The organism is Pseudoduganella umbonata (genome assembly GCF_014192225.1).
GTDB classification, from domain to species: domain Bacteria; phylum Pseudomonadota; class Gammaproteobacteria; order Burkholderiales; family Burkholderiaceae_D; genus Rugamonas; species Rugamonas umbonata.
In genome coordinates this window covers 171,360-217,569 of record NZ_JACHXS010000014.1, presented here as the reverse complement: position 1 = coordinate 217,569, position 46,210 = coordinate 171,360, and the positions used below count along the sequence as shown (strand labels likewise).

Genomic DNA, 46,210 nt, shown 5'->3' with positions numbered 1-46,210 from the left:
GCGCCTGGACAACCTGGAAGACCCGTACCGCCTGTTCCGCTGCCACTCGATCATGAACTGCGTGGACGTCTGTCCGAAGGGCCTGAACCCGAACAGGGCGATCGGCAAGATCAAGGAACTGCTGGTGCGCCGCGCCATTTAAAGCACACAGCCAATGAGCACTGACAACAACCGTTCGCATCAGCAAGACCCCGCCAACCGTGCCCGCCTGCGCTGGCGTTCCCGGCGGGGCCTGCTGGAAAACGATCTGATACTGACGCGTTTTCTCGATGCGCACGAAACGGAATTGACCGACGATGAAGTGGACGCGCTGACGCGGCTTCTCGACTTGTCGGACAATGCGCTGATGGATCTGGTATTGGCGCGCAGCGAGCCGGAAGGCGAGCTCGATCTGCCGCACGTGCACGCACTGCTTGGTCGTCTGCGCCGCGCCTGATTTTTTTACAATAGCCGCACCTCATCCAGGAAGGAAGAGCATGAACACTTCTGATAACAAAGCCACCCTGTCGTTCTCGGACGGCAGCGCCCCGGTCGAATTCCCGATCTACAAGGGCACCGTCGGCCCGGACGTCATCGACATCCGCAAGCTGTACGGCGCCACGGGCAAGTTCACCTACGATCCGGGCTTCATGTCCACGGCGTCGTGCAATTCGTCGATCACCTACATCGACGGCGACAAGGGTGAACTGCAATACCGCGGCTACCCGATCGAACAGCTGGCCGTGAACGCCGACTTCATGGAAAGCTGCTACCTGCTGCTGAACGGCGAACTGCCGAACGAACAGCAGAAGGCCGACTTCGTGAAGCTCGTGTCGAAGCACACGATGGTGCACGAGCAGATGCAGTTCTTCTTCCGCGGCTTCCGCCGCGACGCGCACCCGATGTCGGTGCTGGTCGGTACCGTCGGCGCGCTGGCGTCGTTCTACCACGACTCGCTGGACATCAACGATGCCAAGCAGCGCGAAATCTCGGCAATCCGCCTGATCGCGAAGATGCCGACGCTGGTCGCGATGGCGTACAAGTACTCGATCGGCCAGCCGTTCATGTACCCGCGCAACGACCTGTCGTACAGCGCCAACTTCATGCGCATGATGTTCGGTAACCCGTGCGAAGAATACGAAGTGAACGACGTGCTGGTGCGCGCGCTGGACCGCATCCTGATCCTGCACGCCGACCACGAGCAGAACGCTTCCACGTCGACCGTGCGCCTGGCCGGTTCGTCGGGTGCCAACCCGTTCGCCTGTATCGCAGCGGGCATCGCCTGCCTGTGGGGCCCGGCACACGGCGGCGCCAACGAAGCGGCACTGAACATGCTGAAGGAAATCGGTTCGGTCGAGAACATCCCGGCCTTCATCGAGAAGGTCAAGGACAAGAACTCGGGCGTCAAGCTGATGGGCTTTGGTCACCGCGTGTACAAGAACTTCGACCCGCGTGCCAAGCTGATGCGCGAAACCTGCCACGAAGTGCTGGAAGAACTGGGCCTGCAGGACGACCCGCTGTTCAAGCTGGCGATGGAACTGGAAAAGATCGCGCTGGAAGACGAATACTTCGTGTCCCGCAAGCTGTACCCGAACGTCGACTTCTACTCGGGCATCGTGCAATCGGCACTGGGCATCCCGGTCTCGATGTTCACCGGTATCTTCGCGATGGCCCGTACCATCGGCTGGATCGCCCAGTGGAACGAGATGATCGCCGACCCGGAACAGAAGATCGGCCGCCCGCGCCAGCTGTTCGTCGGCTCCGCGCTGCGCGACGTGCCGCCGCTGAAGGAACGCAAGTAATCCATTGACGGAGTAGTGTCATCGAAAGGCGGACCTGCGGGTCCGCATTTTTTTTACCTATAGGATTGTATTTGGCCACGCATAATTGCATGTGAGCATAAAAGTGAGCATAAAAAATGGATGGTCGATGAAATACGCCTGGACAATGGTGGTACCCGCAGTGCTCGCCGTGGTGAACACAGCGGCCGCCGGGGCGCCGGAGGTGCCGGTCGAGGCATTCATCAGTCTCTGTATGAGCGCCAAGGGGAATCCCGACGTCGTTGCGAATGCAGCGCTTCAGCGTGGATTCAAGGTCGCGTCGCCGGAGCAGAAAGCGCGCCTGATGCGTGCCGGCGGACAGGGCGACGCTTATGTCGCGCGCGATATCGCTCTCGTGGTGGAAAAGGGCAGGCGAATGTGCACCGTGTTCGCGAAGAGCGATAACCCCGAGGCGACGGGAAAGCAGCTGAAGGATTGGTTGCCTCCCCCTTCCACCGGGTTCACGGTGCAAACCGAAGCAGTCGGCGACACGACGACGCAGTCCACCGTCATGTACCGGATCGGCCTGGCAGGCAAGCCGTTTGCAGCGTGGGTTTTCAGTATCAACAAGCGTCCGTCACTGTTCAATATCGCCATTACGCTGCAATAACAGACAGGCGGACCGGCCAGTTCGTCTCTTGTGCTGGCCGGCATCCCGGGTACGATGGGGCGGCTGGCATCTCTGGCACGGCGTAGCCAGTGAGCTCTCCATCGCGGGGCAGACTTACGAAACGCTGGCCAGTATCCTTGCCTGTTCCTCTTCCGGCCCCGGCCGCTGCTGCGCCCAGTAATCGATGACGAGCGAGCGCTCCAGGCAACTGGCGAGCGTTTTCACGAAGCGCACGTGGGCCGGGTGGTTCAGGTAGTCGTCCCGCGCTTCGGCGCTGCTGAACGTGAGCATGAAGCAGTGCGTATAGCCGTCGTTCAGGCCTTCCGGGCTGACGTTGGTGCCCGTTTCATAGCCGACGATGCCGGGGATGGCGTCCGGCAGTTTCGCGAAACCGGCCACGACGGCGTCCACGGCGTCCGCAGGGGCATCGTTCTTGAATGCGAACAGCACCACATGGCGCAGGAGCAGGTGTGGGACGGCAGTAGATTCGGCAAGCATGGCGGTCGGCAAGAGTGGATGACGGCCAATCGTACACCCGCCACGGCCGGTGTCGCGCACGTGTCGGCGAACTTGCCGCGCCTGTGGTGCCGGCGATCGGAATTTTTTCCCGGCGGTATCCAACGGCTTGCCATTCTGGTATCGTTTTACCCGCATTTTTTATCGGCCGGCGAAGGACAGCGGCGTGCATCCGTGGCCGACACACAACAAGGAAAACACGATGCACATGGGTACCACCGAACTGTTCCTGATCGCGATGACGGCCATCGTCGGCATCCCCTACCTGGTGTGGCGCCTGGGCGATACCGATTACTGGGCGCCGCTGGTCGTCGTGCAGACCGTTACCGGCATCATCCTCGGCCCAGGCATCCTCGGCAAAGCCTTCCCCGACTATTACAGCTTCGTGTTCACGCCGGCCGTGATCAATTGCCTGAACGGCCTGGCCTGGTGGGCCGTGATGCTGTTCGTGATGCTGGCCGGGATCGAGCTGGACCTGAAGAAGGCGTGGGCGCACCGCCGCGAAAGCTCGATCACGGCCGGCCTGGCACTGGGCACCCCGCTGGCGCTGGGGTGCGTGGCGGCCGCCTGCATGCTGGCGTTCGACGGCTGGACGGGCGCGCGGGCGGCCGGCTGGCAGTTCGTGACCGGTGTCGGCATGGCCTGCGCCGTGACGGCGCTGCCGGTATTGATCATGCTGATGGAAAAACTGGAGATCCTGCGCCAGCCGCTGGGCCAGCGCGTGCTGCGCTACGCCAGCCTGGACGACCTGCTGATCTGGGGCGTACTGGCACTGATCCTGCTCGAGTGGGAGAGGGTGGGGCGGCAGGTCGGCTTCATCGTGCTGTTCGTGCCGGTCACGATGCTGTTGCGCCGGCTGATGGCGCGGCTGGCCGAGCGGGACCGCTGGTTCGTGGCGCTGATCTGGCTTTGCATCTGCTCGTTCGCCGCGGATTGGGCGGGCCTGCATTTCATGGTCGGCGCGTACCTGGCCGGCGCGGTGATGGATGCCGAATGGTTTGGCGAAGAGAAGCTGGACAAGATGCGGCAGGTGCTGCTGCTGACGCTGATGCCCGTGTACTTCCTCAGTACCGGCCTGCGCACCAACTGGGCGGTGGGCGGCTACGCGGTGTTCGTTGCCGCCGCCGTGCTGTTGCTGGCGTCGACGGCCGGCAAGCTGGCCGGTGCCCACGCGGCCGGGAAGATGCTGGGATGGAGCCGCACCGAGTCCTCGTTGATCGGCTGGCTGCTGCAGACCAAGGGGCTGGTAATGATCATCTTCGCCAACATCCTGCTCGACAAGGGAATCATTTCCAGCGAGACGTTTACGGCGCTGCTGCTGATGGCCGTGGGCAGCACGATGCTGACGGTGCCAGCGGTATATCCGAAGCTGAAAGCGGCGGTGCAGCTGATTTTCAAGCCGGCTTGACACCGGTTTATTTATACATGGCCACGGGTTTGGTAAGCACCGGTGTCTGACACCATTTCCTGGAAGATCGCCCAGGAAATAGTGTCAGCCACCAACGCTGGATATTGCGCCGGCCCTTCGGATGCCGTCAGTGCGCCGCCAGCCACTCCTCCAGCGCGGGCCGCGTCATCGGCTGGCTGATGTAGTTGCCCTGCACGCTGGTGCAGCCGTTGGCGGCGAGGAAGTCGTGCTGGTCGCGGGTTTCGACGCCGGTCGCCACCACGCGGATGTTCAGGTTGTTGCCGATGTCGAGCATCGTCTTGACCAGCGCGCCGCTGCCGGGCATGGCGTCGATTTCCTGCACGCGCTGGCGCGTCATCTTCAGCTGGCTGACCTGGAGCTGGCGCAGGCAGGAGAGGTTGTTCATGCCGGCGCCGAACTCGTCCACCGAGAGGCTGATGCCGAGTTCCTGCAGGCCGTTGGCCAGCCGCGTGGCCTGTTCCGGATTGTGCATCAACTGTTCCTCGCGCATTTCCAGCGTGAGGCTGGCGGGATTCACGCCATGGTGGGCGATGCGTTTGGCGATATGGGGCAGGTAGTCGCGCTGCGAAAATTCGCGCGATGACGCGTTGACGGAGATCGGCAGGTCCGGAAAGCCCAGTTCGGCGAGCCGGCGCAGCATCGAGCAGACTTCTTCCAGCACGCGCCGGCCGAGCGGCACGATCAGGCCGCTTTCTTCCGCGTCGGGCAGGAAATCGGCCGGCAGCAGCTCGCCCCGCTCGGGATGGCGCCAGCGCAGCAAGGCTTCGACACCGAGGATCTTGCCGGTATCGACGGCCACGTGCGGCTGGAACAGCAGGTATAGATCGTCCCGTTCGAGTGCGTCGCGCAATGCCGCTTCCATGCGCTGCCGGGCGGCCGAGTTATCCGCCATGCCGGGCGAGTAGAAGTGCACGGCATCCGGCCCGCCATTCTTGCCTTCATACATCGCCGTGTCGGCAGCGTGCAGCAGGTCGCCCGGCGTGCGGCCATCGTCCGGCCACACCGCCACGCCCATGCTGGCGCCCACCGACAGCCACCGGCCATCGATCTCCATTTCAGGCGCCATCGCACGCCGGATGCGTTCGATCATCTTCAGTGTGTAGCGCAGGCTCGGCTGCGCCGCCAGCACCATGACGAACTCGTCGCCGCCGAGGCGGGCCACCGTGTCCGATTCGCGCAGCGCCGATTGCAGGCGCTGCGCGACGTGCTTCAGTACCGTGTCGCCCGCCGAGTGGCCCATGGTGTCGTTGATTTCCTTGAACTTGTTCAAGTCCATCAGGATGACGGCCACCTTATCGTTGTCGCGCTGGGCTGCCTGCACCGCGTGTTCGAGCCGGTCGCGCAGCAGCAGTCGGTTCGCCAGGCCCGTCAGCGGATCGTGCGTGACCAGGTGTTCGAGCTGCGCCGTGCGCTGCTTCAGCGCCGTGATGTCCTCGATGATGCCGATGAAGTGCGTCACGTGCCCGGCCTGGTCGCGCACCGGTGTGACCGTCAGGTGATTCCAGAACAGCTCGCCGTTCTTGCGCTGGTTGCGGAAGACCACGGTGGCGGCACGGTGCTCCGCGATCGCATTGGCGAGATAGGTGCGCTGGTCGTCGTCCATGCCGCGGGCCGCCATGAAGCGGGAATCGTGATTGATCGATTCCACGGCCGCATAGCCGCTGATGCGTTCGAACGCCGGGTTGACGTATTCGATCGGGTTGTCGCGGCCTTCATGGCGCGTAATGACGATGCCGTTGCTGGCTGCCATCAGCGCACGTTCGAACAGCTCGAGCTTGTCGCGCTGGCGATAATGCCGCGTCAGGTCGACGCCCATGCCGCACATGTAGCTGCCATCGCCGACGATCGACAGCCGGGAACCGACGAACAGGAAGGGCGTGGTACCGCCCGTGGCGTTGCGCACGCGTGCTTCGATCTGCACCCGCTCGTTGCTCTGGAATACGGTGCAGAATGCCTTGGCGACACGCGCGCGCATGTCGGGATCGAACAGTTCCAGCATGTGGACCGTACGCAGGCGCTCCGGCGACAGGCCGGTGACCTGCTCCAGCTGCCGGTTCCACAAGACGAAGTGGCCGGACTCGTCCAGGACATAAAAGGTTCCGGCGAGCAAGTCCATCACATCGCGCAGCGGCAAATTGCCGACCAGCGCTGCCGCGCTCTCCATCATGTCTGCTCCCCAAATCCTGTTGTTATGTTCGCTGTAATGCCGCCGTCAGGCTGGCTGCCAGGGTCTCTTGCAGGGTTGCGGCCACCATCCTTGGTACGTGCGAATAGATAACGGGGCGCAAGCGCCCCGCCATCTATGCACTACGGCTAAAGTGTGGATGAAATCACAAATATGTGACGCGCGGTTGCCCGCAATGGATGAGTGACAGTTTCAATCCTGCAGCCGCTCTTCGTCGAGCAGTGCGGAGATTTCAGCGCGTTCGCGGGCCGAGACGTGACCACCGCGAAGCGCCGCCAGCACCAGGGCCTTGCCGGAGCCGGCGAACGCTTTCTGGATCAGGTCCTTCAGCAGGCGGGTCTGCATGTGATCCTGCTCCTGGGCCGGTGCATAGACGTGCGCACGGGCGCTTTCGTCGCGCGTGACGAGGCCCTTGCCGTGCATGACCTGGAGCAGCCGCAGCACGTTTGCATAGGTCAGGTCGGGCCGACCGTCGAGAGCGGCCGCATGCACGTGCTTTGCCGTGGCCGGGCCCAGCGCGTATAGCAGCCGCAGCATTTCCAGTTCGGCAGGGGTCGGTTTCGGTGGCGTGCTCATGGCGGATGTCCTGGGAAGTCGAAAGTAGAATAAATGATCTAGAAAGGGATGTCCAGCAGGGTCGCTGTAGCGCTGTCCAGCGCTTTGCCAATGGATTGCCGCTGGATTGCCGCCAGGTCGATCCCGGGTTGCTGCCGGGTTGCTGTCGGGTTAATGCAGGGTTACTGCAGGGTTACTGCAGGGTTACTGCCGGGTTACCACTGGGTTACTACTGGGTTACTACTTATTTATATCTGCCATGCCATCGCCGAATGACCGATGAGGAAAGAAGTGTCCAATTAACTCATTGGTGGTTGTTGCATCTCAATGCAGCGTGCTATCCTAAGTGGCTATTTCTGGAAGCTCGGAATTAAATTGTCTTACGGGCAACCAAAGAGGTCCTTCCCCCACAACTTGATGTGCGATCCGCTAACCGGTCAGGCCGTGTCGCGGAAGGTTTGTATAACCCGCCCCATACTCGCGAAGCGCGAAGAAAGGTGAGCAAGAATGATGCAGCAACAGACGTCCAACTCCTACCTGTTCGGTGGGAATGCGCCGTACGTAGAGGAACTCTACGAAGCGTACCTGGAAAACCCAGGTTCCGTGCCCGATAACTGGCGCGCTTATTTCGACTCGATGCAGCACGTGCCTGCCGTCGATGGATCGAACAAGCCCGACGTCAACCACTCCTCCGTCATCGCCTCGTTTGCCGAGCGTGCCAAGGCTGGCCCGATCCGCACAGTGACCGCGACGGCCGACGCCGAGATGGGCCGCAAGCGCGTGGCCGCCACCCAGCTGATCGCAGCCTACCGTTACCTGGGCTCTCGCTGGGCCAACCTGGACCCGCTGCAGCGCCAGGAGCGCCCGGCGATCCCGGAACTGGATCCGACGTCCTATGGCTTCACCGATGCGGACATGGACACCGTGTTCAACATCAGCAACACCTACTTTGGCCCGGAAACCGCATCGCTGCGCGACCTGCTGAACTACCTGCGCGAAACGTACACCCGTTCGATCGGCGCGGAGTTCATGTACATTTCCGACCCCGCCGAAAAGCGCTGGCTGCAGGAACGCCTGGAATCGATCCGCTCCACGCCGAACTTCACGGCCGAAAAGAAAAAGCACATCCTGGAACGCCTGACGGCCGCCGAAGGCCTCGAGCGCTACCTGCACACCAAATACGTGGGCCAGAAGCGCTTCTCGCTGGAAGGCGGCGAAACGTTCATCGCCTCGATGGATGAAATCATCCAGCGCGCCGGCGAAAAGGGCGTGCAGGAAATCGTCATCGGCATGGCCCACCGCGGCCGCCTGAACGTGCTGGTCAACACCCTGGGCAAGGCACCGAAGGACCTGTTCGAAGAATTCGAAGGCAAGCATGGCGACGACCTGCCGGCCGGCGACGTGAAATACCACCAGGGCTTCTCGTCCGACATCTCCACCGCCGGTGGCCCGGTCCACCTGTCGCTGGCGTTCAACCCGTCGCACCTGGAAATCGTCAACCCGGTCGTCGAAGGTTCCGTCAAGGCGCGCATGGACCGCCGCGGCGATACGCAGGGCGCGCAAGTGCTGCCGATCCTGGTGCACGGCGATGCCGCATTCGCCGGCCAGGGCGTGGTGATGGAAACGCTGAACCTGGCGCAGACCCGCGGCTACGGCACGGGCGGCACGGTGCACATCGTGATCAACAACCAGATCGGCTTCACCACCTCGGACCCGCGCGATGCGCGTTCGACGATCTACTGCTCCGACGTCGTGAAGATGATCGAAGCACCGGTGCTGCACGTGAATGCCGACGATCCCGAAGCGGTGGTGCTGGCTTCGCAGATCGCACTGGACTACCGCGCGCAGTTCCAGAAGGACATCGTGGTCGACATCATCTGCTTCCGCAAGCTGGGTCACAACGAGCAGGACACCCCGGCGCTGACGCAGCCGCTGATGTACAAGAAGATCGCGCAACACCCGGGCACCCGCCGCCTGTACGCCGACAAGCTGTCGGCCCAGGGCGTGATCCCGGCCGACGGCGGCGACCAGATGGTGGCTGCTTACCGCGCCGCGATGGACGCCGGCAAGCACACCGTCGACCCGGTCATCTCGAACTTCAAGAACAAGTTCGCCGTCGACTGGCTGCCGTTCCTGAACCGCAAGTGGACCGATGCGGCCGACACCGCCGTGCCGCTGACGGAACTGAAGCGCCTGGCCGGCCGCATCACCACCGTGCCGGAAGGCTTCAAGGTGCACTCGCTGGTTGAAAAAGTGCTGGCCGACCGCGCCAACATGGGCAAGGGCGAGCAGAACCTGGACTGGGGCATGGGCGAACACCTGGCCTACGCTTCGCTGGTCTCGTCCGGCTACGCCGTGCGCCTGACCGGCCAGGATGCCGGCCGTGGCACGTTCACGCACCGCCACGCCGTGCTGCACGACCAGAACCGCGAACGCTGGGATGCCGGCACCTACGTGCCGCTGCAGAACATCTCCGAGAACCAGGCACCGTTCACCGTGATCGACTCCGTGCTGTCGGAAGAAGCGGTACTGGGCTTCGAATACGGCTACTCGACCGCCGAGCCGAACACGCTGACGATCTGGGAAGCCCAGTTCGGCGACTTCGTCAACGGTGCCCAGGTCGTGATCGACCAGTTCATCAGCTCCGGCGAAGTGAAGTGGGGCCGCGCTTCCGGCCTGGTGATGCTGCTGCCGCACGGCTACGAAGGCCAGGGTCCGGAGCACTCCTCCGCCCGCCCGGAACGTTTCCTGCAGCTGTGCGCGGAGAACAACATGCAGGTGGTGCAGCCGACCACCGCAGCGCAGATCTTCCACCTGCTGCGCCGCCAGATGGTGCGCCAGTTCCGCAAGCCGCTGGTCGTGATGACGCCGAAATCGCTGCTGCGCAACAAGGATGCCGGTTCGCCGCTGTCCGAGCTGGCCAAGGGCGCGTTCCAGACCGTGATCGGCGAGACCGATGACAAGATCGATGCGAAGAAGGTCAAGCGCGTGATCGCCTGCTCCGGCAAGGTGTATTACGACCTGGCCAACGCCCGCAAGACCCGCGGCCAGCTCGACACGGCCATCATCCGTGTCGAACAGCTGTACCCGTTCCCGCACAAGGCGTTCGCCGCCGAACTGAAGAAGTTCCCGGCACTGACCGAAGTGGTGTGGGCGCAGGACGAGCCGCAGAACCAGGGTCCATGGTTCCAGATCCAGCACAACATCTTCGAGTCGATGGATGCGGGCCAGCGCCTGGCGTATGCCGGCCGCCCGGCCTCCGCATCGCCGGCTGTCGGCTACTACGACAAGCACTACGCCCAGCAGAAAGAGCTGCTGGAGACGGCGTTCTCGAAGCTGAAGGGCTTCATCCTGACCAAGTAAGCACAGTACGCCGCGCGGCCCTTCGACGGGCCGCGCGGCAGCAACGCATCTATCGAATTCACGGAGTAACAACAACATGGCACAAATCGAAGTCAAAGTTCCTCAACTGTCGGAATCCGTCGCCGAAGCGACCCTGCTGGCCTGGCACAAGCGGGTTGGCGACACCGTCGCACGCGATGAGAACCTGATCGATATCGAAACCGACAAAGTGGTCCTGGAACTGCCGGCACCCAGCGCCGGCGTGATCGTGCAGATCATTCAGAACGACGGCGCCACCGTGGTTGCCGACCAAGTGATCGCCATCATCGACACCGAAGCCACCGCCAAAGTCTCGCCGATCCCTGTCACCGCCGCACCGGTCGCCGCCGAAGCAGCACCGACGCCGGCACCGGCCGCCGCTGCAGCCACCGGTGGCGCGAAAGGCGACGTGGCCATGCCGGCCGCCGCCAAGATCCTGTCCGAAAAAGGCCTGTCCGCGACCGACGTGTCCGGCTCCGGCAAGGATGGCCGCGTGACCAAGGGCGACGCCCTGGCCGCATCGGCCAAGCCGGCCGCTGCACCGGCACCGGCACCTGCCGCCGCCAAGCCGGCCCTGCAGAAGGTTGCCGCCCCGACCTCGCTGAACCTGGGCGACCGTCCGGAAGAGCGCGTGCCGATGAGCCGCCTGCGCGCCCGTATCGCCGAGCGCCTGGTCGAATCGCAATCCACCAACGCCATCCTGACCACCTTCAACGAGGTGAACATGAAGCCGGTGATGGACCTGCGCAACAAGTACAAGGACAAGTTCGAGAAAGAGCACGGCGTGAAGCTGGGCTTCATGTCGTTCTTCGTCAAGGCCGCCGTTGCCGCGCTGAAGAAGTACCCGATCATCAACGCCTCGGTCGACGGTAACGACATCGTCTACCACGGCTACTTCGACATCGGTATCGCCGTCGGTTCGCCGCGCGGCCTGGTGGTGCCGATCCTGCGCAACGCCGACCAGATGACGATCGCCGAGATCGAGAAGAAGATCGGCGAATTCGGCGCCAAGGCCAAGGAAGGCAAGCTGACGCTGGACGACCTGACCGGCGGCACGTTCTCGATCTCGAACGGCGGCACCTTCGGCTCCATGCTGTCGACCCCGATCATCAACCCGCCGCAGTCGGCGATCCTGGGCGTGCACGCGACCAAGGACCGTGCCGTGGTCGAAGACGGCCAGATCGTCATCCGCCCGATGAACTACCTGGCGATGTCGTACGACCACCGCATCATCGACGGCCGCGAAGCCGTGCTGGGCCTGGTGGCGATGAAGGAAGCGCTGGAAGATCCGGCGCGCCTGCTGCTGGACCTGTAATCGAAGCGTAGGTAAATCACCGCGTGCCGGTACACCACCGGCGTGTGAAGACGTGGTGTCGGACACCCTTGGGTGTCGGACACTGGTTTTTCCCGCCGGCGCAAGTGCTCTCAAAGCACTCCGGCACTTGAGCGAGAGGCATCCAATGACCATCTCCGACGAAATCCGCCGCCTGCACGAACTCCACCAGGCCGGCGCATTGACCGACGCGGAATTCGCCCGCGCCAAGGAGCGCCTGCTGAACGGCGTACCCGGCCAGGCGGCCGGCGCCGGCAACGGCGACCTGGCGAGCGAGTTCTCGCAGCTGCGCCGTTCGCGCGCCGACCGCTGGCTGGGCGGCGTTTGCGGCGGACTGGGGCGCGCTTCCGGTGTCGATGCATGGATCTGGCGCCTCGTCTTCGTGCTGTTTACGATCTCGTTCGGCTTCGGGCTGGTGATTTACATTCTGTTGTGGATATTCGTCCCGGAAGAGGCAGCTCTGCCGGGAGACGACATCATTAGGAAATAACACATGAGCAACAAACAATTCGACGTAGTGGTGATCGGCGCCGGCCCCGGCGGCTATATCGCGGCAATCCGCGCGGCGCAGCTGGGCTTTTCCGTGGTATGTATCGATGAATGGGCCAACGAAAAAGGCGGCCCGGCCCCGGGCGGCACCTGCACCAACGTCGGCTGCATCCCGTCGAAGGCGCTGCTGCAATCGTCCGAGCACTTCGAGCACGCCGGCCACGCCTTCAAGGAACACGGCATCGAAGTGTCCGGCCTGGCGCTGAACCTGGGCCAGATGCTCAAGCGTAAGAACAACGTCGTGAAGCAGAACAACGACGGCATCCTGTACCTGTTCAAGAAAAACAAGGTCACCTTCTTCCACGGCCGCGGCGCATTCGGCGGCGCAGCCGGTGCCGAAGGCTACCCGATCGAGATCTCCGGCCCGACCACCGAAACGATCAATGCCAAGCAGGTGATCGTGGCGACCGGTTCCAACGCGCGCGCACTGCCGGGCGCACCGTTCGATGAAAAGCTGATCCTGTCGAACACGGGCGCGCTGGCCATCGAAGGCGTGCCGGCCAAGCTGGGCGTGATCGGCGCCGGCGTGATCGGCCTGGAGATGGGTTCCGTGTGGCGCCGCCTGGGTTCCGACGTGACCGTGCTGGAAGGCCTGCCGACCTTCCTGGGCGCTGTGGATGAGCAGATCGCCAAGGAAGCGCACAAGATGTTCACCAAGCAGGGCCTGAAGATCAGCCTGGGCGTGAAGGTGGAATCCGTGACCGCCGGCGACAACAACGTGACCGTGAAGTATGCGGACGCGTCGGGCGCCGCCCAGGAAACCGTGTTCGACAAGCTGATCGTGTCGATCGGCCGTACGCCGAACACGAACGGCCTGGCTGCCGACAAGGCCGGCCTGGCGCTGGACGAACGGGGCTTCATCGCCGTGGACGACGAGTGCAAGACCAACCTGCCGAACGTATGGGCGATCGGCGACGTGGTGCGCGGCCCGATGCTGGCGCACAAGGCGGAAGAAGAAGGCGTTGCCGTGGCCGAGCGTATCGCCGGCCAGCATGGCCACACCAACTTCGACACGATTCCATGGGTGATCTACACCTCGCCGGAAATCGCCTGGGTCGGCAAGACCGAGCAGCAGCTGAAGGCCGCCGGCACCGCGTACAAGGCTGGTACGTTCCCGTTCCTGGCCAACGGCCGCGCGCGCGCGCTGGGCGATACGTCGGGCATGGTGAAGTTCCTGGCCGATGCCACCACCGACGAGATCCTGGGCGTGCACATCGTGGGCCCGATGGCTTCCGAGCTGATCTCCGAAGCCGTGGTGGCGATGGAGTTCAAGGCTTCGGCCGAGGACATCGCCCGCATCTGCCACGCGCACCCGTCGCTGTCGGAAGCGACCAAGGAAGCGGCACTGGCCGTCGACAAGCGCACGCTGAACTTCTAAGCGTCAACGTATAGCTCAGCTTGAGCTCAACCTGGGCCGGCGCTATTGCGCCGGCCCGGTGTTTTTGTACGAACCGAATCCGTCATGAACGTCCTCGAGTTTTACCAGCATGCGCTGGAACAGCGCAACTTCAAGCCCGACGAGGCCCAGCGCCGCGCCGTGGAACGGCTGCAGCAATGCTACGACGAATGGGTGGACTACAAGGCCCAGCGTTCGAACAGCTTCAAGCGCCTGATCAACCGGCCCGACGTACCGCGCGGCGTGTACATGTGGGGCGGCGTCGGGCGCGGCAAGTCGTTCCTGATGGATTCGTTCTATTCGGTGGTGCCGGTGGTGCGCAAGACGCGCCTGCACTTCCATGAATTCATGCGCGCCGTGCACATCCAGCTCGATGAGCTGATGGGCATCGCCGACCCGCTCGACGAGGTGGCGAAACGGATAGCGAAAAAATACCGGCTGATCTGCTTCGACGAATTCCACGTGTCGGACGTGGCCGATGCGATGATCCTGTACAACCTGATGAAGGCGCTGTACGACAATGGCGTGTCGTTCATCATGACGTCGAACTACGAGCCGTCGACGCTGTATCCCGACGGCCTGCATCGCGACCGCATCCTGCCCACCATCGCGCTCTTGAAGGAAAAGATGGATGTGCTGAACGTGGATGCGGGCGTCGATTACCGGGGCCGCGCGCTCGAGCAGGTCGACGCCTATTACACGCCGCTCAATGCCACGACCGACCACCAGCTGCGCGATGCCTTCGTCAAGCTGGCCGACACGCAGGAAGAGGATCCTCGCGTGACGATCGAAGGCCGCGAGCTGCGCGCGCTGCGCCGCGCCGGTACCGTGATCTGGTTCGATTTCCATACCTTGTGCGGCGGGCCGCGCTCGCAGAACGACTACCTGGAGATCGCCAGCCGGTTCCATACCGTGATATTGTCCGGTGTGCCGATGATGTCGGCCGGCCAGTCGTCCGAGGCGCGCCGCTTCACCTGGCTGATCGACGTGTTCTACGACCAGGGCGTGAAGCTGGTCATGTCCGCCGAAGTGGAACCGGAAGAGCTGTACACGTCGGGCATGCTGGCCAACGAGTTCCACCGTACCGTGTCGCGCATCGTCGAGATGCAGTCGCGCGAGTACATGGAGAAGGCGCAGCGCGGCGGGGCCTCGGCACTGACCTGACCTGCGGCGCCGTCCGCGGTGTGAAACCCGCGGTGCGAAACTTACGTGTGAAGCCGGCGGCGCAAAAACTACGGAATCAAAAGATGGAATTGCACTTGAAAGCTGTGATGTTGATCGGCGGCCTGCTGCTGGCGGGCGGCGCGCTGGCCCAGGCCGATGCGCCTGCGCCGGTACAGTCGGTGGAACAGGCCGACACGATATTGGCGCAGGTGGCGAAGGAGCGCGCCGCGGCGGAAAACGCATACGCCGAGCGCGAGCAGGTCTGCTACTCGAAGTTCTTCGTCAATAACTGCCTGGACGAGGCCAAGGAGGAACGGCGCGCGCGGCTGGCCGAACTGCGCACGCGCGAGATCGACGCGAATTACTTCAAGCGCAAGAATGCCGTCGACCTGCGCGACCGCGAGCTGCAGGACCGCAACCAGCGCGACGCCGCCGAGGAAGTGTCGCGCGCCGCCAATCCACCCGCGCCGACCGTGGATCCCGCCGACAAGCCGCGCCCCCAGCCGACCGGCAAGCTGCCGGCCCAGCGGCAGGCCGAGCACGCCGCCCGCGAGCAGCAGCGCGCCGCGCAGGAAGCGGCCGAAGCAGGCGAACGCGCCCGCAAGGTCGAGGAGTTCCAGCAGAAACAAACCGACGCCGCCGAGCGCCAGAAACGGGTGGCCGAAAAGCAGGCCGAACGCCAGGCCAAGCGCGCCAAGCGCGAAGCCGACGAAGCCGCGAAACAGGCAGCCGAGGCGGAACGGGCCAGGCAGAAGGCGCAGGGCAAGTAAGGTCCCAGTTGCAACACGAAAAAGCCGGCAGGGATGCCGGTTTTTTTTCTGCCTGGTGTTGCGAAAAAACGGGGACAGTCCCCAAGAAATTACAACACTTCCACCACGGTCTTCGTTGCGATCTCGCGTCACGCCGTCGCCATGACCAGCCCGCTTAACTCTGAACGAACGCAGTGTTGTAAAAATTCGGGGACTGTCCCCGAGTTTTTACAACAGTGATTTACAGCAGTGTCAGCGTGACGCCGATGTTGCCGCGCGGCCGCTTTCGCGGCCGCCCTTGCAGCGGTCAGGGCTTCTGGGCCAGCAGGGTGCGGATCGTGGCTTCGGTCTTGTCGTAGGCACCTTCGCCGAAGTGCGTGTAGACCACTTTTCCCTTCTTGTCGATCAGGTACACGGCCGGCCAGTACTGGTTGCTGTAGGCATTCCAGGTGGCGTAGCGGTTGTCCTGCGCGACCGGGTACGCGATGTCGAAGCGGCCGATCGCCTTTTTCACATTGCTGGCGCTGCGTTCGAACGGGAACTCGGGCGTGTGGACGCCGACCACGACCAGCCCCTGGTCCTTGTACTTGCGGTGCCATTCGGTGACGTGCGGCAGCGTGCGGATGCAGTTGATGCAGGTGTAGGTCCAGAAATCGACCAGCACGACCTTGCCGCGCAGCTGCTGCATCGTCAGCGGCGCGCTGTTGTGCCACTGGTCGATGCCGGTGAAGTCGGGCGCCAGGGCGGTTGCGGGAGCGGCAATGGAGGCAGTAGCGGGAGCAGCAGCGGAAGCAGCAGCGGCGCTGGTGCCGGCCAGCGCGGCGGCGAGGGTGACGATGGTGGCGATGGTACGCATATCGGAGTCCTTTCGGCTTAGAAGAGATCAGGGAAGAAGTCGGCGGCCTTTGCATAGATCAGCACGTCGTATTGCAGGTACATCGCCAGCGCGGTAAGCGCGATCAGCACGCCGAACACCTGTTGCAGCCGCGCGCTGTGGCGGGCCAGCATGCGCACCCGTTGCGTGACCGCCTGGCCGCCCAGCAGGATCGCCAGCATCGGCACGGCGGCGCCTACCGCATACAGGAACAGCAGCCAGGCCGAGCGCGCCACATCCTGCGCGCCGGCGACCAGCACCAGGATCGATGCCAGCACGGGGCCGGCGCATGGCGTCCAGACCGCGCCCAGCGAAGCGCCGAGCAGGAAGCCGCCGCCGGCAGGCACGGGGAACGACGGCAGCTTCGCCATCAGCCAGTCGTAGGGCTTGCTCCAGATGCGCAGCAGGCCGAAGGCGCCGAGCAGCAGCAGTGACGCGTTGCGCAGCGTTTCCTGCGCCACGTGCACGGCGCTCGACGCGGCGCCCAGCAGCAGGCCGAAAGCGGTGAAGGTGACGATGAAGCCGGCCATCGTCATGAAGGGGCGGCCGCGCCCCGATGCCCCGGCCGCGCTGCCGAACAGGATCGGCAGCACCGGCAGGATGCAGGGCGAGGCGACGGTGAAGACGCCGGCGGCCAATGCCAGCGGTGCTTCGAGCAGGTGGTTCATGGTGGACTTCCGTGAGTGGCGATATGTCCATTGGACCGCCGCCACGTATCGCCGGTGTGTCGCGCCACGGGGAGAAGTGAAACCGCGTATGTCCGCTGGCGGGCCGGATACATTGGCATACAAAAGCCGGCCGGCGATCGGCTATAAAGTCGCCACTGACACTGCGAACGGAGAAGCAAATGAGCGCATTCAAGACATTGAGACGCCTGGTGGCGGTACTGCTGTTCGCCGGCGCCGGCATTGCGGCCGAGATGCGCTACCCGGGACCCTGTCCTTTGGTGGCAATACAAGCGAAACGCCGTGCGCTAAGATGACGCGATGAACAAGACCCTTACCGATTCCGACCACGTCCTGATCGTCGACGACGACCGCGGTATCCGCGAACTGCTGGCTACCTACCTGGAAAAAGAGGGCATGCGCACATCGTCGGCGGCGAACGGCCGCCAGATGCGCGCGGCGCTGGAGGCGGCCACGCCGGACCTGATCGTGCTCGACCTGATGCTGCCCGGCGAGGATGGCCTGGCGCTGTGCCGCGAGCTGCGCTCCGGCAAGCACCGCAACGTGCCCGTGCTGATGCTGACCGCGCGCGGCGACGAGGTGGACCGCATCATCGGCCTGGAAATGGGCGCGGACGACTATCTTGCAAAGCCGTTCGGCGTGCGCGAGCTGCTGGCCCGGATCCGCGCCGTGCTGCGCCGCACGCGCATGCTGCCGCCGAACATCCAGGTGACGGAAAGCGTGCAGATGCTGGGCTTCGGCGAATGGAAGCTCGATACCACGCATCGCCACCTGCTCGATGAACAGGGCACGATGGTGGCGCTGTCCGGTGCCGAATACCGGCTGCTGCGGGTGTTCCTCGACCATCCGCAGCGCGTGCTGAACCGCGACCAGCTGATGAACCTCACGCAGGGCAAGAATGCGGACATCTACGACCGCTCGATCGACCTGCTGGTGAGCCGCCTGCGCCAGCGCCTGGGCGACGGGGCGCGCGAGCCCCGCTACATCAAGACGCTGCGCAACGAGGGCTATGTGTTCTCGTCCGCCGTGACGCTGCTGGCGGATCCGCCGTGACGGCCCTCGTGCACCGGTTCGTGCCCGGCAGCCTGTTTGCCCGCATCACGCTGATCCTGTGCCTGGGCCTGGCCGCGGCGCAGGGCCTGTCGACCTGGCTGACGGTGATGGAGCGCGACCGTACCACGCTCGACATCATGACCGGCTACGTGGAGCGCGAAGTGGTCACCTCGGTCGCGCTGCTCGACCACCTGCCGGCGGCCGAACGGGAGCGCTGGCTGCCGCAGCTGGCACGGCGCAGCTACCGGTTCGTCCTCGGGCCCGGCATTGCGGGCGTCACGCCGGACGCGGAATTGTCGCAACGCTTTGCAACGGCGATCACGGACGGCATCGGCAAGCACTACCCGCTGACGGTCAACGCGGTGCCCGGCGATGCCGAGCGGTTCCAGGTGCACCTGAAGCTTTCCGATGGCGCGCCGTTGACGATCGACATGCACCCGATGTACGGCGCGCCGCTGTCCGGCTGGCTGCCGGCGCTGCTGGCGGTGCAACTGGTCGTGCTGGCGCTGTGCTGCTGGTTCGCGGTGCGCCAGGCCACCCGCCCGCTGCACCAGCTGGCACAGGCCGCGGACGGCCTGGGGCCGGAGCTGCAGGCGCCAAGGCTGCTGGAAGAGGGGCCGTCGGAGGTAGCGCGTGCGGCGCGGGCGTTCAACGCGATGCAGGAGCGCATCGCGCTGTACGTGGCGGAGCGGATCCGCATCCTCGCTGCCATCTCGCACGATCTGCAGACGCCGATCACGCGCATGCGGATGCGGGTGGACATGATGGACGACAGTGCCGACCAGGACCGGCTGCGGCAGGACCTGCGCGAACTGGAAACGCTGGTGAAGGAAGGCATCGCGTATGCGAAGACGCTGCACGGCACGCAGGAAGAAGCGCGCCGGATCGACCCGGATGCGCTGATCGACAGCCTGGTCTGCGACCATGTCGATGCCGGGCAGGAAGTCACCCTGCGCGGCACGGTCGGCGCGCCGCTGGTCACGAAGCCGCAGGCCTTGAAGCGCATCCTGGGCAACCTTGTCGACAACGCCGTCAAGTTCGGCGGCGCGGCGGAAGTGGAGGTTGGCCGGGAACCCGAGGGCCGTGTCACGGTCGCCGTGCTCGATCGCGGACCGGGGATTCCGGACGACCAGCTGGCGGCAGTGTTCGAGCCGTTCGTGCGACTGGAAACGTCGCGCAACCGGGATACCGGCGGCACGGGACTGGGACTGTCGATCGTGCGGCAACTGGCGGGCACGCTGGGGGCGGAGATCGTGTTGCGCAACCGGGCAGGCGGCGGGCTGGAAGCGCGGCTGGTGCTGCCGGGCTGACGCCGCACCGGCGGTCGATCCTTAGGCGGTCGACTCTTCAGGCGGACGGTCCTTCAACTGGCGATACCAGCCGCAGGATCGCCATCGTGCAATTGTCGCCATTCCCCTGCGCACGCTCCCTGGCTTTGTCGATCAGCAGCTCGGCGGCCTGGCGCGGCGTGCGGCGCGATACGGCGGCGGCCAGTTCCCCATCGGCAAACCACGACCACAGGCCGTCCGTGCAAAGCAGGAAGCCGTCGCCCGGCTGCAGGTCTTCGTGGCAGCCGACAGAGACGAACGGTGCCTTCAGCCGGTTGCCGAGCGCATTGTTCAGCAGCCGCGATGCGCGGTGCCGGCGGGCGGCCTCGAGGGGAAGCTTGTCGGCGGTGACGAGATGGTCGATGTAGTCGGCGTCGTCCGTCTTGCCGGCCGGGGCACCGTTGGCGAAACGATACAGCCGGGTGTCGCCCACCGTGGCCCAGATTGCCTGGCGGTCCGGCGTCAGCACCAGCAGCGCCATCGTCGACAGGGCGCCGGCGGCGTCGGGCAGGGGATTCATCAGCAGCACGTCGTGCGTTTCCTGCGCGATGGCACGCAATAGCCTGCCGACCCGTTCAACGCTGGGCGCGTCGCCGGGCCGGAATTCATCGAGCAGTTGTTTACTGGTATGCAGCAGCTGTTCGGCGCCGATCGCATTCGTTGCGCCGCCATCGCCGACGACCGCCAGAACGTAGCCAGGTGCCTGCGTGGCGGTAAACAGGGCGGCGCGGTCGTGCTGGCGGGGGCGGTTGCCCACATGCTGGGCGGTGCCCGCTTCGAGTCGATAGATGCTCATGATGGCGGGAAATGCTCCCTGCTTCTTTCCAATGCTTACGTCGGAGCCTGCTCCTGGGTTAAACTATGCACCGGTAAGCGGTTTGATGGCAAGCAAATATTGCCGTACGGATTGTTGCAATGCTGGTAAGGTGATGCCGGCAAAGCGAAGTTGGCAACTCCTCACACTGGTAGCGAATCCCCATGAAGAACGAAGAAGAGATCCGGCGCCGCATCGTCGAACTGGATGTGGAGCATCGCGACCTGGATGCCGTGATCGAAATGCTGACGCGTGACGGACATCATGACCAGCTCCAGCTGCGTCGCTTGAAAAAGCGCAAACTGCAATTGAAAGATTACATCACGCTGTTGAAGATGCAGCTGGTGCCCGACGTACCCGCCTGATTTCCCGATTCGTACCACCCAAGAAGACAAAGTGACTGACCACGACCAGACGCCAGCCGTCCCCGACGGCAATGGCGAGGATTCCGTTTCCGCCGCCGCTCCCGGTAAATATGATGCCGAGGTCGAGCGGCTGTTCGGCGTCGGCGGCCCGCTGGGGCCGGCGGTCGGCGGTTTTCGTCCCCGCAAATCGCAAACCGAAATGGCCAAGGCGATTGCCCAGGCCATTGCCGAGCAGCAGACGCTGATCGCCGAGGCGGGGACTGGCACGGGCAAGACGTTCGCCTACCTGGTGCCGGCGCTGATGTGGGGCGGCAAGACGATCGTGTCGACCGGCACGAAGAACCTGCAGGACCAGTTGTTCCTGCGCGACATTCCCACCGTGCGCGCGGCGCTGAAGGCGCCGGTATCGGTGGCGCTGCTGAAGGGGCGCGGCAATTACCTGTGCCACTACCACCTGGAGCGCACGCTGGCCAACGGCCGGATGACGTCGCGCGAGGATGTCGGCTACCTGCGCGAGATTTCGCGCTTCCTGAAGATGACGCAGACCGGCGACAAGGCGGAGCTGGCGCGCGTACCGGAGAACGCGCCGGTGTGGAACCTGGTGACGTCGACGCGCGAGAACTGCATCGGCCAGGAGTGCCAGTACAACCAGGACTGCTTCGTGCTCAAGGCGCGCCGCGAGGCGCAGCAGGCCGACGTGGTCGTCGTCAATCACCACCTGTTCTTTGCCGACGTGGCGCTGAAGGATACCGGCGTGGCCGAATTGCTGCCGTCGGCGAACACCATCATCTTCGACGAGGCGCACCAGCTGCCCGATACCGCCACGCTGTTTTTCGGCGAGACGGTGTCGACCAGCCAGGTGCTGGAACTGTGCCGCGACGTGCTGGCCGAAGGCCTGGCCCATGCGCGCGACGGTGCCAACTGGGCCAGCGTGGTCTCCGCGGTGGAAAAGGCCGCACGCGACCTGCGGCTGACGTTCCCGCAGGACGTGGTGCGGCTGTCGCTGCCGCAGATCGCGCCGTCGTCGGACTTTTTCCCGGCGCTTGAAAAGCTGAAGGAAGAACTGGACGGCATGCTGGAAGTGCTGGAAGGGCAGGCGCAGCGCGCCGAAACGATCGAGCATTGCCGCACGCGCGGCCTGGAACTGGCGCAGAAGTACAAGGACTGGACCTACGACCCGAAGGTCAAGGTGCCGCCGGGGCAGGAAGCGGTGTACTGGGTGGAGGCATTTGCCAGCTCGCTGCAACTGCACAAGACGCCGCTGTCGATCGCGCAGATCTTCAGCAACCAGCGCGAAGGCACGCCGCGCAGCTGGATTTTCACTTCGGCGACGCTGGCGGTGAAGAACGACTTCAAGCACTTCTCCCATCAGCTGGGGCTGTACGACGAGCCGGCCATGTCGTGGCCGAGCCCGTTCAATTATCCGGAGCAGGGCATCCTGTATGTGCCGCAGGGCTTGCCCGATCCGAACTCGCTGGGCTATACGGACGCCGTGCTCGACAGCGCGCTGCCCGTCATCGAGGCGGCCGGCGGCCGCACCTTCCTGCTATGCACCACGCTGCGCGCCGTGAAGCGGGCGGCGGAACGCCTGCGCGACGAGTTCGAGCGGCGCGGCCTGAAGTTCCCCCTGTTCGTGCAGGGCGACCGTGGCCGCACCGAATTGCTCGACCAGTTCCGCAAGGCCGGCAACGGCGTGCTGATCGGCAGCCAGAGCTTCTGGGAAGGCGTGGACGTGCGCGGCGAGGCGCTGTCGCTGGTGATCATCGACAAGCTGCCGTTCGCGCCGCCGGACGATCCGGTACTGGCCGCGCGCATCGAAGTGATGGAAAAGAAGGGCATGAACGGCTTTGTCCATCACACGCTGCCGGAAGCCATCATCAACCTGAAGCAGGGCGCCGGCCGCCTGATCCGCGACGAAGGCGATCGCGGCGTGCTGATGCTGTGCGACCCGCGCGTGATCACCAAGCCCTATGGCCGCCGCATCTGGCAAAGCCTGCCGCCGTTCAAGCGTACCCGCGAACAGGCCGAAGTGATCGCCTTTTTCCAGCCGCCCGCGGCATCCTGAGTTTCCCTCTCTTCCTGTCTTTTTCCCGTGTCCACGCGGGATGACTGCGCAGTCGTTTGACTGCGCAGTCATCCACCGGATAAGGTTTGCGCCATCGCAAACCAACCGTTGACCAGCTTGTTACAGTGAGCCGCAGTAGTTACACAAAAAAACTCCATGATCAGGGGAGAAACAGGAGAGGACGACATGACGATCCGCTATGGCTGTTTCTTCAGCTATGCCCACGGCCAGCATGCCTACATGAGGGAATTCCGCAATGCCCTCGTCGACGCGCTGCGCTGCTATCTCGAACCACACCTCGATACGGAAGCCGAATTGTTCGTCGACAGCGAACAGCTCGGCGGCGGCGACGATCCCGATGCGAGAATCGCCCGTGCCATGTGTGAAAGCGTATGCATGATCATGATCTATACGCCCAAGTACGAGGCCCATGCGTACACCCGGCGTGAATTCGCAGCCATGCAGATGATCGAGGCGGAGCGCCGCGCCTGGTATCCGCTGCCCAGCCGCCTGATCATCCCCGTGGTCATGACGCGGCACTCCATCGGCCTGCCGCCGCAGATCAGCGAACCGGGTTTTTACGTGGACTTTTCGCGCTACACGCTGGCCACGGGCGACCTGAAGACGAATCCCGATTTTTTGCCGGACATCGACCGGATCGTGCAACGCATCGTTGCTCATTACCATTATTTGAAGTACAGCATCCCGCCCGAGCACGATTGCGGCCGGTTCGCGTTGCCGCCGGCTCCGCCGGAATGGCGCCCGATGCCGCCGCCGCATTTTCCGCGCTGATCCGGGTGATTGCAGATTCTGCAGATTCGGGCACGTTTCGCTGGTGCTTCGCTGGCCCCGATTCCGATTCCGGTTCCGATTCCGGCTCCGTTGCCGGCTCCATTGCCGGCTCGCTGATTCGTGCTGCGACTCACGCTTGTGACGCACACGCCTGATCCAGGCGTGTTCGTACCCTGTTTTACCTTCCTGCTGGTATTCACAGGCTTTTTTCTGAAAAGGGCTCGCCATGGAAACGCATCGACTGTCTCTACCGCCCCTGGACGAACCCGGCGAGGTCGTCACTTTTTATTCCCACAAAGGGGGCGCCGGCCGGACCATGGTGCTGGCAAACCTTGCCGTCATGCTAGCGCGCCGCAACAACGCGACCGTGCCCACGCTGGTCATCGACTGGGACCTGGAAGCGCCGGGCCTGCATCACTACTTCAAGCCGATCGGAGACGGGGCGGGCGTGCTGGAGTTGTTCGAAGCGTGCCGCGACCAGCTGCTGCGCCGTACCCGGCTGGATGGCGGCCGGGATGACGCGGCGCTGGCCCAGGCCGTGCTGGACGCGGTCGGCTGGGAACAATACATCACCCGGGCGGACAACGGCCGCCCGCTGTATCTGATGCGCGCGGGGCGGCAGGACGCCAGTTACCCGGAACGGCTCGCGCGGCTGGACTGGGAAGCGCTGTTCGATGCCTGCCCCGCGCTTTTCCGTGTGTTCGCGGAAAACCTGGCACGCCGCTTCCGGCACGTGCTGGTCGACTCGAGCGCCGGGCGCAGCGGCATGGCGGGTATCTGTACAACCCTGCTGCCGACGAAGCTGGTGATGGTGTTCGCCCCGAACCGCCAGGACCTCGAAGGCGTCGAAGCACTGGTGCAGCGGGCCACGGCCTGGCGCTGCAGCCACGAGGACGAGCAGCGCCAGATGCTGATCTACCCATTGCCATCGCGCATCGAGATGGACGATTCGGCGCACCGGGCGCTGTGGCGCCGCGGCGACCCGGAGCGTGGCATTCCCGGCTACCAGCCGCTGTTCGAGCGGGCATTTGCCGAGGCCTACGGCATGTCGCGTATTTCGCTGGAAAGCTATTTCGACGAAGTGCAGCTGCAGCAGGCGCGCAGCCTGGCGTACGGCGAACCGCTGCCGGTATTTGCCGACGAGGACGACGACCGTTTTTCCGTCACCCGTACCTTCCAGGCCTTCCTCGGCTGGTTTCTCGGTGGTTACCAGCCCTGGCAATCGCGCGACGAGATTCCGCTGCTGAGCGCGGTGGCGCAGGGCCGGACGGCGATGGAGCGCGGCGGCGGGCGCGGCGTTTCATTGCCGCTGGCGCGCGACCTGGCGCGCCTGGGCGAACTGTACCGCCGCGAGGGCCGCCTCGAGGCGGCTGCCGGCTGTCTCGAGGAAAGCCTGTCGCTGCACGTGCTGATCCTGGGTGACGACCATGTCGATACGCTGGACAGCAAGGCGGTACTTGCCGACCTGCTGTTCGAACAGGAGAAATACGGTGAAGCGCGTTTCCTGCAGGAAGCTGTATTGGAGGTGCGCGAAAAACTGTTCGGCGCTGGCGCTCCCGTCACGCTGGAGGCGGCATCGGCCCTGGCTGCCACGCTGGCTCAGGCCAACCAGATTCCCGAGGCGCTGGCGCTGCAGGATGCGGTTATCGACGCCCATCAACGCCAGCTGGGCAACGAACACCTGGCCACCATCGAAAGCCTGGCCGTACGGGCCGATATCCTGTGTCACGGCGAACAGCTCGAGGCGGCCGTGGACCTGCTCGAAGAGGTCGTTGCGCTGCGCAGCATGCTGCTGGGTCCCGAGCATGCGGACACCGTGCGCACGCGCAATATGCTGGCCCAGGCGCGCAGCCGCTCGAAGCAACCGGGGATCTCGGCAGGGCGCGACATGCATGCGCGCGATATCGAAGAAGCAGGAGAAGCGGGAGAAGTGCGAGGCAAGGAGCGTGAACCCGAACGGCGACGCGAGCGCGGACACGGGCACGGGTATGAACGGGGACGCGACAACCAGGGGGGCGGCATCGAGCAGCCGCACGCAGGATACCCGGCGCAGCGCGGCCGCCAGGTCGGTTCAGACGAGATGGTGGTGGATGGCGGCCCATCGCCGTCGCGCCTGCGCTGAAAGCGCCACAAATTCAGCATGGGAGCGGCTCCGCATGCGCTGGCGGCGCGTTGCTTCAGGTAAAATTCCTGTATGAGGATCCTTATCAGTAACGACGACGGCTACCTGGCACCCGGCATCAATGCGCTGGCGGACGCGCTGGCCGCGATCGCCGACATCGTGGTGGTGGCACCGGACAGCAACCGCTCCGGAGCATCGAATTCGCTGTCGCTGGACCGGCCGTTGTCGGTGCAGCAAGCTGCCAATGGTTTCTATTTTGTCAACGGTACGCCGACTGATTGCGTGCACGTGGCCTTGACCGGCATGCTGGTCGAGCGTCCCGACCTGGTGGTTTCCGGCATCAATAACGGGCCCAACATGGGTGACGACACGCTGTACTCCGGCACGGTGGCCGCGGCCACCGAAGGTTACCTGTTCGGCATTCCCGCCATTGCGTTCTCGCAGGGTGAATGGGGCTGGGCGCATATCGACGATGCGGCGAAAGCCGCGCGCGACATCGTGCTGCGCTACGCCGAGGTACTGGAAAAACCTTACCTGCTGAACGTCAACATCCCGAACCGTCCGTACGATGCGCTGGGCCAGCCGGTGGCCACGCGGCTGGGGCGGCGCCACCAGGCGGAGCCGGTGATCAAGTCGCACGATCCGCGCGGCCGCGAGATTTTCTGGATCGGCCCGCCGGGGGCATGCAAGGATGCCGGCGAAGGTACCGACTTCCATGCCGTGCAGCAGGGCCGCATCTCCATGACGCCACTGCAGATCGACCTGACCCACAGGCCACAACTCGACCTCCTGGCAAAGGCCCTCGGATGACCGACAAGCCCCGTACTTTTCCGCTGCCCCTGTCGTCGGTGACGGACAAGGGGCAGAAGAAGCAAACCGTGTTCGGCCCGGTGGCAACACCGCAGACGGCAACCCGCAACGCCGCCTACAACGCGCTGCACGGCGCAGCCCCGGCCACGGCGAACAAGCCGGCCCACCCCGCGGCCGCCACCCATGGTGTCAATGCCAGGCTCGCGCGGCCGGCAGGCGCGCCGGTCGAACGCGTTCAGCCGGCCGCGCCCAGGCAGGATGCGCTGGTGTCGGGCGCGGTGCGGCGCGCGATGGTGGCCCGAGTGGCGCAGCAGGGCGTGCGCGACCGGGCGGTATTGGGCGCGCTCGAAGCCGTGCCGCGTCACCTGTTCGTCGAAGAAGGGCTAGCGCCGCAAGCCTACATCGATGCCTCGCTGCCGATCGGCCACCACCAGACGATCTCGCAGCCGTATATCGTGGCACGGATGATCGAGGTGATGCGGCAAGGCGCGCAACTGCAGCGGGTACTGGAAATCGGCACCGGTTGCGGCTATCAGGCAGCCGTTCTTGCATGTATTGCACAAGACGTGTATTCCATTGAGCGCATCAAGCCGTTACATGAGCTGGCGAAAGCCAACCTGCGGCCGCTGCGGGTGCCGAACCTGCGGTTGCACTACGGAGATGGTATGCTTGGGCTGCCACAGGCAGCGCCGTTCGACGGCATCATCCTCGCCGCCGCGGGTCTGGAAGTACCGCGGGCGCTGCTGGAGCAATTGGCCATCGGCGGGCGACTGGTTGCGCCGGTAGGCGAGCGCAGCCAGCACCTGGAGCTGGTCACGCGCGTGGCAAAGAGCGAATGGCAACGCCAGATGCTCGAAGATTGCCACTTCGTACCGCTGCGGCCCGGTACGGTGTGAAAAACGGTGTGTAGCAGCACTGCAAAGAACAAGTAATAACCCGCCTGGCCGCACGATGATGCCCGGTCCTGAGGACTCTCATGAGGCTCCATGAGTCTCTCATGAGACTTGTATGAGACTCGAGACTCGAGACTCGTATCAGACTCGAGACTCGTATCAGACTCGCATGGCTCGAATGATCTTCCTGCGTTTGAAGATTTTCATGAGCCCGGGGTTTGGAGTCTGAAGACTTTGGAATCTGAAGATCATGAGACTGCAGATCATGAGTCGGAAGATTGTATGAGTCTGATGGTATGAGCCTGATGATGAGTCCGATTTTATGAGTCCGATGACCGGGACGCCGCGTGCCGCTGCCAAGGTGTAGCCGAGAGATATCAAATCAGATGAGCATGACGAAAAAAAGTACCCTGTTTGTGTTGTTGCCGCTGGCGGTGCTGACCGCCTGTACTTCCACCCCGCAGCAGGCGCCCGTGGTCGAGCGCCCCATCACCCGCCGCGCACCGCCGCCGGCACCCGCGCCGGCACCTGTCCAGGAAAACCGTGAAGGTTATTACACGGTCAGGAAGGGCGATACGCTGATCCGCATCGCGCTCGATCATGGCCAGAATTACCGCGACATCGTGGCGTGGAACAATCTCGCCAATCCGAACGATATCAAGGTGGACCAGGTACTGCGGGTAACGCCGCCGGAAGAGGCGCCGGGCGTACGCACCGCCGCCGTGGTAATGCCGCCGGATACGACGAAAGTCGCGCCGGTACCGAAGAAGGTGGAACCGAAGGGCGACAAGAAGCCCTACGCCGAAGCCGACCTGAAAAACGACAAGGATGGCGATGGCAGGCCGGACCCGGCACCGAAGCCCGCCGAGAAGCCGGTGCAGCTGGCCAGCGTGAAACCGTCGGTGCCGGCTGCGGCGTCCGCGCCCGCGTTGTCGGCGGAAGACCGCGAAGTCAGCTGGATGTGGCCGGCCGAGGGCAGGGTCGTCGGTCAGTTCGACGAAGGCAAGAACAAGGGTATCGACATCGCCGGGCGGCCCGGGCAGCAAGTGCTTGCCGCAGGTGCAGGAAAGGTGATGTATGCCGGTAGCGGCATCCGTGGTTATGGTAATCTTGTCATCGTAAAACACAGTAATGGCCTGCTTTCCGCGTATGCCCACAACCGGTCCATCCTCGTCAAGGAAGGCCAGTCGGTCGGCAAGGGGCAGGCGATCGCCGAGATGGGAGATTCCGACTCCGATAGCGTCAAGCTGCACTTTGAAATCAGGCAGCAGGGCAAACCGGTGGATCCTTCCAAGTTCCTGCCTAACCGCTAGGGAAACGCTGAGTTGATTCGATGATTGATTCGTCGAGTTGATTCGTCGAGTTGATTCTGCTGCGAGGGATTGGTTTTTGAAGAAGGTGCCAATTCCTTCCAGCAATGAATCAGCGGTTCCCAGGCATAGCGCCAGAAGTTGCGCGAGGCATCAGCCCAGGTATCGCCCATGAGGTAACGCCCATGTCCAGCTCGCCGAACGACTCCCTGGAAGACGACTCCCTCCCGGACGACTTGTCGGACGAGAATTTCGGGGGCGAGAGCCTGGCTGACGATCAGCTGGCTGGCGATGGCGACGAGGAAGGCGACGGCGGGGGCGGCAGCGCCGCCGTCGATGGCCGCAGTACTGCGCTGGCCAGTGTCGACGAGCTGAAGAAGGTGCTCGCGGCCGAGCTTTCCACCGATACCACGCAACATTACCTGAACCAGATCGGCACGCGGCCCCTGTTGACGGCGCCGCAGGAAGTGCATTTCGCCACGCTGGCCAAGGCGGGCGACTTCGCCGCCCGTCAAAAGATGATCGAGCATAACCTTCGGCTGGTCGTCTCGATTGCCAAGCACTACATCAACCGCGGTGTCGTGCTGCTCGACCTGATCGAGGAAGGCAATATCGGCCTGATGCGGGCAATCGACAAGTTCGAACCGGAGCGGGGCTTTCGTTTTTCAACGTATGCCACCTGGTGGATTCGCCAGAGCATCGAGCGCGCCATCATGAACCAGGCGCGCACGGTGCGCCTGCCGGTCCACATGGTGCGCGAACTGAACCAGATCCTGCGCGGCAAGTATCACCTCGAGGCGCAGCACCACAATGGCAAGGACGCCAGCGCGGAAGATATAGCCGACCTGGTCGGCAGGCCGGTGGAAGAGGTGCAGGATATCCTGGCGCTGTCCGAGCACGCCACGTCGCTCGATGCGCCGCTGGACAACGATCCCCAATCGTCGCTGATGGACATGCTGCCCGGCGATGCGGACGACAGTCCGGATGCGCGCGCCGAACACCGTGAAATGACGCATCTGATACGCGACTGGCTGTCGCGGCTGCCGGACAAGCAGCGCATCGTCATCATGCGCCGCTTTGGCCTGGACAACGACGATCCCGCCACGCTGGAAACGCTGGCAGAGGAAATGGGCGTAACCCGCGAGCGCGTGCGGCAGATTCAGCAGGAAGCACTCCTCAAGCTGAAGCGGGCGATGGCCGCGCGCGGCGTGGTGCGCGATTCGCTGCTGTGACACTGCCTGGATAGCCGTCCAAACCGCCCCAGGCACGATTTTTCGTCGAAGACTTGCGCCTGGCGCCACGTCTTTGCGCCCGTCAGCGGCGCATCCTGCCGTTCCTCAACTATCGGCTTCTGCTATCATACTGCCCTTCCAAATCGCCGCCTCGCCGGCCAATCGATAGACACTCATGCAAGACAACAGCATCGAAATCAAATCGCTCGACATGGACGCGCGCGGCGTCGGCCACATGCAGGATAACGAAGACGGCACGCCAGGCAAGGTGGTGTTCGTGGAAGGAGCGCTGCCGGGCGAGCGCGTCAGCTTTGAAATGCTGCGCAAGAAGAAGAACTGGGAATCGGGCCGCGTCACGCAGATCCACCGCGAGTCGGCCATGCGCGTGCAGCCGAAATGCGTGCACTTCGACTATTGCGGCGGCTGCTCGATGCAGCACCTGGAAGCTTCGGCGCAGGTGGCCATCAAGCAGCGCGTGCTGGAAGATAACCTGTGGCACCTGTCGAGAGTGAAGGCGGACGTGATGATGCGCCCGCTGCATGGCCCGACCTGGGGCTACCGCTACCGCGCGCGCCTGTCGTCGCGCTACGTGGCGAAGAAGGGCACGGTGCTGGTCGGCTTCCATGAAAAGAAATCCGTCTTCGTGGCCGACATCCAGAGCTGCCAGATCCTGCCGAAGCACGTGTCGGACATGATGATGCCGCTGCGCGCGCTGATTCATTCGCTGTCGATCTACGACAAGGTGCCGCAGATCGAACTGGCGATCGGCGAAGACCTGACGGTGCTCGTCATGCGCAACATGGTGCCGTTGACGGGCGACGACGAGGCGAAGCTGAAAGCCTTTGCCGACCAGTTCGACATCCAGTGGTGGCTGCAGCCGAAGGGCCCGGATACCGCTTATCCGTTCTATCCGCTGGACCGGCAACTGCACTACCTGCTGCCGGAATTCGGCATCCGCATGCCGTTCAAGCCGGTCGATTTCACGCAGGTGAACCACCAGATCAACCGTGTGCTGGTGCACAAGGCGCTGCGCCACCTGGACGTGCAGCCGGGCGAGCGCGTGGCCGACCTGTTCTGCGGCATCGGCAACTTCACGCTGCCGCTGGCGACGCAGGCGCGCGACGTGGTGGGCATCGAAGGCAGCACCGCGTTGACGGAGCGGGCGCAGCAGAATGCCGTCATCAACGGCGTCGGCGACAAGACCACGTTCTACTGCCGCAACCTGTTCGAGGTGACGAAGGACGACCTGATCGCACTGGGCAAGTTCGACCGCATCCTGGTCGACCCGCCGCGCGATGGTGCGATGGCGCTGTCGCTGGCATTGGCCGAGCTGAAGGAAAGCAACCCCGAACTGCTGCCAAAGCGGATCGTCTACGTGTCGTGCAGCCCGTCCACGCTGGCGCGCGATGCCGGCGTGCTGGTGCACCGCGCCGGCTACGTGCTGTCGCAGGCGGGGGTGATGAATATGTTCCCGCATACGTCCCATGTGGAATCGATGGCGGTGTTCGACCTCGCCTGATCGGATGCCAGCAAGGCACGTTGGCAAGTAGCTGCGCGGCGGCGCCCCCTCCCGGCCGCACGCCGCGCTACCGCAACGATTCTGTTGCAAAAAACTGGGGACAGTCTCCAATTTTTTACAACACTTTCTGTTGTAGATTTTCGGGGACTGGAAGGCGTGATGGCTTGCAAGCCATCACCGCTTGGCAGGCGCGGAGCATGCTCCACGAAACCCCTGCCGCGCCCCGGTGTTATTAGCGACCAGCTCAACAGTAATGGCGAAAAAAAAGCCGGCACAAGGCCGGCTTCCGATGGCTGCTAGCGGTGATCAGTCGCGGTCGCCGCTGGTGAAGCCCAGGATCGACAGCAGGCTGCTGAAGATGTTGTACACATTCAGGTACAGGCTCAGCGTAGCGCTGATGTAGTTCGTTTCGCCGCCGTTGACGATGCGTTGCACGTCATACAGGATGAAGGCGGAGAAAATGCCGATGGCCAGCACCGAGATCGTCAGCGTCAGGGCAGGGATGGCGAAGAAGATGTTCGCCAGCGATGCCAGGATGATGATGACCAGGCCGATCATCGCAAACTTGGCCACGCCGGAGAAATCGCGCTTCGACACGGTCGCGACACTTGCCAGCACGGCAAAGATCGTCGCGGTGCCGCCGAACGCCAGCATGATCAGCGTGCCACCGTTGGCGAACGACAGCGTACGGGTCAGCAATGGCGCCAGCATCAGGCCCATGAAGAACGTGAAGCCCAGCAGCAGGGCAACGCCCAGCCCGCTGTCCTTGTTCTTTTCGATCGCCCAGATGAATCCGAACGCGATGCCCAGGAACAGCAGCGCGCCCAGGAAGCCGCCTGGAATCGGCACGCCGAGCGTCATCCCGGCCGCCGCGCCAAGCACGGTCGGGATCATCGACAGCGACAGCAGCCAGTACGTGTTGCGCAGGACGCGGTTCTGGGTGACTGCACGCCCATCCGCGTATTGATAAGTTTTTTCCAAGTTAGCCATAGTTGCACTCCTTTTGTCGGTACGGTGTACCCTTGCCAAAGCTTAGCACGCGAGGTGCCGAAAAGGGCTTAAGCCCGCCGGGATGGTCTGTCATCTAGAGTTCGCAATAGTGAGCCGACTCTTGAAATCCTCCGGAAACCGCCCAACTGCCTGCGAACGGCTGGGCTTCCCAGCCAAAACCGCCCGCCACGATGCGAGTTACCAGGGTTTCGATGCGGCTTTCCGCCGCTTGTTACGCCATCTTCCGCCCCAACACGCATAGTATATGGGGTGTTGTATGCTAAAATCAAAGGTTGATCGAGAAATCAATTTCGTTTTAACCCTTTCTTTTTACTGGAGTTTTTAATAATGGCAATCGAACGCACCCTGTCCATCATCAAACCGGACGCAGTGGCCAAGAACGTGATCGGCCAGATCTACAGCCGTTTCGAAGGTGCTGGCCTGAAGATCGTCGCTGCCCGCATGACCCAACTGTCGCGCGCTGAAGCCGAAGGCTTCTACGCCGTGCACGCTGCCCGTCCGTTCTTCAAGGACCTGGTGGACTTCATGGTTTCCGGCCCTGTCATGATCACGGTCCTGGAAGGCGAAAACGCCATCGCCGCGCACCGCGACCTGATGGGCGCAACCGATCCGAAGAAAGCTGAAAAAGGCACGATCCGCGCCGATTTCGCTGATTCCATCGATGCCAACGCCGTTCACGGTTCGGACGCTGCCGAAACCGCCGCCACGGAAATCGCTTACTACTTCCCGGCACTGAACGTGTACTCCCGTTAATCGAATCGATTAGCGGCGCTTAGCAATACATCAGTAGTATCGCCTGACGCCCCGGCATGTCCGGGGCGGAGGTGTTTTGAAAAAAGATTGAACAGTTATGGAAACGACCCTCACCAACCTGCTGGACCTCGATCCCGCGCAACTGATCGACTACTGCGCGCAGTTGGGTGAGAAGCCGTTCCGCGCCAAGCAGCTGCAACGCTGGATTCACCAGTTCGGCGCGTCCGACTTCGACAGCATGACCGATCTCGCCAAGTCCTTGCGCGAGAAACTGAAGACGCGCGCCCATATCACGGCGCCGGCCGTCATCAGCGACCATACCTCGACCGATGGCACCCGCAAGTGGCTGGTGGATGTCGGCAACGGCAACGCCGTCGAAACCGTGTTCATTCCGGAAGAAAATCGCGGCACGCTGTGCATTTCCACGCAGGCCGGCTGCGCCGTCAATTGCCGTTTCTGCTCGACCGGCAAGCAGGGCTTCAACCGCAATCTGACGGTGGCCGAGATCATTGGCCAGCTGTGGATGGCCGAGTTCGAGCTGCGCAAGACGAAAGGCATCGAGCCGGGTCCGAAGGGCGAACGCCAGATCACCAACGTCGTCATGATGGGCATGGGCGAGCCGCTGCTGAACTACGAGCCGACCGCCACCGCGCTGAAGCTGATGCTCGACGATAACGCGTATGGCCTGTCGCGCCGCCGCGTCACGCTGTCCACGTCGGGCGTGGTGCCGATGATCGACAAGCTGTCGCAGGACGTGCCGGTGGCGCTGGCCGTGTCGCTGCACGCATCCAACGACGAGCTGCGCAATGGCCTCGTGCCGCTGAACAAAAAATACCCGCTGGCCGAACTGCTGGCGGCCTGCAAGCGTTACCTGGAATTCGCCCCGCGCGACTTCATCACGTTCGAGTACTGCATGCTGGACGGCTTCAACGATTCCGACGAGCATGCGCGTGAACTGATCGCGCTGGTGAATCACCCGCAATATGGCATCAACTGCAAGTTCAACCTGATTCCGTTCAACCCCTTCCCGGAATCGGGCCTGACGCGGTCGAAGAACCCCCGCATCAAGGCGTTCGCTGAAATCCTGATGAATGCCGGTATCGTGACAACCATCCGCAAGACCCGTGGCGACGATATCGACGCTGCCTGCGGCCAGCTTGCCGGTGAAGTCAAGGACCGCACCCGCGTGGCCGAGCGCATGGAAAAGATGGCCGAATATAAAACGAAGTTCGGTGCCGATTTCGGCAAGATCGTGGAGATCCGGTCCTGATGACCGCAGCCGCCCAGTGCCGCGCGCACACGGCCAGCCTCGGCTTCGCCGGGCTGCTGGCCATGCTGCTGGCCGCTTGTGCGGGCGGACCCGCGGGTACCGGGGCGGATGGCACGAGCGGCAAGGCCGAGCTGGCCACGCTGTCGGATGCGACGGCTGCGCAGAAGCGCGCCCAGATCCGCATGCAGCTGGCGGTCGGCTACTATGAGCAGGGCCAGTTGCCGATCGCGCTCGACGAGATCAAGAAGGCGATCGCCGCCGATCCCGGGTACGCGGATGCCTATGGCGTGCGCGCGCTGATCTACATGGGCATGGGCGAGACGACGCTGGCGGACGATAATTTCAAGCGCGCGCTGCAACTGGCGCCGAACAATCCGGACATCGCAAACAACTATGGCTCGTTCCTGTGCCAGAACGGTCGCGTGGCGGAGTCGTTCCGCTGGTTCGACGCGGCACTGGCCAGCCGCCAGTATTCGTCGCCGGCGAAGGCGATGAACAACGCGGGCAGTTGCGCGCTGAAGAACAAGGAATACGAGCGGGCCGAGCAATATTTGCTGCAGGCACTGCAGCTGGCACCGGATCAGCCGTCGACCAGCGCCAACCTGGCGCGGGTTTATTATGAGCGCCGCGATTACGTGCGCGCCAACTTCTTCATTACCCGGCTCGGCAAGGTTGCCCGGCCCGACAGCCTGCCGGCGGAAGTGCTGTGGCTGGCTGTCAGGGTGCAGCACCGGCTCGGCGACAAGGGTGCGGAAGAAGGTTGGGCGACGCAGCTGCGGCGCCACCACGCCGCCTCGCCCGAGTATGCTGCGTATCAGCGCGGGGCGTTTGATGAGTGAGACAGGGGTAATAATGGATTCAGAAGGGCAAAAGAAGGCGCAGGGCCAGCCGCAGGGGCAATCGGCGGAGCAGCGCCACGCCTCCGCGCCGGGCGCGACGCTGGCCGCGCAGCGCGAGGCGATGGGCCTCACGATCGAACAGATCGCCGATCAGCTGAAGCTGGCCCCGCGCCAGGTCGTCGCGCTCGAGCAGGGCGACTTTGCTTCGCTGCCGAACATGGCCGTCACGCGCGGATTCATTCGCGCCTATGCCAAGGTGGTGCGGCTCGACCCGGCGCCGCTGGTGGCACAGATCGAGGTCACGCCATCCGTCACCACGACCGAACATGCGCCGATCAGGCGGGAAAAGATTCCGACGACGTTTTCCCAGTCGCGCTTCCCCACGCTGGCGTCGCGCCAGTCGAAGCCGAGAGTCTGGATCATCGGCGGCGTCGTGGCACTGGCCATCATCGCCGGTACCGGCGCCTGGCAGGCCGGACTGATCTCGCCGACCGCCTTGCGCAAGCCTGCCACCACCGCGACGCCCGCCGCCGTGCCCGCTGCGCCCGGTACTGTTGCGACCACTGCCACGACCACCACGCCATTGCTGTCGCCCAACGTGCCGCTGGTGTCGACACCTGGCCAGGGTCCTGCGACGCCGGAAAATACCGCGCCGCTGGTGACGACGCCGCCGAACGCCGCCGCGGGTACGCCGGCACCGGCAACCGCACCAGCCGCGACGACACCGGCAGCAACGCCCGCACCCGTGCCTGCCGCGCCGGTGGCCACCACGCCTGCACCTGCGCCGGCAGCGCAGGGCGCCAACACGCTGACGCTGGTTTTCACGGCCGATTCGTGGGTCGAGATCAAGCGGCCCGGCGCATCGCCGTTGATTTCCCGTCTCGTCAAGGCCGGCAGTACCGAGAGCTTTGAGATCGACCGCCAGTCGCAGCTGACCGTCGGCGCGCCGGAAGGCGTACGCGCCACGTTGCGCGGCCAGCCGCTGCCGCTGCCGAAAGTAGCGAACGGCACCATTTCACGTGTCCAGATCAAGTAATGAGCATGTCCGAACTTATTACCGCCATACCTTCTAACGCGATCCCTTCCGGCCCCCTGGCGCGCCGCGCCAGCAAGGGCGTGCTGGTCGCGCACGGCGACCGCAAGGTGTGGGTCGGCGGCGACCATCCCGTCGTCGTGCAGTCGATGACCAATACCGATACCGCCGACGCTGTCGGCACGGCGATCCAGATCAAGGAACTGGCCCGCGCCGGTTCCGAGCTGGTGCGCCTGACGGTGGATCGTCCGGAAGCGGCGCAAGCCGTGCCGTACATCCGCGACCAGCTCGACAAGATGGGCATCGACGTGCCGCTGGTCGGTGATTTTCATTACAACGGCCACACGCTGCTCACCGAGTATCCGGACTGTGCCGCGGCGCTGTCGAAATACCGCATCAACCCCGGCAACGTGGGCAAAGGCGCCAAGCGCGACACGCAGTTCGCCCAGATGATCGAAGTGGCGATCCGCCACCAGAAGCCGGTGCGCATCGGCGTCAACTGGGGCTCGCTGGACCAGGCCCTGCTGGCCCGCATTATGGACGAGAACGCGGTCCGCGCGAATCCCTGGAGCGCGCAGGCGGTGATGTACGAAGCGCTGATCACGTCCGCCATCGAGAATGCCCAGCGCGCCGAGGAAATCGGCCTGGGCCGCGACAAGATCGTGCTGTCCTGTAAAGTATCGGGTGTGCAGGACCTGATCGCCGTTTACCGCGAACTGGCCAAGCGGTGCGACTACGCGCTGCACCTGGGACTGACGGAAGCGGGCATGGGCAGCAAAGGCATCGTTGCCTCGACGGCCGCGCTGTCCGTGCTGCTGCAGGAAGGCATCGGCGACACGATCCGCATTTCGCTGACGCCGGAACCGGGCGGCGACCGCACGAAGGAAGTCATCGTCGGCCAGGAAATCCTGCAGACGATGGGCTTGCGCAAGTTCATGCCGATGGTGATCGCCTGCCCGGGCTGTGGGCGCACCACGTCGACCACGTTCCAGGAACTGGCGGACGATATCCAGACCTTCCTGCGCGAGCAGATGCCGGAATGGAAGAAGAGCCATCCGGGCGTGGAAGCGATGAACGTGGCCGTGATGGGCTGCATCGTCAACGGCCCCGGCGAATCGAAGCACGCCAACATCGGCATCAGCCTGCCGGGCACCGGCGAATCGCCGGCCGCGCCGGTGTTCGTCGACGGCCAGAAAGTGGCCACGCTGCGCGGCGACACGATCGTCCAGGATTTCCAGCAGATCGTGCTGGACTACGTAAAAAAGAATTACTCGACATCCGCCGTCGTCTGACGGCTGCCATCAAAAGAACTCAAGTCATGTCCGAAAACAAAAAAGCAGAGAAGATCACGTCGGTCAAAGGGATGCCGGACATCCTGCCCGCCGATGCCCACCTGTGGGAAATCTTCGAGAACACCGCGCAGTCGATCCTGCAGAGCTACGGCTACCAGAACATCCGCACGCCGATCGTCGAGGAAACCCGCCTGTTCGCGCGCGCCATCGGCGCCGTGACCGATATCGTCGAAAAGGAAATGTATTCGTTCGAAGATTCGATGAACGGCGACCAGCTGACGCTGCGCCCGGAAGGCACGGCCGGCGTGGTGCGCGCCGTGCTCGAGCATAACCTCGTGTACGACGGCCCGAAGCGCCTGTGGTACAAGGGCCAGATGTTCCGCCACGAGCGCCCGCAGCGCGGCCGCTACCGGCAGTTCCACCAGTTCGGCGCGGAAGCCGTGGGCTTCACCGGCCCGGACATCGATGCCGAGCTGATCGTGCTGTGCCGTCGCCTGTGGGACGACCTGGGCCTGCCCGACATCCGCCTGGAACTGAATTCGATCGGCGACGCGGCCGAGCGCGCCGCGCACCGCGTGGACCTGATCAAGTACCTGGAACAGCACGAGGAACTGCTCGACGCGGACGCCAAGCGCCGCCTGCACACCAACCCGCTGCGCATCCTGGATACCAAGAACCCGGCACTGCAGGCAATCGTCGACAACGCGCCGAAACTGCTCGACTACCTGGGCGAGGAATCCCTGAAGCACTTCGAGGGCGTGAAGAACATCCTCGACCGCAACGCCGTGCAGTACACCGTCAACACGCGCCTGGTGCGCGGCATCGACTACTACAACCGCACCGTGTTCGAATGGGTCACCGACGAACTGGGCGCGCAGGGCACCGTGTGCGCCGGCGGCCGCTACGATCCGCTGATCGAACAGTTCGGCGGCAAGCCGACGCCGGCGGTCGGCTTCGCGATGGGCATCGAGCGCCTGATCGAGCTGATGAAATCGGCCGGCGAAACGGCGGCTCCGGCCCAGTGCGACGTGTACCTGGTGCACCAGGGGGCGGAAGCGCAGATGCAGGCCTTCATCCTGGGCGAGCGCATCCGCGACGCCGGGCTGGACGTGATCCTGCACTGCGCCACCGCGGCCGGCGCCGGTTCGTTCAAGAGCCAGATGAAGAAGGCCGACGGCAGCGGCGCGTCGTTCGCCATCATCATCGGCGAAGACGAAGTGGCCAACAATACCGCCAGCGTCAAGGCGCTGCGCGGCGCCGAAGGCGAGCAGCAGCAGACCGCGGTGGCATTCGAGGAAGTGGTCGGCTACGTGGTCGACCAGATCATCGGCGGCCACGACTGCGGCGACGACTGCGAAGATCACCACCACCATCACTGATCCCGAAGGAAAGATTCCATGGCATTCGATCACCAAGAAGAAGAACAGCTCGCTTCCCTGAAGGCGTGGTGGGCTAGGTACGGCAACGCCGCAACGTGGGTGCTGGTGGCCGGCCTGGCCGCCTACTCCGGCTGGGCAGGGTGGCAGTATTACCAGCGCACGCAGGCCGTCGAAGCGTCCGCGCTGTACGACGAGCTGCAGTCCTCGGTCGGCAAGGACAACGCCAAGGTGCAGCGCGCCGCCGGCGATATCGAGAGCCGCTACGGCCGCACGCTGTATGCGCAGATGGCCGCGCTGACGGCGGCGAAGAGCGCCTTCGAGGCGAACGACCTGAAGACCGCGAAGGCAAAGCTGCAGTGGGTGATCGAACACGGCAACGACGAATACCAGGCGGTGGCGAAGATCCGCCTGGCCGGCGTGCTGCTGGACGAGAAGGCCTACGATGCGGCCCTGAAGGCGCTGGACGGCAAAGTGCCGGAGAAGTTCACCGCCGCTGTCAGCGATCGCAAGGGCGACGTGCTGGCCGCGCAGAACAAGCTGGCCGAAGCGCGTGCGGCCTACCAGGCCGCGCTGGCCGGTACGGACGAGAAGAATCCGGCACGCCAGCTGATCGAGCTGAAACTCGAAGCGGTCGGCGGCACGGTGCCGGAACCGAAGCCGGCCGCCGCCTGATTTACTGATCCACGCTGGCGCGAGCGCCAGGTTTCATCCGGCCCGCGGCCAGCAGGATGGCACGCGGGCCTGCATCATCCGTACCGCCTTCCACTTGTTAGGAGCAAGGTTTAATTTATGCGTATCACCGGTAAACTCATCGGCGTGAGCCTGCTGTCCATGACGGCCGCGTGCAGTACCATCAGCTCGCTGAACCCGTTCAAGGAAAAGGACAAGAATCCACCTGCCGCGCTGGTGGACATCAAGTCGCCGATCCCGGCCAAGGTCGTGTGGAAGCATTCGGTCGGCAAGGCCGGCCTGTACGTGTTTTCGCCGGCGCTGGCCGATAATGCGTTGTTCGTGGCCGATGCCGATGGCAATATCGAACGGCTCGATGCGGCCACCGGCCGCTCGCAGTGGAAAGTGAAGGCCGGCACCGAGCTGACCGCGGGCGTGGGCGCCAACGGCAAGCTGGTGGCGGTCGGCGGCACCAAGGGCACCGTGATGGCGTTCGACGCGGCAACCGGCAAGGTGCAGTGGAAAGTGCAGGCGTCGTCCGAAGTGCTGTCGGCGCCGGCCGTGACCGACGAGCTGGTCATCGTGCGCAGCATGGACAACAAGATCACCGCCTACGACACCAGGACCGGCGACCGCAAGTGGTTCCTGCAGCGCACCACGCCGCCGCTGACCCTGCGCAACGCGCCGGGCATGGTGGTGGCGCAGCCGAACGTGTACGTGGCGCAGCCGGCCGGCAAGCTGCTGTCGCTGGCCCTGTCGAACGGCGTGCCGCGCTTCGAGGTGTCCGTGGCGGAACCGCGCGGCGCCACCGAACTGGAACGCGTGTCGGACATCGGCGGTACGCCGGTCGTCATCGGCACCGACATCTGCACCGTTACGTACCAGGGCAAGGTCGGCTGCTTCGACCTGTCCACCGGCGCGGCCAAGTGGAGCAAGCCGGCATCGTCCGACGTGGGCGTGGGCGCCGATCAGCGCTTCGTCTTCGTGGCGGACGACAAGGGCCATGTGTCCGCGTTCAGCCGCGAAGGCGGGGCCAGCGCGTGGAAGAACGATTCGCTGGGCAACCGCGCATTGTCCACGCCGCTGTCGTACGGCCGCGTGGTGGCCGTCGGCGATTTCCAGGGTTACATCCACCTGCTGTCGCGCGAAGACGGCGCGATGCTGGGCCGCGTGGCCACCGACGGCAGCGCGATCAAGTCCGTGCCGGTGGTCGCGGGTTCGAACATGATCTTCCAGACCCAGTCGGGAACGGTGACCGCGATCGCGGTCGAGTAATACAGTAATTCGTAACTGAACAAGCAGCTGCGCAGTGAGAATGACCGCGAGCGCGGTCATTCAGTATTTTCAAAAACCAAGCAGTACTAATGACCGCCAACGCGGTCGAGCAGAAAACAAATGAAGCCGGTAATCGCACTCGTGGGGCGCCCGAACGTCGGGAAATCGACCCTTTTCAATCGTCTGACCCGCTCGCGCGACGCGCTGGTGGCGGACTTGCCTGGTCTGACGCGTGACCGTCACTATGGCGAGGGCCGCGTCGGCGAACGTCCTTTCCTGGTCATCGATACAGGCGGTTTCGAGCCGGTCGCCAAGGAAGGCATCATGTTCCAGATGGCCCTGCAGACCAAGCAGGCCGTGGCCGAAGCGGACGTGGTGATCTTCCTCGTCGACGGCCGCCAGGGCATGACGCCGCACGACAAGACCATCACCGATTTCCTGCGCCGCAGCGGCCGCCCGGTGCTGCTGGTGGTGAACAAGGCCGAGGGCATGAAATACACCTCGGCCGTGTCGGACTTCTACGAACTGGGCCTGGGCGATCCGTATGCGATCTCCGGCGCGCACGGCGACGGCGTGACCGACCTGGTCTACGAAGCACTGGACAAGGCGTTTGCTTCGCGCCCGGAAGATGCCGAAGAGCTGCTGCCGTCCGAGCGCGGCATCAAGCTGGCGCTGGTCGGCCGCCCGAACGTGGGCAAGTCCACGCTGATCAACACGCTGCTGGGCGAAGAGCGCGTCATCGCGTTCGACATGCCGGGCACCACGCGCGACTCGATCGAGATCCCGTTCGAGCGCGACGGCAAGCACTACACGCTGATCGATACGGCCGGTATCCGCCGCCGCGGCAAGGTCTTCGAGGCGATCGAGAAGTTCTCGGTCGTCAAGACGCTGCAGTCGATCTCGGAAGCGAACGTGGTCATCCTGATGCTCGATGCCCAGCAGGACATCTCCGAGCAGGATGCGCACATTGCCGGCTTCATCCTGGAGTCCGGCCGCGCCCTGGTGCTGGCCGTGAACAAGTGGGATGGCCTGCAGACGCACCAGCGCGACCAGGTCAAGAACGACATGGACCGCAAGCTCGATTTCCTCGGCTTCGCCAAGACCCACTTCATCTCGGCGCTGAAGGGTACCGGCATCGGCCCGCTGATGAAGTCCGTCGATGCCGCCTACGGTGCGGCCATGGCCGACCTGTCGACGCCGAAACTGACCCGCGCGCTGCAGGAAGCCATCGAAAAGCAGGAGCCGAAGCGTAAAGGCGGCCTGCGGCCGAAGTTGCGCTACGCCCACCAGGGCGGCATGAACCCGCCGGTGATCGTCATCCACGGCAACTCGCTGGATGCCATCAGCGAGCCTTACAAGCGCTACCTGGAAAAGCATTTCCGCGAAACGTTCCAGCTGGTCGGCACGCCGCTGCGCATTGAATTGCGCACGGGTAAGAATCCGTTCGACAAGCGCGAGAAGAGCTGATACGGAATACGGCCGGTGGCAGCTGAATATCAGGGGTCTGTCCCCGGTAAGTGTCGGTAGAAGCACTCGCCAGTAGCGTGGCGAGGGGACTGACCCCGGTTTTCGCCGCGCTGGCGTAGCGCTTGCGAAACCTGGGGCAGTCCCCTGGCAATGGCGCTAGTAATCGATTGAGCCAGCACTTACGAGGGGCAGCCCCCTGTGTACAGCCCTTCCAGAAACTTCACATTCCGAATGCAATTTTTTCCTTGTTTTCATTCGGACACCCCTGCATAAATCGCAAAAACCGGTTACAGTAGCTTCGAAGCATTTCCGTCTGGCGGAGGGGCTTTTTACCTCTGCAATAAGGAGTAGCCGGCACTTGAATTCAAGCGTTTCGCCTCCAATTCCAACACAACAACATAAACTGGAGCTGTTATGAGCAATAAAGGGCAATTGTTACAAGACCCATTCCTGAACGCGCTGCGCAAAGAGCACGTTCCCGTCTCGATCTATCTCGTCAACGGCATCAAGTTGCAGGGTCATATCGAGTCGTTCGACCAGTACGTCGTTTTGCTGCGCAATACTGTCACGCAGATGGTGTACAAGCATGCCATTTCGACCGTGGTGCCGGCCCGCGCCGTCAACCTCAATATCGATTCCGAGGCGGAGTAACGCGTTGATCGTTGAGACAACGCCGCAGCTTTGCCTTCCGCTTCATCGTCCCCTGACCGTCCCATGCGCGCAGCTTTAGTTGGTGTGGACTTCGGTCAGGGCGACTTCGCCGCCAGTATCGACGAGTTGATGCTGCTCGCCCGTTCGGCGGGAGCAGAGCCCATCACGACCGTCACCGGCAAGCGTTCCAGTCCCGATGCCGCCTATTTCGTCGGCAGCGGCAAGGCCGACGAGATCGGCCATGCCGTGCAGGATCATGGACTGGAGATCGTCATCTTCAACCACGCCCTGTCGCCTGCGCAGCAGCGCAACCTGGAGAAGCGCCTGAACGTACGGGTGCTGGACCGGACCAGCCTGATCCTCGACATCTTTGCCCAGCGTGCCCAGAGCCACGAGGGCAAGCTGCAGGTCGAGCTGGCGCAGCTGCAGCACCTTTCCACGCGGCTGATCCGCGGCTGGACTCACCTCGAGCGCCAGAAGGGCGGTATCGGCCTGCGCGGCCCGGGTGAAACCCAGCTGGAAACGGACCGCCGGCTGATCGGCGAGCGCGTGCGGATGCTGCGCGCGCGCCTCGCGAAACTGCGCAAGCAGCACGAGACGCAGCGCCGTTCGCGCGGCCGCAACAATGCCTTTTCGGTGTCGCTGGTCGGCTATACCAATGCCGGCAAATCGACCCTGTTCAATGCGCTGACCAAGGCCGGCGTCTACGTGGCGGACCAGTTGTTCGCTACGCTGGACACCACTTCGCGCCGCGTCTACATGGGCGAGGAGGCCGGCAATGTGGTGATTTCCGATACGGTCGGCTTCGTGCGCGAATTGCCGCACCAGCTGGTGGCGGCTTTCCGCGCCACGCTCGAGGAAACCATCCATGCCGACCTGCTGCTGCACGTCGTCGACGGCGCCAGCCCGGTGCGGATGGAACAGATCGAAGAAGTCAACGCCGTGCTGCGCGAAATCGGCGCCGACCATATCCCGCAGATCCTGGTCTGGAACAAGATCGACGCGGCTGGCCTGGAGCCGGCGGTGGAACGTGATGAGCATGATAAGATTTCACGCGTTTTCATCAGTGCCCGCACCGGCGACGGCCTCGATCTTCTGCGCGCGGCCATCACCGAGACAGCCCAGGTTCAACGGGAGGCGAATCTGCGTCCGAAGGACGACACGCCACCCGATGCCATTTCCACATTCACCGATGTCTAAAACATGCCTCTTTCCTCACTAGCGAAAAGATTAGGCCTGAAGCTGTCCCTGAACGACCCCCGCTGGGGCCAGGACAAGGACAACAACAGGCAGGCCCAGGAAGGCAAGAAGCCCGGCGACGGACCGCCGGACCTCGACCAGCTCTGGCGCGACTTCAACCAGCGCCTGAACGGCCTGTTCGGCAACAAGAACCGTAACAACAACAATGGCAGCGGCGGCGGCGGTGGCAGCGGCGGAGGCGAACTGAAAGGTGCCGGCGTGACCGTCGGCGCCGTCGCGGTAATCGCCCTGCTGGTCTGGCTGGCAAGCGGCGCGTTCATCGTGCAGGAAGGGCAGAAGGGCATCGTGACCACGTTCGGCCGCTACAGCCACGACACGCCGGCCGGTTTCAACTGGCGCTGGCCGTATCCGTTCCAGGCCAACGAGACCGTCAACGTGTCGCAGGTGCGCACGGTGGAAGTCGGCTATCGCGGCAATGTCCGCAACAAGCAGGCACGCGAGTCGCTGATGCTGACCGATGACGAGAACATCATCGACATCCAGTTCGCCGTGCAGTACCGGCTGAAGGATCCCGTGGCCTGGCTGTACAACAACCGCGACGCGGAAGATACCGTGCGCCAGGTTGCCGAAACGGCGATCCGCGAGATCGTCGGCCGCAGCAAGATGGACTTTGTGCTGTATGAAGGGCGCGAGAAAGTGGCCTACGACACGCTGCAACTGATGCAGCAGATCCTCGACCGCTATGCGTCCGGCGCCATGGTCACCAACGTGACGATGCAGGGCGTGCAGCCGCCGGAGCAGGTACAGACCGCGTTCGACGACGCCGTCAAGGCCGGCCAGGACCGCGAACGCCTGAAGAACGAAGGCGCTGCTTATGCCAACCAGGTCGTGCCGACGGCGCGCGGCGCCGCCTTCCGCCTGTTGCAGGAAGCCGAAGCGTATCGTTCGATGGTGGTGGAAAACGCCAGCGGTAATGCCGACCGCTTCAAGTCGGTATTGGTCGAGTACCAGAAAGCACCGGGCGTGACGCGCGACCGCATGTACCTGGACACGATGCAGCAGATCTTCTCTAACACCAGCAAGGTGATGGTCGATGCGAAGGCCGGCAGCAACCTGCTGTACCTGCCGCTCGATAAACTGATTGCGCAGGTTGCGGCCACCGAGGCGCAACGCGCCAACGTGACCGCACCGCCGCCGACCGCCGTGTTGCTGCCGCCGCCTGACCAGCCGTACTCCGGCGACCAGAACCGCGCGCGTGAATCGTCCCGTAGCCGGGAGGGCCGTTAATGAACCGTATCGTTACACTCGTCGTCACCGCGTTCATCGCGCTGATGCTGCTGTCGTCCACCGTGTTCGTGGTCGACCAGCGCAAGTTCGCCATCGTGTTCGCGCTGGGTGAAGTCAAGCAGGTGATCCGCGAGCCGGGCCTGCACTTCAAGCTGCCGCCGCCGTTCCAGAACGTGATGTGGCTCGACAAGCGCATCCAGACGCTGGACTCGCCGGAAGCGGACCGCTTCATCACGGCCGAGAAGATGAACATCCTGGTCGATTCGTTCGTGAAGTGGCGTATCGTCGATCCGCGCCTGTACTTCGTCAGCTTCGGCGGTGACGAAGGCCGTGCCGGCGACCGCATGTCGCAGATCGTCAAGGCGGCGCTGAACGAGGAAATCACCAAGCGCACCGTGCGCGAAGTGATCTCGGGCCAGCGCGGCAAGGTGATGGAATCGATCCGGGCCAAGGTCGTCAACGAAGCCCAGCAGATCGGCGTGCAGATCCTGGACGTGCGGCTCAAGCGTGTCGACTACGTCGAGCAGATCAACAACTCGGTGTACGAGCGGATGA

Annotated in this window: 42 protein-coding genes and 1 pseudogene (1 of these 43 running past the window's edge); 36 read left to right on the top strand and 7 right to left on the bottom strand. The window is 63.9% G+C overall.

Going from position 1 to position 46,210, the window contains the following annotated elements; translation table 11 throughout:
- The 4 genes and pseudogenes from sdhB to FHS02_RS28475 all read left to right on the top strand — a co-directional run.
- Nucleotides 1-142, top strand: a pseudogene (gene sdhB / locus FHS02_RS28490) (succinate dehydrogenase iron-sulfur subunit); the annotation flags it as partial.
- 12 nt (nt 143-154) lie between these two features.
- Complete coding sequence (locus tag FHS02_RS28485) at nt 155-436, top strand: FAD assembly factor SdhE (RefSeq protein ID WP_137314045.1); 282 nt, start codon at nt 155-157, stop codon at nt 434-436.
- 40 nt (nt 437-476) lie between these two features.
- Nucleotides 477-1,781: a citrate synthase gene (gene gltA / locus FHS02_RS28480; RefSeq protein ID WP_137314044.1), complete on the top strand. Its 1,305-nt coding sequence runs from the start codon at nt 477-479 to the stop codon at nt 1,779-1,781.
- 127 nt (nt 1,782-1,908) lie between these two features.
- Nucleotides 1,909-2,409: an NMCC_0638 family (lipo)protein gene (locus FHS02_RS28475; RefSeq protein ID WP_137314043.1), complete on the top strand. Its 501-nt coding sequence runs from the start codon at nt 1,909-1,911 to the stop codon at nt 2,407-2,409.
- 114 nt (nt 2,410-2,523) lie between these two features.
- Here the strand turns inward: FHS02_RS28475 and FHS02_RS28470 are convergent, their stop codons facing one another.
- Nucleotides 2,524-2,907 (bottom strand): Dabb family protein, encoded by a 384-nt coding sequence (locus tag FHS02_RS28470; RefSeq protein WP_137314042.1) that lies wholly within the window; start codon nt 2,905-2,907, stop codon nt 2,524-2,526.
- A gap of 220 nt (nt 2,908-3,127) precedes the next feature.
- On the opposite strand from FHS02_RS28470, the gene FHS02_RS28465 reads away from it, so the two are divergent.
- Nucleotides 3,128-4,333, top strand: a complete 1,206-nt coding sequence (locus FHS02_RS28465; RefSeq protein ID WP_137314041.1) for a cation:proton antiporter — start codon at nt 3,128-3,130, stop codon at nt 4,331-4,333.
- Nucleotides 4,334-4,460: 127 nt separating this feature from the next.
- On the opposite strand, the gene FHS02_RS28460 is transcribed toward FHS02_RS28465, so the two are convergent.
- The gene (locus tag FHS02_RS28460) at nt 4,461-6,521 is read right to left on the bottom strand and encodes a putative bifunctional diguanylate cyclase/phosphodiesterase (protein WP_137314040.1); all 2,061 of its coding nucleotides are present in this window, start codon (nt 6,519-6,521) and stop codon (nt 4,461-4,463) included.
- Between the two features lie 210 nt (nt 6,522-6,731).
- The gene (locus tag FHS02_RS28455; protein ID WP_137314039.1) at nt 6,732-7,115 is read right to left on the bottom strand and encodes a BlaI/MecI/CopY family transcriptional regulator; all 384 of its coding nucleotides are present in this window, start codon (nt 7,113-7,115) and stop codon (nt 6,732-6,734) included.
- A 486-nt stretch (nt 7,116-7,601) separates the two neighbouring features.
- Here FHS02_RS28455 and FHS02_RS28450 point away from each other — a divergent pair, with 486 nt between their 5' ends.
- The 6 genes from FHS02_RS28450 (at nt 7,602) to FHS02_RS28425 (ending at nt 15,687) form a co-directional block, all read left to right on the top strand.
- Nucleotides 7,602-10,457 (top strand): 2-oxoglutarate dehydrogenase E1 component, encoded by a 2,856-nt coding sequence (locus FHS02_RS28450; protein ID WP_137314038.1) that lies wholly within the window; start codon nt 7,602-7,604, stop codon nt 10,455-10,457.
- A 76-nt stretch (nt 10,458-10,533) separates the two neighbouring features.
- Nucleotides 10,534-11,790: a 2-oxoglutarate dehydrogenase complex dihydrolipoyllysine-residue succinyltransferase gene (gene odhB / locus FHS02_RS28445; protein WP_137314037.1), complete on the top strand. Its 1,257-nt coding sequence runs from the start codon at nt 10,534-10,536 to the stop codon at nt 11,788-11,790.
- 145 nt (nt 11,791-11,935) lie between these two features.
- Nucleotides 11,936-12,298, top strand: coding sequence for a PspC domain-containing protein (locus FHS02_RS28440; RefSeq protein WP_137314036.1), 363 nt, complete (start codon nt 11,936-11,938; stop codon nt 12,296-12,298).
- Between the two features lie 3 nt (nt 12,299-12,301).
- The gene (gene lpdA / locus FHS02_RS28435; protein WP_137314035.1) at nt 12,302-13,735 is read left to right on the top strand and encodes a dihydrolipoyl dehydrogenase; all 1,434 of its coding nucleotides are present in this window, start codon (nt 12,302-12,304) and stop codon (nt 13,733-13,735) included.
- A gap of 84 nt (nt 13,736-13,819) precedes the next feature.
- Entirely contained in the window at nt 13,820-14,917 is a 1,098-nt protein-coding gene (gene zapE / locus FHS02_RS28430) for a cell division protein ZapE (RefSeq protein ID WP_137314034.1), read from the top strand.
- 95 nt (nt 14,918-15,012) lie between these two features.
- Nucleotides 15,013-15,687 (top strand): hypothetical protein, encoded by a 675-nt coding sequence (locus FHS02_RS28425; RefSeq protein WP_137314033.1) that lies wholly within the window; start codon nt 15,013-15,015, stop codon nt 15,685-15,687.
- Nucleotides 15,688-15,973: 286 nt separating this feature from the next.
- On the opposite strand, the gene FHS02_RS28420 is transcribed toward FHS02_RS28425, so the two are convergent.
- Complete coding sequence (locus FHS02_RS28420; RefSeq protein ID WP_137314032.1) at nt 15,974-16,522, bottom strand: thioredoxin family protein; 549 nt, start codon at nt 16,520-16,522, stop codon at nt 15,974-15,976.
- 17 nt (nt 16,523-16,539) lie between these two features.
- Entirely contained in the window at nt 16,540-17,208 is a 669-nt protein-coding gene (locus tag FHS02_RS28415) for a cytochrome c biogenesis CcdA family protein (protein WP_137314031.1), read from the bottom strand.
- A 179-nt stretch (nt 17,209-17,387) separates the two neighbouring features.
- On the opposite strand from FHS02_RS28415, the gene FHS02_RS31885 reads away from it, so the two are divergent.
- Genes FHS02_RS31885 through FHS02_RS28405 form a run of 3 tightly spaced genes read left to right on the top strand, consistent with a single transcriptional unit; the run spans nt 17,388 to nt 19,589 of the window.
- Entirely contained in the window at nt 17,388-17,522 is a 135-nt protein-coding gene (locus tag FHS02_RS31885; RefSeq protein ID WP_259772483.1) for a hypothetical protein, read from the top strand.
- Between the two features lie 4 nt (nt 17,523-17,526).
- The gene (locus FHS02_RS28410; RefSeq protein ID WP_137314030.1) at nt 17,527-18,279 is read left to right on the top strand and encodes a response regulator; all 753 of its coding nucleotides are present in this window, start codon (nt 17,527-17,529) and stop codon (nt 18,277-18,279) included.
- The gene (locus FHS02_RS28405) at nt 18,276-19,589 is read left to right on the top strand and encodes an ATP-binding protein (protein ID WP_229422661.1); all 1,314 of its coding nucleotides are present in this window, start codon (nt 18,276-18,278) and stop codon (nt 19,587-19,589) included. The genes FHS02_RS28410 and FHS02_RS28405 overlap by 4 nt, the downstream gene beginning before the upstream one ends.
- 37 nt (nt 19,590-19,626) lie before the next feature.
- On the opposite strand, the gene FHS02_RS28400 is transcribed toward FHS02_RS28405, so the two are convergent.
- Nucleotides 19,627-20,403: a PP2C family protein-serine/threonine phosphatase gene (locus FHS02_RS28400; RefSeq protein ID WP_137314029.1), complete on the bottom strand. Its 777-nt coding sequence runs from the start codon at nt 20,401-20,403 to the stop codon at nt 19,627-19,629.
- 182 nt (nt 20,404-20,585) lie between these two features.
- On the opposite strand from FHS02_RS28400, the gene FHS02_RS28395 reads away from it, so the two are divergent.
- From FHS02_RS28395 to rlmD, 9 genes are all read left to right on the top strand, one after another.
- Nucleotides 20,586-20,786, top strand: a complete 201-nt coding sequence (locus FHS02_RS28395) for a YdcH family protein (protein WP_137314028.1) — start codon at nt 20,586-20,588, stop codon at nt 20,784-20,786.
- 31 nt (nt 20,787-20,817) lie between these two features.
- The gene (gene yoaA, locus FHS02_RS28390; RefSeq protein ID WP_137314027.1) at nt 20,818-22,851 is read left to right on the top strand and encodes a DNA repair helicase YoaA; all 2,034 of its coding nucleotides are present in this window, start codon (nt 20,818-20,820) and stop codon (nt 22,849-22,851) included.
- A gap of 186 nt (nt 22,852-23,037) precedes the next feature.
- On the top strand, nt 23,038-23,643 hold the full coding sequence (locus FHS02_RS28385; RefSeq protein ID WP_137314026.1) for a toll/interleukin-1 receptor domain-containing protein: 606 nt from the start codon (nt 23,038-23,040) through the stop codon (nt 23,641-23,643).
- Nucleotides 23,644-23,869: 226 nt separating this feature from the next.
- The gene (locus FHS02_RS28380) at nt 23,870-25,765 is read left to right on the top strand and encodes a KGGVGR-motif variant AAA ATPase (protein ID WP_137314025.1); all 1,896 of its coding nucleotides are present in this window, start codon (nt 23,870-23,872) and stop codon (nt 25,763-25,765) included.
- 72 nt (nt 25,766-25,837) lie between these two features.
- The gene (surE, locus tag FHS02_RS28375) at nt 25,838-26,575 is read left to right on the top strand and encodes a 5'/3'-nucleotidase SurE (RefSeq protein WP_137314024.1); all 738 of its coding nucleotides are present in this window, start codon (nt 25,838-25,840) and stop codon (nt 26,573-26,575) included.
- Nucleotides 26,572-27,471: a protein-L-isoaspartate(D-aspartate) O-methyltransferase gene (locus FHS02_RS28370; RefSeq protein ID WP_137314023.1), complete on the top strand. Its 900-nt coding sequence runs from the start codon at nt 26,572-26,574 to the stop codon at nt 27,469-27,471. Before surE ends, FHS02_RS28370 begins: the two co-directional genes overlap by 4 nt.
- 389 nt (nt 27,472-27,860) lie before the next feature.
- Nucleotides 27,861-28,781, top strand: coding sequence for a peptidoglycan DD-metalloendopeptidase family protein (locus FHS02_RS28365; RefSeq protein WP_137314022.1), 921 nt, complete (start codon nt 27,861-27,863; stop codon nt 28,779-28,781).
- Nucleotides 28,782-28,963: 182 nt separating this feature from the next.
- Nucleotides 28,964-30,010 carry an RNA polymerase sigma factor RpoS gene (gene rpoS, locus FHS02_RS28360; protein WP_137314021.1) on the top strand — a complete coding sequence of 349 codons (1,047 nt, stop codon included), beginning with the start codon at nt 28,964-28,966 and terminating at the stop codon, nt 30,008-30,010.
- A gap of 175 nt (nt 30,011-30,185) precedes the next feature.
- Nucleotides 30,186-31,529, top strand: a complete 1,344-nt coding sequence (gene rlmD, locus FHS02_RS28355) for a 23S rRNA (uracil(1939)-C(5))-methyltransferase RlmD (protein WP_137314020.1) — start codon at nt 30,186-30,188, stop codon at nt 31,527-31,529.
- A gap of 306 nt (nt 31,530-31,835) precedes the next feature.
- Here the strand turns inward: rlmD and FHS02_RS28350 are convergent, their stop codons facing one another.
- Nucleotides 31,836-32,519 (bottom strand): Bax inhibitor-1/YccA family protein, encoded by a 684-nt coding sequence (locus FHS02_RS28350; protein ID WP_137314019.1) that lies wholly within the window; start codon nt 32,517-32,519, stop codon nt 31,836-31,838.
- Between the two features lie 348 nt (nt 32,520-32,867).
- Between FHS02_RS28350 and ndk the strand changes: the two genes are divergently transcribed.
- From ndk to hflC, 13 genes are all read left to right on the top strand, one after another.
- Nucleotides 32,868-33,293 carry a nucleoside-diphosphate kinase gene (gene ndk, locus FHS02_RS28345; protein WP_137314018.1) on the top strand — a complete coding sequence of 142 codons (426 nt, stop codon included), beginning with the start codon at nt 32,868-32,870 and terminating at the stop codon, nt 33,291-33,293.
- Between the two features lie 97 nt (nt 33,294-33,390).
- Nucleotides 33,391-34,563: a dual-specificity RNA methyltransferase RlmN gene (gene rlmN, locus FHS02_RS28340; RefSeq protein ID WP_137314017.1), complete on the top strand. Its 1,173-nt coding sequence runs from the start codon at nt 33,391-33,393 to the stop codon at nt 34,561-34,563.
- Nucleotides 34,563-35,402 (top strand): type IV pilus biogenesis/stability protein PilW, encoded by an 840-nt coding sequence (pilW, locus tag FHS02_RS28335; RefSeq protein WP_371861468.1) that lies wholly within the window; start codon nt 34,563-34,565, stop codon nt 35,400-35,402. Before rlmN ends, pilW begins: the two co-directional genes overlap by 1 nt.
- Nucleotides 35,403-35,415: 13 nt before the next feature.
- The gene (locus FHS02_RS28330) at nt 35,416-36,438 is read left to right on the top strand and encodes a RodZ domain-containing protein (RefSeq protein ID WP_137314016.1); all 1,023 of its coding nucleotides are present in this window, start codon (nt 35,416-35,418) and stop codon (nt 36,436-36,438) included.
- Nucleotides 36,439-36,443: 5 nt separating this feature from the next.
- On the top strand, nt 36,444-37,727 hold the full coding sequence (ispG, locus tag FHS02_RS28325) for a flavodoxin-dependent (E)-4-hydroxy-3-methylbut-2-enyl-diphosphate synthase (RefSeq protein ID WP_137314015.1): 1,284 nt from the start codon (nt 36,444-36,446) through the stop codon (nt 37,725-37,727).
- Nucleotides 37,728-37,753: 26 nt separating this feature from the next.
- Entirely contained in the window at nt 37,754-39,106 is a 1,353-nt protein-coding gene (hisS, locus tag FHS02_RS28320; RefSeq protein ID WP_137314014.1) for a histidine--tRNA ligase, read from the top strand.
- An 18-nt stretch (nt 39,107-39,124) separates the two neighbouring features.
- Complete coding sequence (locus tag FHS02_RS28315; RefSeq protein ID WP_137314013.1) at nt 39,125-39,778, top strand: YfgM family protein; 654 nt, start codon at nt 39,125-39,127, stop codon at nt 39,776-39,778.
- A gap of 117 nt (nt 39,779-39,895) precedes the next feature.
- Nucleotides 39,896-41,050, top strand: a complete 1,155-nt coding sequence (gene bamB / locus FHS02_RS28310) for an outer membrane protein assembly factor BamB (protein ID WP_137314012.1) — start codon at nt 39,896-39,898, stop codon at nt 41,048-41,050.
- A 120-nt stretch (nt 41,051-41,170) separates the two neighbouring features.
- On the top strand, nt 41,171-42,517 hold the full coding sequence (der, locus tag FHS02_RS28305) for a ribosome biogenesis GTPase Der (RefSeq protein ID WP_137314011.1): 1,347 nt from the start codon (nt 41,171-41,173) through the stop codon (nt 42,515-42,517).
- A 414-nt stretch (nt 42,518-42,931) separates the two neighbouring features.
- A complete protein-coding gene (gene hfq, locus FHS02_RS28300) occupies nt 42,932-43,168 on the top strand; it encodes an RNA chaperone Hfq (RefSeq protein WP_093558029.1) in 237 nt (78 codons plus the stop codon).
- A gap of 63 nt (nt 43,169-43,231) precedes the next feature.
- Nucleotides 43,232-44,368 (top strand): GTPase HflX, encoded by a 1,137-nt coding sequence (gene hflX / locus FHS02_RS28295; protein ID WP_137314010.1) that lies wholly within the window; start codon nt 43,232-43,234, stop codon nt 44,366-44,368.
- 3 nt (nt 44,369-44,371) lie between these two features.
- The gene (gene hflK, locus FHS02_RS28290) at nt 44,372-45,655 is read left to right on the top strand and encodes an FtsH protease activity modulator HflK (RefSeq protein WP_137314009.1); all 1,284 of its coding nucleotides are present in this window, start codon (nt 44,372-44,374) and stop codon (nt 45,653-45,655) included.
- A protein-coding gene (hflC, locus tag FHS02_RS28285; protein ID WP_137314008.1) for a protease modulator HflC crosses the window boundary here: on the top strand, nt 45,655-46,210 show its 5' portion. 323 nt of this gene lie beyond the right edge of the window; the window shows 556 of its 879 coding nt (coding positions 1-556); the start codon lies at nt 45,655-45,657; its stop codon lies off the right edge, out of view. Before hflK ends, hflC begins: the two co-directional genes overlap by 1 nt.

What these genes read in the sequence shown, in the direction of transcription:
- FHS02_RS28485 (WP_137314045.1), top strand. Translation starts at nt 155, where the DNA reads ATGAGCACTGACAACAACCGTTCGCATCAGCAAGACCCCGCCAACCGT.
- rlmD (WP_137314020.1), top strand. Translation starts at nt 30,186, where the DNA reads ATGCAAGACAACAGCATCGAAATCAAATCGCTCGACATGGACGCGCGC.
- FHS02_RS28450 (WP_137314038.1), top strand. Translation starts at nt 7,602, where the DNA reads ATGATGCAGCAACAGACGTCCAACTCCTACCTGTTCGGTGGGAATGCG.
- FHS02_RS28415 (WP_137314031.1), bottom strand. Translation starts at nt 17,208, where the DNA reads ATGAACCACCTGCTCGAAGCACCGCTGGCATTGGCCGCCGGCGTCTTC.
- hflX (WP_137314010.1), top strand. Translation starts at nt 43,232, where the DNA reads ATGCGCGCAGCTTTAGTTGGTGTGGACTTCGGTCAGGGCGACTTCGCC.
- hisS (WP_137314014.1), top strand. Translation starts at nt 37,754, where the DNA reads ATGTCCGAAAACAAAAAAGCAGAGAAGATCACGTCGGTCAAAGGGATG.
- rlmN (WP_137314017.1), top strand. Translation starts at nt 33,391, where the DNA reads ATGGAAACGACCCTCACCAACCTGCTGGACCTCGATCCCGCGCAACTG.
- FHS02_RS31885 (WP_259772483.1), top strand. Translation starts at nt 17,388, where the DNA reads ATGAGCGCATTCAAGACATTGAGACGCCTGGTGGCGGTACTGCTGTTC.
- FHS02_RS28365 (WP_137314022.1), top strand. Translation starts at nt 27,861, where the DNA reads ATGACGAAAAAAAGTACCCTGTTTGTGTTGTTGCCGCTGGCGGTGCTG.
- hfq (WP_093558029.1), top strand. Translation starts at nt 42,932, where the DNA reads ATGAGCAATAAAGGGCAATTGTTACAAGACCCATTCCTGAACGCGCTG.
- FHS02_RS28400 (WP_137314029.1), bottom strand. Translation starts at nt 20,403, where the DNA reads ATGAGCATCTATCGACTCGAAGCGGGCACCGCCCAGCATGTGGGCAAC.
- FHS02_RS28455 (WP_137314039.1), bottom strand. Translation starts at nt 7,115, where the DNA reads ATGAGCACGCCACCGAAACCGACCCCTGCCGAACTGGAAATGCTGCGG.
- FHS02_RS28460 (WP_137314040.1), bottom strand. Translation starts at nt 6,521, where the DNA reads ATGATGGAGAGCGCGGCAGCGCTGGTCGGCAATTTGCCGCTGCGCGAT.
- gltA (WP_137314044.1), top strand. Translation starts at nt 477, where the DNA reads ATGAACACTTCTGATAACAAAGCCACCCTGTCGTTCTCGGACGGCAGC.
- lpdA (WP_137314035.1), top strand. Translation starts at nt 12,302, where the DNA reads ATGAGCAACAAACAATTCGACGTAGTGGTGATCGGCGCCGGCCCCGGC.
- surE (WP_137314024.1), top strand. Translation starts at nt 25,838, where the DNA reads ATGAGGATCCTTATCAGTAACGACGACGGCTACCTGGCACCCGGCATC.
- FHS02_RS28410 (WP_137314030.1), top strand. Translation starts at nt 17,527, where the DNA reads ATGAACAAGACCCTTACCGATTCCGACCACGTCCTGATCGTCGACGAC.
- FHS02_RS28475 (WP_137314043.1), top strand. Translation starts at nt 1,909, where the DNA reads ATGAAATACGCCTGGACAATGGTGGTACCCGCAGTGCTCGCCGTGGTG.
- FHS02_RS28440 (WP_137314036.1), top strand. Translation starts at nt 11,936, where the DNA reads ATGACCATCTCCGACGAAATCCGCCGCCTGCACGAACTCCACCAGGCC.
- FHS02_RS28420 (WP_137314032.1), bottom strand. Translation starts at nt 16,522, where the DNA reads ATGCGTACCATCGCCACCATCGTCACCCTCGCCGCCGCGCTGGCCGGC.
- hflK (WP_137314009.1), top strand. Translation starts at nt 44,372, where the DNA reads ATGCCTCTTTCCTCACTAGCGAAAAGATTAGGCCTGAAGCTGTCCCTG.
- der (WP_137314011.1), top strand. Translation starts at nt 41,171, where the DNA reads ATGAAGCCGGTAATCGCACTCGTGGGGCGCCCGAACGTCGGGAAATCG.
- FHS02_RS28465 (WP_137314041.1), top strand. Translation starts at nt 3,128, where the DNA reads ATGCACATGGGTACCACCGAACTGTTCCTGATCGCGATGACGGCCATC.
- zapE (WP_137314034.1), top strand. Translation starts at nt 13,820, where the DNA reads ATGAACGTCCTCGAGTTTTACCAGCATGCGCTGGAACAGCGCAACTTC.
- FHS02_RS28470 (WP_137314042.1), bottom strand. Translation starts at nt 2,907, where the DNA reads ATGCTTGCCGAATCTACTGCCGTCCCACACCTGCTCCTGCGCCATGTG.
- FHS02_RS28385 (WP_137314026.1), top strand. Translation starts at nt 23,038, where the DNA reads ATGACGATCCGCTATGGCTGTTTCTTCAGCTATGCCCACGGCCAGCAT.
- FHS02_RS28330 (WP_137314016.1), top strand. Translation starts at nt 35,416, where the DNA reads ATGGATTCAGAAGGGCAAAAGAAGGCGCAGGGCCAGCCGCAGGGGCAA.
- pilW (WP_371861468.1), top strand. Translation starts at nt 34,563, where the DNA reads ATGACCGCAGCCGCCCAGTGCCGCGCGCACACGGCCAGCCTCGGCTTC.
- FHS02_RS28380 (WP_137314025.1), top strand. Translation starts at nt 23,870, where the DNA reads ATGGAAACGCATCGACTGTCTCTACCGCCCCTGGACGAACCCGGCGAG.
- ndk (WP_137314018.1), top strand. Translation starts at nt 32,868, where the DNA reads ATGGCAATCGAACGCACCCTGTCCATCATCAAACCGGACGCAGTGGCC.
- rpoS (WP_137314021.1), top strand. Translation starts at nt 28,964, where the DNA reads ATGTCCAGCTCGCCGAACGACTCCCTGGAAGACGACTCCCTCCCGGAC.
- bamB (WP_137314012.1), top strand. Translation starts at nt 39,896, where the DNA reads ATGCGTATCACCGGTAAACTCATCGGCGTGAGCCTGCTGTCCATGACG.
- odhB (WP_137314037.1), top strand. Translation starts at nt 10,534, where the DNA reads ATGGCACAAATCGAAGTCAAAGTTCCTCAACTGTCGGAATCCGTCGCC.
- FHS02_RS28370 (WP_137314023.1), top strand. Translation starts at nt 26,572, where the DNA reads ATGACCGACAAGCCCCGTACTTTTCCGCTGCCCCTGTCGTCGGTGACG.
- FHS02_RS28315 (WP_137314013.1), top strand. Translation starts at nt 39,125, where the DNA reads ATGGCATTCGATCACCAAGAAGAAGAACAGCTCGCTTCCCTGAAGGCG.
- FHS02_RS28350 (WP_137314019.1), bottom strand. Translation starts at nt 32,519, where the DNA reads ATGGCTAACTTGGAAAAAACTTATCAATACGCGGATGGGCGTGCAGTC.
- FHS02_RS28395 (WP_137314028.1), top strand. Translation starts at nt 20,586, where the DNA reads ATGAAGAACGAAGAAGAGATCCGGCGCCGCATCGTCGAACTGGATGTG.
- ispG (WP_137314015.1), top strand. Translation starts at nt 36,444, where the DNA reads ATGTCCGAACTTATTACCGCCATACCTTCTAACGCGATCCCTTCCGGC.